Origin of the sequence: Ruminococcus sp. AF17-1AC (genome assembly GCF_003461385.1) — a bacterium.
Lineage (GTDB): Bacteria > Bacillota > Clostridia > Oscillospirales > Ruminococcaceae > Hominimerdicola > Hominimerdicola aceti.
Genome location: NZ_QTWZ01000004.1, coordinates 57,672 through 111,968, shown reverse-complemented (window position 1 = coordinate 111,968; position 54,297 = coordinate 57,672). Strand labels below are relative to the sequence as shown.

Sequence of the window (54,297 nt, the reverse complement as noted above, 5' to 3'; positions counted from 1 at the left end):
CACCTCCATCTCCTTTCAGGAAGAAAAGTATTCTGGTAATTGAAATAAACCCGCAAAAAATATGAAGTCCTTACTCATCGTAAGGACTTTTTTGGAGCGGATTACGAGGCTCGAACTCGCTACCTCCACCTTGGCAAGGTGGCGCTCTACCAGATGAGCTAAATCCGCATTTGGTGCTTCCGGACGGAATCGAACCATCGACACGAGGATTTTCAGTCCTCTGCTCTACCGACTGAGCTACAGAAGCAAAACAATGGCGACCGGAATGGGGCTCGAACCCACGACCTCTAGCGTGACAGGCTAGCGTTCTAACCAGCTGAACTACCCGGCCATTGAAAAAAATAACTTCAAACTTTTCGAGTTCAGCTCTCCGAGAATGAAGAATAATTATTATCGTTGACAGGCAAATCTCTTTACCTGTCACGAAATAATTGGTGGGAACAACAGGGCTCGAACCTGTGACCCTCTGCTTGTAAGGCAGATGCTCTCCCAGCTGAGCTATGCTCCCTTTTAGCTGGTTTGTTGTTTTCAGGACTTTGTTTTGTTGTGTCCCTCACAACAGTATCTATTATACACTATCCCGCCCTGTTTGTCAACACCTTTTTTGATATTTTTTATGTTTTGTATCATTTTACAATGCCAGTTCGATATTTTTAAAAACTTATGTGCATTTGCAACATCAAAGCCGCACTTTTTGCCTTGAAATGGGCTTTTTTCATCAGGCTTTCCCCCAAAAAAAATCCGCCGAACCACACGCCCGACGGATAAATTTTTTTTCAAGAATTATTTTTTATCAAGCTGTTTTTTGAGCTTTTCCTGCTCCTGCTCCATAAGCTTCATAAGTTCCTCCAAGGAAGCTGACGCTGTCTTTGTCTGCTGTGCAGGCTTTGCCGCAGGTTTTGCCTTTGGCACAGGTTTTTTCTCAGGCTCAGGGGCTACAGTATCCTCAGTTGAAGCCGCCTCGTCAAGAAGCTGTGAAGCTCTCTCGTAGTAAGAACGGTCTATCTCAGCACGCTCTTCCTTTTCCGCAGGTCTTTCAAATATAGTTTCCTTGACCTCTTCCACTTCCTCGATAACTTCCTCCGTTTCAGCCTTCTCTTCACCCTCAGGCTCAGCCTTGTGGTGAGAAGCTATCTCGTCGTCAACGTGCTTGCGATGTTTTGCGATCTGCTCGCCCTCGTTCTCGCCACCGAACAGGAAATCGTCAAGAGTAACGCTCTCTGCAGGTTCTTCCTCGTCATCGTCCTCTTCCTCATCATCTGAAGAATGAGTAGCGATAGCAATTATAAGCTCGATAACAACGAGCAGGAATATAGGAACAACAGCGCACACTATCATGCCGAATGTTGACGACATAAACGTAAGCACCTTGCCTGCTGTCATGTAATATGTAGAAGCTACGCCCACAACGTTCTTTGAGCTTATCTCATAAAGCTTTGCAGGGTCTTTTTCCTGATAAACAGTGTAAACAACGCCGTTGTTATCGTCAGTTGAAGTGATGTCATAAAGCCAGAACACGCTTGTTCCAATATCAGGCACGTTCTCGCACACAACTGCCTCGCCTATCTTGTCTGTACTAGGGGTCATGTTCGATGTGATAACAAGTGCGCCGTCAGGAACTCTGTCACCCATACCGTCACCGTTCATTATGTACAGGCTGTAGCCTGCAATGCTCGGTGTAACGTTCTTGTTTTTGAAAACACGTCCCACTCCCACAACGATAAGCATTTCCAGAATAATAAAAACAATAAAGAATATCAGCACGTTCTTGCCTGCTGATGACTTCTGCTTAGTAGCACTGCTCATACTAAAAATAACATTCCTTTCCGAGATATATCCAAAATATCATATTTTATCGCATTAATACATTCATTATATCACAAAGCGCCGCAAATTTCAACACATTTGAGCATATTTTTTGCTTTTGAGAAAATTATTCATTTTTGTAAAGTATTATTGTGATAGTATACAGTTCATCATTTTTTATGACTGCATATTTCGAGGTAGACCAATCTCCCCCAGCCTGACTGTACGCACGCCTCAGCACGTCAAAGATAACACCGCTATTCTCATCAAAGAGAGTATCCACAGCCTTGTCATACATTTCACTGTCAGCACATTTTAGCCTTGCATATCCACTGTCAGCCATTGCTTCCGCCACAGAACGGCACATCATCTGAACGACATCATCACCGCTTTGAGCATACAGACCGTTTCTTCTGTAATAATTTGCCCCCGTGGAAAATGCCTCAGGATAGTTCAAAAACTTGTTATCATCCGCTGTATGGTCTTTTGCACACTCAGCGTCAGTGATGCCAAAATAGTCATAGCGGATATAGCCCTCCCCTGCATCTGTCACAGGATCGTCCCAAGTGAGGTCAACGTTCGTCCATTCACCGTCTATCATGACCTTGTTCCATAAATGTGGCTGAACAGCTCCGCCGTCATAGGCTTTGCCTGCCACAGGTATACACTTTATACCCGCCTTGGTACAAAGTATCTGCATAGCCTTTGCATACCCCTCGCACACAGCCTTGCCCTCTACAAGACAGCCATATGCAGAATAGCAATTTTTCGCTGTATCGTCATAGTTACACTCAAGAATTATGCTGTCATGGAAATACAGCACCTTGTCATAATCCGACCAGCCCTGCTCAATGCCTGCAAGTATCTCCCCGACCTTTTTATCCAGCTTTTCTTTCTCAGCCTGCGCTTCCTCAGCGGTCTTGTCATATGTGACCTCCACAGATGTCACATATCCATCTCCGTCAATGCAGATAGTATACTGTGAACCTATATAATCGATATAAGGACACGCCGAGGTAAGCATGGAGATAAATGCGCCGATATCGTCCTTGCTTATAACTCCCTCAGCCAGCTCCACAGAGCTTTCAAATCCGCTCAGCCCTTTGTAAAGCTGTGAAAACACACGTTTTTCGTCAGTACAAAGAAAATCGGCGATATACTCTGCCGTGTCAGGTATCTCAAGTGCCGTAAAACTCTCGTTTCTGCTGTCAAGCCCTGTTTCAGTATGTCTTTCCGAACTGGCTTCAACATACGCATGAGTGTTCACAAAAGTATTTTTTGAACGGTTTTTATTTTTCTCTCCCGTTCCGCCTAAACTGCACCCCGATGTGCAGATAAGCACTGCCGCTGTGAGTGCGGCGACCATTTTCTTTTTTTTCAATTTTTGTCCTCGATTTTTACACAAAATTCTGTCTGTATCTTTCAGCCCTTAGTCCGTGACCTCTTCATTATCTCTTTTTATCACAGCCCTGAGCCGTTCTATTTTCTTTTCATGTATCGACAGCACCTTGAACTCCACGTTTTCCCAATGCACCGTCACCTTTTCGTTATCCTCTGGCACATGACCCAGCAGGTCCATAACGAATCCGCCTATAGTGTCATAATCCACCTCGCCGTGATACTCCTTGCCAAGAGCCTCCATAACGTCGTCAAACGCTGCTGTGCCTACCATATCATAGCAGTCAGAAGATACCTTCTGTATCTCCTCTGTTTCATCATCATATTCGTCCTGAATACTACCCACGATAGTTTCAAGCAGATCCTCCATAGTAATGATACCGGCTGTTCCGCCGTAATCGTCCACCACAACTGCTATCTGTGTCTTATCTTCAGTGAACTCTTTGAAAAGCTCACCACACTTGTTGCTTTCAGGCACAAAGGTTATATCTCTCATGAACTCCTTTACAGGACGTTCTTTCTTATCCTCTTCTAACACCAGCCTGAGCAAGTCCTTTGCGAATATAACACCACTTATGTTGTCGGCATTGTCGCAGTAAACAGGTATTCTCGAAAAGCCCTCGCCTATAACAAGCTTCACAGCCTCCGAAAGCGTGGCATTTTCTTCTATGGCAACCATTTCTGTGCGGTGTGTCATAACTTCACGAACTTCGATATCGTCAAAATCAAAAATGTTGCTTATCATTTCCGCCTGACTTTCCTCGATGCCGCCCGTTTCGTTTACAGCGTCCACCATCATGAGTATCTCTTGCTCAGTGACAGAGTCTGCCTTGTTTGTGGACTTAATGCCGAACAGCCTTAAAATTCCTGCCGAAACCGCTCCGCTCACAGCAGCCAATGGGCTGAATACCGCAAGAAACACTTTGTATACGCCGCAGTTGTTTAAAATGAACTTCTCGCCCACCTTGCCTGAAATGCAAAGCTTTTTCGGTATGCCTATGCCAAAAGTGCATATAACAAGGGCAAGCAAACAGCTTATTATAACAAATGAACATATGCCGCTAACATAATACGGTGCCTGATAGTTAAAAAGCGTATAAAGCCCGTCAGAAATCGGCTCGTAGAAGAATATGACTCCCACCACCGAAACTACGATTATCATAATAGAACGTGCAATGAGGTTTGTTGCAACTACCCTGCCCGTTCTTTTCAGCAAAGCCGCAAGTTTTATAGCTTTCGGGTCTTTGTCCTCCTCAGCCATTTTCTTTAGCTTAGCGTCATTGAACTCCACAGCCGCATTTTCGCACAAGGTAAGAAAAGCCATAAGCAATATTACCGCCGCACAAACACCTATTCCCGTCCACAGTCGCCCGACATCGTCCATAAAAAAAATACCGTCCCTTTCACATAGGCGAAAAAGCTCGCCTTTTAATCATATACTATTTATTATAGGCAACATATGCTTCTTTGTCAATAGATATTGTCACAATTTTTCACATTCTGCCTGAATTTCATATGGGCAATTTTAGTTATGAAAAAAGCAGACAAGCCGCAAAGCCCATCTGCTTACATCAAACAATATTATTTCTCTGCCGCACCTATCTTGGAAACTGCGTCCCTAGTAGTGTTTACGTCCTTAAGGCTCTTTGTAAGCACCTCAGCCGCCTCAGAAAGCGACTTGTTCAGATTTTCAGAAAGTGCCTCACGGATAGCCTTGTCCTTAGCCTTAGCCTGCTCAACGATATCAGCCGCCTGCTTGTTAGCCTCTGCAGCTATCTGCTTTGCATAGTCAGCCGCCTGCTTGATGATCTCCTCCTGAGCCACAAGCTTCTTAGCCTCGTCCTTAGCCTTCTTTACGATCTCCTCGGCTTCCTTGTTGGCCTCAGTAAGGATATTTTTCTTATCTCTTGTCATATCCTTTGCACGCTTTATCTCACCAGGAAGGTTAAGTCTTATGCTGTCGATGTATTCACGCATCTGCTCAACATCGATCATTTTTTTCTGAGAAAACGGTACGCTTGAAGACTTGTCAAGCAGTTCGTCCATAAGTTCAAGTATTTCCTCTACCGTCATTTTAAACACCCTTTCATTACTGATCTATATTATTGGCAGGCTTATAGAGCCTGTCAGTGATCTTGCTCTGTATCTGTTTCGGCACAAAGCCTGTGATATCTCCGCCGAAGCTCGCGATCTCCTTTACAACGCTTGACGAAAGGAACATATTCTCTCCCGTAGTGGTGAGAAACACCGTTTCAGCGTCATTGTAAAGCTTTTTATTTGCAAGAGCCATCTGAAACTCATACTCAAAGTCAGACACAGCCCTAAGGCCCTTTACGATAGCATTAGCTCCTGTTTTTTGCAGATAATCCGCCAGCAGACCGTTATAACAATCCACCACCACATTATCAAGGTGCTTCGTGACTTCAATTATCATTTCCATTCTTTCTGTAGGTGTGAAAGCAGCCCTTGATTTATTAGCATTAAAGGACACCAGTACTATCACCTTATCGAAAAGCTTTGAAGCTCTGTCGATTATATCCAGATGACCCAGCGTAACAGGGTCAAAGCTTCCCGGGCAAACAGCGATACGCATCAATAGTCCACTTCTTTCATTGGTATCTTATAGACCGTCAAAGCGGTCTTACCGTATTTATATCTCTTATGAAGCTTAAGTCTGCCGTAGCTTTCTCCAAGCTCAAGCTCCTTTTCATGCTCGCACACAATGATAGCACCATCATTGAGCTTGCTCTCCACAAGCTCCAAGGCCTTTTCAACTATGCCCATTCTGTAAGGCGGGTCGATAAAAACTATATCAAGCCCGGCTTTGGCAACTTTAAGATATTCCAGACTATCCATGCAAAGCACACGGGATTCCTTATTGAAACCGCATGAATCCACATTATCCTTGACGATAGCCACAGCCTCAGGATTGCTGTCCACGAAAACGCAGTGACTAGCCCCACGGCTGAGAGCCTCTATACCCATTTGACCGCTGCCTGCAAAAAGGTCAAGCACCGAACTTGCTGGTACATCAAACTGAATAATGGAAAAAACAGCCTCTTTTACCATATCTGTAGTTGGTCTTGTATCCAATGACTCCAAAGTTTTAAGCTTTTTTCCTCTGCATGAACCTGTAATAACTCTCATAAAAAATAACTCCAAAATAAAAGTATACAATCATTATACTATATTAATTACCATTTGTCTAGACTATTCGCCGATATTTTTTTATTTTTTATACCACACACAAAAAGGGACTTCACAGTGGAAGTCCCTTTAGTTATTTTAATTACGTACCCTAAGAAACAAGTCCTCAGTTAAGATTACTTTCTCTTAGAAACTACGATAGCTGCACCTGCGAGAGCGATACCTGCAAGAGCGATACCTGCTGTTGCGCCTGTAGCTGCTGTTTTGTCAGAAGCTGCATTTGAAGATGTAGCAGTTGTTGTGCCTGTTGTACCAGTCTTTGAAGAAGTTGTTGCGGCTGTGCTGTTAGACTTTGAATCAGTCTTGCTGTCAGACTTAGAATCTGTCTTGGAATCATCCTTTTTGCTGTTTGAATCTGTGCCAGAAGTAGCAGGAGCAACAGGAACAGCGTTAGCAGCCCATATCCAGCCCTCGTTTGTTGAGCCGTCATCGAACTTCTGAGCCTCAGCGTTTACAGTACCTGACTGAGCGATAGAAATTGTGTAAGAGCCGTCGCCGTTGATAGCAGTATCCTGACAGTCAACGTTTGTGTCGAATCCACCTGCGCCACCTGCGATACCTACGCACTTGTTAGGGAAGTAAGCTGGCTGTGCAACCTTATCCTTTTCTTTGTCATCTGGATTTCTGAAATCCCAAGTGCCGTCAGCTTGGAAAGATACACCAGCATTGCCTGTTGTGTCACCAAGACCTTCAATTGTGAAGTCAATAGTGATGTACTCACCAGCGCCTGCTACAGTGTAGTCAGTGATCTCTGATGTGAACTTGCTGTTCCACTTGTTGATGATCTGGAAGCAGAGCTTGTCTGAATCAGTCTTGCCAGGAGCAGCACTTACGTTAAACTCCTGTGAACCGATCTTTACCTTAAGATCCTTACAAGTAACGACCTGACCATTTACAAGAGCCTCATCGTTATCGTTGTACTCACATGGGATATCTGTAGCAATGTACAGATAGTTGTAAGCTGTTGAATCAGCAGCGAAAGCTGTTACTGCCATAGCTGTTGTAGCTATAGCTGCTGCAGCCATGCCTGCGAAAATCTTTGTAAGTTTCATTTCTAAAACTTCCTTTCTTAAATAACTTTACTTACATTGTACTTTATTTTCCGAAAAAATTCAATCGGCCGATTTACCAAATATGATAACGTTTTCTTATGCAATCACAACAATTTGTACTATTGATTTTTAGAAGTATAGCCCAATTTCCGCACTTTACAAAACTTTTTTATCTTATGTAAAAATACTAAACCGTCATTTATCAAGCTTTTTCTTCTGCACCTTTCCAGTCACTTTCAGCACGATACCTCTAGGAGCAAATTTAGACCCTGCATAAAGTGCCTTTATAGACTTCTCAGGGATAATGATGAGTTTTCTGCCGAACATTCCCTCAAGAGCCTTTTTTGCACAAAACTGTGGTGTTATGGAGCTTACGCCGAACTTGCAGTTTGCAACGTCATTGAACTCCGTATCCACAGGACCCGGGCATACCGCACAAACGTGTACCCTGCTGTTTCTCGCCCTCAACTCCTCATATATTGCGCTGGTAAGGCTCACAACATAAGCCTTTGAAGCATAGTATGTTGCCATCATAGGACCGCCGTACATAAGACCTGCCGAGGAAGCTATATTCATTATATAACCCCTGTCAGCGGCAACAAAGTCTTTCAAAAACAGCTTTGTGAGCATATGCACCGCTGTAATGTTGGTGTCTATCATTTTAAGCTCAGTGTCCAGAGGAAGCTCATCAAAGCTGCCCACTGCTCCAAAGCCTGCACAGTTAACAAGCACCGATATTTTCTCGTTCTTTGTTTCCTCATAAAGCCGCAGACATTCTTCCCTGTCGGAAACATCGCAAACTATCACCCTTGTATTGTCACCAAGCTCCTCCGCAAGATCTCTGAGCCTTTCCTCACGTCTTGCGCTGAGTATCACACGAAAGCCCCTTGCAGACAGATCTCTCGCTATCTCTCTGCCAATTCCCGAGCTTGCGCCTGTTACCAAAGCCGTCTTAGCCATTTATATCATCCTCCGCCCTTTTCAGGGATATTATTTGATTTTTGTCATATCAGTATATCACATTAGTATCACCCTGTCAAGTGTAAGAAAGTTGTAAAATACGCAGAAAAGCATTGCAAAAAACTGAATAAAAATGTCAAAATCTCTTGACATTTACTTTAAAGTATGGCATAATGTTAATATAATTTTAAGAAATAGAATAAAATTAAACTGAGAAATCAAAGAACAAAGAACAAGGAGATAAAAATTATGAGTTGTACCCTTTGCATACTTGCCGCAGGTCTTGGAAGTCGCTTCAAAGGCGGCATAAAACAGCTTGAACCTTTCGGCCCAAACGGCGAGATAATAATGGATTATTCTATCTATGACGCCGTTGAGGCAGGCTTTGACAAGGTCGTATTCATTATAAGAAAGGATATCCGTGATGCCTTTGATAAAATGATAGGCGACCGTATCTCAAAATACGTCAAGATAGATTACGTTTATCAGGAGCTTGACTGTCTTCCGGAGGGCTATTCTGTACCTGAGGGACGTGTTAAGCCGTGGGGTCACGGCCATGCCGTCTGCTGCTGCAAAGGCGTTATAAATGAGCCTTTCGCAGTAATAAACGCTGATGATTTTTACGGCAAAGAAGCTTTTGTAAAGTTCCACGATTTTCTCTGCAGCGAAAGTGCAAATCGCGAAAAGCTTAATCTCGGCATGGCAGGCTTCATACTGAAAAACACTCTAAGCGACTTCGGTGCAGTGAACAGAGGCGTCTGCGAAGTGAAAGACAGCATGCTCACAGACGTTGTTGAAACCTACAATATCCGCCGTGAGAATGACGGCAAGGTCTATTCAGGCAAGGAAGAAACAGCCGAGCTTGACGAGAATTGCTATGTGTCAATGAATATGTGGGCTTGCCCTGACGGCTTTATAGATAAGCTCAATGGTATGTTCACAGACTTTATGAAAGAAAATAAAGACAGCCTGACAGCGGAGTTTCTCCTCCCTGCGGGTATCGATACAATGATAAAAACAGGTGTTGCAGACTGCAAGCTTCTGGAAACTCACGATAAGTGGTTCGGCGTTACATATAAAGAGGATAAGCCAACCGTTAAAGCCGATATCGCAAAGCTTATAGAGGCTGGCGTTTATCCTGAAAAGCTTTGGAAATAAAACTTTTTCAAACAAATAAAACAGAATAATTTGTCAACAATAAGTCGGGCAGAACAAATTCTCCCGACTTTTTTGCGTCTGTTTGTAAAAAGTGAAGAAAATCCTTAATTCGACTAAAAAGCACTTGAAAAAGGCTGTAAAATGTGTTATGATAATCTTTGAAACGGATCTGCATTTTTGCAGGTCAGGAGAGATAATATAAGAGGTAGTATAATGGAGAGCCAACACGGTAGCAATTTGAAAAATATAAGAAAAAAAAGAGCCACAGCACAGCAAAGCATAGTGTCATTGAGTTGTCTTGTGTGCATAGCATTTGCGGCAATATGGGGCTTCCATGCAGGAAGCGGCAACAGCAGGGCTGTGGAAGCAAAGAAGATGTCAGCTTCAAGCTCTGTGACAGAGAACGAAAGCTCCGAGAGCAAGGCAGACAACTCTTCTCTGGCAGAAAGCACAGTCGATGAGAGCGGCATTGACGAAAGCCTTACTGACAGCTCAGTTGACCATGATGACGCCGACGACCTTTCCGACGCAGTTTTCATAGGCGACTCACGAACAGTTGGTCTGCAAAACAACTGCGATAAACCAAAAGCAACATTCCTTTGCTCTGTGGGAATGCACATCGACACCGTTATGACAGAACAGAACATCACCCTCTCAAACGGCAATGCAGGAACTGTTATCGACGCTCTTGGAGAAAGACAATATGGCAGAGTGTATATAAACCTCGGCACTAACGAACTTGGCTGGCCTTATATCGACACCTTCAAGGATTATTATACACAGCTTATCACAAAAATTCAGGAGATACAGCCTGACGCTGTTATCTATGCTGAATCTATCCTCCCTGTAACAGCTTCAAGAAGCTTACAGGGCGACGCCATAAATAACACAAATGTAGCCACATTCAATCAGGCTATCTCAGAGGTGGCACAGCAGACAGGTATAAATTATCTTGACTGTACCTCCGCTGTAGCAGGCGCAGACGGCACTCTTCCGGAGGAAGCCTCCTCAGACGGAATACACCTTATGAGCGAATACTGTGACAAGTGGCTCAACTATATAATCGACAACACATAAGAAAGGAAAGAAAAATTATGAAAACAAAGAAGATACTCTGCACTCTTATGGCAGTTATGTGCATGGGCACAGCAGCACTTACAGGCTGCGGTTCAGACTCTGACAGCAGCACAGCAGGCTCCGCAAATTCAGCGGCAGCCGCTCAGACAAACGAAAGCGTTGACGTAACAGCCGTTGCGGACAAGCTCAAGAACGGCATAGAGTTCAAGGACGAGCTTGCAGAGCTTGACGAAGCAAAGATAGAAAAGATAATCGGCATATCAGCAGACAGCTATACAAAGGCTAAGGTCTATGTAAGCTCATCAGGAGGAACAGCCGAGGAGATAGACTGCTTTGAAGCCAAGGACGCAGACAGTGCAAAGGCTATCGCAGATACACTTACAGCAAGAGTTGAAAGTCAGAAAAAGGTTTTTGAAAACTATGTTCCGGAGGAAATGACAAAGCTTAATGACCCTGTTCTTGTAACCAACGGCAATTATGTTTACCTCTGTCTTTCAAACGACAACGATAAAGCAAAAGAGATAATAGGCTAGGAGTAATAAATATATGCTTTTTTCAAGTACAACATTTCTGTTCGCTTTCCTGCCTATTGTACTGATAACGTATTATATCGTCCCACGCATAACACGCAATCTGGTGCTGTTTATTTTCAGCCTTGTGTTTTACGCATGGGGCGAACCTGTTTATATCGTCCTCATGATAGCTTCCACTATCGTTGCATATATAACAGGACTATTGGCAGACAAACAGCGTAAAAACGCAAAAAAATACACTCCGCTCATCGCAATGATAGGAGCGGTGGTGTGGAACATCGGGCTTCTTCTGTTTTTTAAATATACCGACTTTTTCATCGGTGCGGCAAACAGCATTTTCGGCACGCAGATAAAGACCTTGGGTCTTGCCCTCCCTATCGGTATCTCATTCTACAGCTTCCAGACCCTTTCCTACGTTATCGACGTTTATAAGGGCGAAGTAAGAAGTCAGAAGAACTTCCTTGACCTTGCCACCTATGTTGCCCTTTTCCCACAGCTTATCGCAGGTCCTATCGTAAGATACATCGACGTTGCGGAACAGCTCAAAAAGCGTAACGAGAGCATAGAGCATTTCGCACAGGGTGTGTGGAGATTTTCCATAGGTCTTGGCAAAAAAGTCATTCTCGCAAATACTATCGGCGAGCTTTTCGACACTATCTCAAACTCGGCACAATCCGAACTGAGCGTTGCCGCAAGCTGGCTAGGCATAATAGCCTATACCTTCCAAATATACTTTGACTTCTCAGGCTATTCCGATATGGCGATAGGTCTTGGCAAAATGTTCGGCTTCGACTTTCTCGAGAACTTCAACTACCCTTACATCTCCACCTCTATCACAGACTTCTGGAGACGCTGGCATATGTCCCTTTCAAGCTGGTTCAGAGATTATGTCTATATCCCACTTGGCGGTAACCGCAAGGGCAAAGCAAGACAGTGCCTTAACATCATGATAGTATGGTTTCTCACAGGCTTCTGGCACGGCGCAAACTGGAACTTTATGCTATGGGGCGTGTACTTCGGTGTTATACTCCTATGTGAAAAGCTTTTCTTGGGCAAAGCCCTGAAAAAGATACCTGCATTTTTCCAGCATATCTATGCACTTCTTTTTATAGTCATAGGCTGGGGAATATTCTCCTATGAAGATTTCGGCAAGCTCACACAGAACTTCAAAAATATGTTCGGCGCAGGGGGACTTCCTCTCATAAATCACCAAACAGTGTTCTGGCTCGCACAGTATGCAGTAACAATAGTGATACTTGTGATAGCTTCAACACAGCTTCCAAAAAAGCTCTGCCTTAAGCTTCAGATCAAGTGTCCTGAGATATGCGGCTGTATACTCCAACCGCTGTGCGCATTAACACTTTTGGCAGTTTCCACCGCCTACCTTGCAGGTAATTCATTCAATCCGTTCCTGTATTTCAGATTTTAAAGGAGGACGGCAGATATGAAAAAACAACTTAAAAACTATATTATGATAGTGTGCTTTCTGCTGTTCATATTCGGCTTTGCAGTGGCAAGCTTCATCTCAGAGGACCGTGAATTCTCCGAAAACGAGAACCGCTACCTACAGCAAGCCCCTGAGTTTTCGTGGAAAAAGCTTGAAAAAGGCGAGTTCACATCGGATATCGAAAGCTATATGTCAGATCAGATATTCATGAAAGACCAGCTTGTGAGTCTTAAAACAGTCACCGACCGCACGCTTCTGAAAAACTATCAGAACGGCGTATATTTCGGCAAGGACGGCTATTATCTCCAAGACTATCAGGAAAACAGACCTCTTATCGAGAAAAATATAAGCTGTCTTAACGATTTTGCTGACAGCCTCGATAAATCCGTCGACGTAAGCTTTCTTCTTGTGCCGAATGCAGTTTCCGTTATGTCAGACAAGCTCCCTGCGGTCACACAGACCGACGATCAGCTTGAAAGCGAAAAGTATATAAGCTCTATCCTCAGCGACAGGATAAACCTCTGCTTCCCATATGACCAGCTCAAAGACGCCGCAAAGTCCACGCAGGTCTTCTATAAGACCGACCACCACTGGACAGCCGAGGGCGCAAAAGTGGGATTTGACGCACTTATGACAGCCATGAATGAAGATATCCCACAGGTATCCTACAATATAGAAACTGTAAAGGACTTTCATGGCACACTTTATTCAAAAGCCCCAACAGACTTCTCCGCTGCTGACGAAATGCACTTCTACACAAACCCTGACAACAGCGTAAAGGTAAATTATGTTGAAGAAAATAAACAGACCGACACCCTTTTTGACGATTCATTCAAGAACAAAAAGGATAAATACTCCACTTTTATGGGCGGAAACTTTGCCCTCACGGAAATAGAAACAAACGGCGAAAGCGATGAACACGTCCTTATTATAAAAGACAGTTACGCAAACACAGTTATGCCATACTTTGCCGACAAGTATAAGCACATCACAATGATAGATATGCGTTATTACCACATCATGGATAAGACCGTCAGCGAGTATGTAAAAGACAACGGTATAACAAAGGTCATTTTCCTTTATAATATGGACTTTGTGAACTCCGACAACAACTTCATCTGGCTTGAATAATTCATAAGCAAGCATGGGCGGCCATTGGTCGCCCGCTATTTTTATCACACCCATATATAACGTCAACGTCAAACCCACAGAAAGAAGGACATAAAATGACACTTACCCCCTACAAAAGAAAAGCCTTTTATTATGAAACAGACCGCATGGATATAATCCACCATTCAAATTACGTCCGTTGGCTTGAGGAAGCCCGTGTTGACCTTATGGAACAGCTTGGCTGCCCTTTCCACGAGATAGAGGCAAGAGGCATAGTTTCCCCTGTCCTCTCTGTTGAAACACACTATAAATATCCCGTCCGTTTCGGAGATGAGTTTGAAGTGCGCTGTAAGCTGTCAAAGTTCAACGGCTGTGCCTACGAGCTTGACTACGAGATCTTTGACCTTACCACTCAGAAAACAGCCTGCCTTGCCCACACCTCCCACTGCTTCACCAGCCCCGACCTTAAGCCTGTAAGACTAAAAAAACATTATCCCGATATCTACGAGAAATTCCTATCCGCATATCAGGCAAGTGAAGAATAAGCAAAAAAATGTACAGCTCCCGAGTTTCTTCTCAGGAGCTGTACTTTTGTGTAAAAAAATGACAGACGTGACCTGTCACGAAGAAAGCAATCCATCAACGCCCTCACGCCACTTTTCAAAGCTGCACAAACCAAGCTTTGCCCAGCGACATTCCGAGCATAGTATATCAAATGCCTTTTTATCCATTTTGCTTCTCAGCCTTGTCAGCGCACTGAGATAATTCTCCACTGAGTGACATTCTATCTCAGAAAGTCTGCAAACCTCGCTGTCTTTCTGTGCCACCGTTCCACCACAGCCGTCAAGCAAACAACCGTCCTCCGTCCTGTTTGGGCAGTGCTGACATATCATATCTCCGCTGCACACAAAACGCACCGCAGTGTCCTCGCTCTCCAATCTGTCTTTCACAGACTGCATATTCACCGAAAAACCGTCACTGTAGCCTTTTCCCTGAAAAAGCGGCAGGCACAGCAGATGATGAAATCTAAGCTCAGGCTCTCTTGTAAGCATAGCAGCCTGTCTTTGCAAGTCTGCTTACAAGCTCGATGCTGATAAGGTAAGCAGCAACAACAGAGATAACGTCCTTTACAAGATAAGGAACAGAAACAAGAAGGATAGACTTGCCGATAGAGATATTAGCAACGATAGCGTACTGGATAGCACCGAGCAGGTGGTCGCAAGCAAGACCTGCGATACCAAGCACGATAGCGATGACCTTACCGCTTATCTTGTCAGAGCAGAACTTTGCGCCAAGACCGCAAAGAAGAGCCATAACGATAAATCCGTAAATGAATCCACCTGTATACCCTACGATAACGGAGAAACCGCCTGACCAGCCTGCAAACACAGGCACACCGATAGCGCCCAGCAGACCATAGACCAGAGCAGACACAGCACCGCCCTTCCAGCCGAGAAAATATCCTGCCAGAGCCACAGCAAAAGTCTGGAGCGTAACAGGAACGTGAGTAGGTAGCGGAATAGTTATCTGCGAAAGTACAGCGATTATAGCCGTCATAACTCCGATACCGACTATTTGTTTTGTTTTGTTTTTAGCATTGTTATTCATTGTAAACCTATCCTTTACTTTTTATTTGACAATTAATATTGTATCACATACCGAACCTATTGTCAACCAAAAATATTTATTTCGGTATACAATTATAAGGCGTCGGTAAACGATAGTTTTATACAAATTTAATAACAAACAGCGAAAACACGGCATTGCCCTTCCGAATGGGCTATCGCATTTCGGTGAAACAGAAATTGAGCCAAGCCCCTACAGTTTATTCGGGCAACTTCATACCACCGCAAAATCGCTACGCTCTTTGCGGATTTACATTTTGCTAAGGGATAGGGAAAACGGTGCAGATTTTGTGCTCCGATACTACATCTATATAAAGCACAACTTCTGCGTGCTTTTTCTCATTAAATCTGCACCTAGTCGGCTGTCGCCGATTGAGGCTTTGCCTCAAACTCCACAAGGGACTCTGTCCCTTGACCCTGCAAGCCCTCTAACGCCGGGCTTGAGCCTGCGTTTTATCTCTCGCTACGCTCGGTGCTGTCTTTTACTTCGTACTTGAGCACTACTCTGTTCAGCTTTGACAATTCCTCATTCCTCATTCCTCACTCCTCACTCCTCACTTCCTCATTCCTCACTCCTCACTTCCCCTTGTGCATTTTGCCCTTAAATCCTACTAAATTGATAGAATTAATATCAGTTTTCACAAAAATGCGAAAAATCATCTTAAACCTATTGACATTCCTCTATGGGTGTGGTATAGTATAGATACGCTAAAACATACTAAACGACTAGGATTAATATGAATTTGAAATGAGGCGTTGAAAATGAGTGTAAAAATACTGAAACTAAAAACAGCGTACGATTCACGAATGTGTATGTGCTGTATGTGTTGCTGTTAAAATCAGCATAAAGTTCAGTAACAAAAATTTTTATCGGATTTAAAAAACATCAATTTAATGAAAGAGGTAATTTAAAATGAGCGCAATAAACGAAAGAAATCTTAAATTTGAAACACTCCAGCTCCACGTTGGTCAGGAAACAGCAGACGCAGTAACAGACGCAAGAGCCGTTCCTATTTATCAGACATCATCATACGTTTTCCATAACTCACAGCATGCCGCTGACAGATTTGCTCTTAAGGACGCAGGCAACATCTATGGCAGACTTACAAACCCAACTGAGGACGTTTTTGAAAGACGTATCGCAGCTCTCGAGGGCGGCACAGCAGCTCTTGCAGTTGCATCAGGCGCAGCAGCAGTAACATACGCTATTGAGAACGTAGCCCTTGCAGGCGATCATATCGTAGCTGCAAAGAACATCTATGGCGGCACATATAACCTGCTTGCACACACTCTTGTTGATTACGGCATCACAACAACATTTGTCGATCCGCTTGACCCAGCTAACTTTGAAAAGGCTATCAAGGAGAACACAAAGGCTCTCTATATCGAAACTCTTGGCAACCCTAACTCAGACGTAGTTGATATCGAAGCTATCGCAAATATCGCACACGCACACAATATCCCACTTCTCGTTGACAGCACATTCGCTACTCCATATCTCGTAAGACCTATCGAGTACGGCGCAGATATCGTTATCCATTCTGCAACAAAGTTCATCGGCGGTCACGGCACAACAATCGGCGGAGTTATCGTTGAAAGCGGCAAGTTTGACTGGAAGAAGTCAGGCAAGTTCCCACAGCTCACAGAACCAAACCCAAGCTACCACGGTGTAAGCTTTGCAGACGCAGCCCCTGGAGCAGCATTTGTAACTCGTATCCGTGCTATCCTTCTCCGTGATACAGGTGCAACACTTTCACCTATCCACGCATTCATCTTCCTGCAGGGTCTTGAAACACTGTCTCTGAGAGTTGAACGTCATGTTGAGAACGCACTTAAGGTAGTTGACTTCCTTAACAAGCACCCAAAGGTAGAAAAGGTAAATCACCCTTCAGTATCAGACGATCCAAGCCAGCAGGCACTTTACAAGAAGTATTTTCCTAACGGCGGTGGTTCTATCTTCACATTTGAGATAAAGGGTGACGCAAAGACAGCCCAGGACTTCATCGACCACCTGAAACTCTTCTCGCTCCTTGCAAACGTAGCAGACGTTAAGTCACTGGTTATCCACCCAGCATCAACAACACACGCAGAGCTTAACGAAGCAGAGCTTGCAGATCAGGGTATCAAGCCAAATACTATCAGACTTTCTATCGGCACAGAGCATATCGACGATATCATCTACGATCTCAGCGAAGCATTCGACGCTATCTAAAAACTTTGCCATTACGGTTTTTACCTAAAAATACAAACCCCAATATAGAAACGGCTGACAGGCGAAAAAGCTTGTCAGCCGTTTTTGTACCCATAAGAAAAGCAGGGCAACAACAAGCCGCCCTGCCCTTCTAACGTAAAGAAAAAAGAAAAGTCAACCGCCGCAGGCGATACCATAATTCCTCATTTCTCACTCCTAACTCCTCACTACTTCTCTAGCTCAGAGATCTTATCCACTCTCCTCTGATGTCTGCCACCCTCAAACTCCGTTTCAAGGAAAACGTCCACCAGCTCGATAGCCAAGCCTGCACCCAGCACTCTCGCACCAATACAAAGCACATTTGCGTCATTATGCGCTCTTGTATACTTAGCAGAGAAATAATCCGAACAGCAAGCCGCTCTTATTCCCTTTATCTTGTTTGCGCTCATTGACATTCCAATACCAGTTCCGCATATGAGTATTCCCATTTCGTATTCGCCCGAAGCCACTTTCTCGCAAACTTCCTTTGCCTTGTCAGGATAGTCCACTTTCTCTCCTGCCTGAATACCAAAATCAGTGTATTCCACACCCTTTTCGTCCAGATGTGCCAGTATCTCCGCCTTAAGCTCAGGACCTGCATGGTCGCAGCCGATAGCAATTTTCATATTAATTTCCTCCTATTTATCCCTATGTGCCTTATCCTTTTCCGCCTTTGTAGCCTGCAAATATGATACCTCCAGCCTGTCTGCCGAAACCATTATCTCAGGCTGAGCCTCCACCGCAAGACACAGTGACGAAGCCCTCTGCAGCCTGTTCACATAGCTTGCAAGCTGAACATTTTCGTTGTCAGCGAAATATTTCGCCTTTATCTCTGCCGCACAGTCACCCACAAGCATTGTCTTTTCAGTAAACTCTCCCGAAAAAACTTCCTCCTCAGGGCAAACTCTGTCAGCGGATATCCTCGTGACAACGCCGTTTTTGCACTCAAACTCGCCTGCGTAAACTATCTTAGGCCTTGCCCTCATAACAGAAATTATCCTGCCCTCAAAATCTATGCAATTGTACGCCAGCGAAAGCAAAGTGGAAACTCCTGCGCTTTTTAAACTCTCACAGCCAAAGCACATTCCCTTTACAGCCGCCACGCCTATTCTAAGCCCAGTGTAAGACCCCGGACCCTTTGCAATAGCCGCACAGTCAAGGTCAGTATAAGTAAGCCCTGTTTCCTCTAGTGCCTGCTTCACCATAGGCAATATCACCTGGGAATGAGTGAGCTTTGTGTATACAGATTTCTCCCAAAGAAGCTTCTCTCCGTCCGTCACCGCCACTGAAGCGACCTTTCCGCTTGTGTCAATAGCTAATATCTTCAAATCTATCATCTCCCTCAGGTGCAGTTATGCTTATCTCCCTGCTGTCCTCGTCAATGCGCTGAATATCTATCCTCAAAGCGTCCTCAGGCAGCTCCTCCGCAATATTCTCCGACCATTCCACCGCAAGCACAGTGTCTTCGTCCATGTAGTCAAAAAAGCCTGTAGTTTCCAGATCGTCCGCCGAATTTATGCGGTACATATCAAAGTGTATAAGGCTGAGCCTGTCCCCACGGTATTCGTTCACCAGTGCGAACGTGGGCGAAGTCACCTCGTCGCCAAGTCCCATGCCAATAGAAATTCCCCTGGTAATAGTAGTCTTTCCTGCACCAAGACCACCGCTGTAAGCGATAAGATCGCCGCCTTTCAGCCGTCTGCCTATCTCCTCACCCAAAGCGATAGTTTCCGCCGCAGATGATGTTTTGTATACCTTTGTCAACCTATCACCTCATTTGACCGTCATCTTCCGTGTAGCCCACAATAAAAAGGCTGTTTTTATTCATAAGCTGATAAATGCTCTCCACCTCTGTCTTGTCCGCCGCTGAATTGTAGCAGTTGTAAACATACAGCCTGCCCTCCTCTTTAACAGCGAAAACCGTGTGGATACCGCTGAAAATATTCAACCCGATATGGTAAGAAACTATCACAGGCTTGCCATTGTCAACAGCCGCCTGAGCCTCATCAGCCTTATAAAATCTTTTGTATCCCACTCCCATTGCCTTAAAAAGACCGCTTATTTTCCTAGGATTAGACCCCAGCGACCCGTCTGCCGCAATAAGAGCATTTTTCTCAAAATCATAAGCAAGCTTTGCCATATCAGGCTCAAACCCCTCGTATGTGAGATAATTATAAGCCGCAATGACCTCACAGCCTACCCCTGCGAACCTGGATTCGCCAAGCATCAGATCGCACACAGGGGGATTTTCCTGCCCATATTTCACAAAGCCCTCTATCTTTATGCCCTTGTTGTGAGCATAATTTTCCGCAGCCCTGCCGCTGTCAGTTTCCTTATAAGTGTCCTCAAAAAGCCGCCACTTCATATCGTCCTCCGAGCTGTCGCTCTGAATACCGCTCTCATCACCGACCTGCGAGCTTTCGTCAACGTCCATGCTGTCACTATCCACCACAGAGCTTTCCGCAGTAGTGGTAAAAGCCGAATCATTGAGCCTTTCGCTGTCCGCCTTGTTTCCGCATGAACTGAGCATTATCCCGAGAAGAAGCACGACCGCAAGAATTTTCATCACAGCTCACCCTTGTCCTTGAAGTAGTTTAGCATAAGATCCACCATTCTGCCATAAGACTGCTTGCCGTCCTCAACGCCGTTGAGTTTCAGTGATTTTTCCATTGCCTTGTCAGATATCTCCCCCACTGCCTCGCTGTCGAAAACAGTGTCCTTAGCCTCGTCAACGCTCCGCCAGTAGTCCCAGTTGGCTTCCATATCAGCCCACACCTCGTCGCAGATAGAGCTGTCAAATTCTATCTTCTTATCGTCAGAAGCGTAGTCAAAAATCTTGTTTCTAACCTCGCCAAGCGCCGCCAGATAGCCCGAATAGCGGTAATCAGCATTGTCCGATCTGTCGCACGCCATAAAGGCGATAAAGTTCGCCTCGTCCTCCTGAATGTAGCCTTTCGTATGAGCAAGCTCATGGCAAATGGTGTCAGGAAGCTTCGCCTTATACATATCCTGATTGTAGTTAGCCTCCATAGAGAACGGGAAATAGATGCCCATAAGGTCCATTTGGCTCATAAAGAACGAGCATTTTATAGCTTTCGGAGTGACATAAAATCCCCCGAGGTTTTTAAATTCGCTTCCAAGCCCACGCATGGCCTCCTGAGCCGTCTTGTCAAGGTCAGCGGTCAGCACGAATTTTCCCTCGCTGTCACGCTCCACCTCTTTGCTAAGCGCATTTATCTCCGTAACAAGCTTGTTGCCAAGTGCTTCAAGCTCCGTCCTGGTGTGCTGTTCAGTGGGTATGCCGTTAAGTTCCGCAAAGCTTGAACAATGATAAATAACAAAGCAGTTAAAAGTCTGCACCGTCACCACAAAAGTGACTATCCACATATAAACAAGCCCGAAAATTTTCGCAGTTTTCTTTCTCTTGCCTTTTCTGACTATCACAAGCACCAGCATAGCCACCAGCGAAAGCGGAATACCGAAAACCGCTACCGCAATAAGCAATTCCCCGAAGGAAAACGGCAACAGCGAAGTGAGCCTGCCATATGTATTTTCCCAAATTGGAAAAACGTGAGCCGTATACCAGTCGCAGAACGCCGTACTTTTCCAGGCGATCACGTTCAGCACCACGCTGACTGCCACAAGGCAAACGCAGGCAATGACCTGCCAAGATAGATGTTTTTTCTTGCCGTTCTCAGGCATTTCCACACTTTCCGCACTCTTTTTCACCGCTGTATCTGTCACTGCCGCTCACCTCGGTTCATGTATTTTACTCTGCTATCTCAACACGCCTGTTTACCCGACTTATTATCTGCTTACCTACAAATTATCTTATCGCACAAATCGTGTAGGGGCGAACAGCGTTCGCTCGTCTTGGTCGCCTACATGGTTTGTATAAATTCAAACCTCGTCGCTCCCAAAAACGGGACGTCGAGGGCGCCGTCCCCTACATTTGCCACGCCGCAAAATCGCTCCGCTCGGTATTTACTCTATCAAAGTGACTTGTTCGGTCGGCTATGCCAATTCCTCACTCCTCACTCCTCACTTAAACGGCTTAGAACAATCCGTAGATATTGCCCTCATTATCGCAATCGATATTATAAGCCGCAGGCTTCTTAGGCAAACCAGGCATTGTCATAATATCGCCCGTATAAGCTACCACAAATCCTGCACCGGCTGAAAGCCTTACATCTCTTACTGTTATCTCATAATTCTCAGGCTTGCCAAGCTTTGTCGGGTCGTCAGACAGTGAATACTGCGTCTTAGCCACGCAAACAGGGATATCCCCGAATCCAAGGTCAGTGATCTCCTTTATAGCCTTTTCAGCCTGCTTTGTATAGATCACGCCGTTTGCACGATATATCTCTTTCGCAAGTATATCAAGCTTATCCTTGATAGGGAGCTTCTCGTCATAAAGCGGCTTGAACTCAGACGGCTTTGTTTCGATAGTCTTGCAAACCTTTTCCGCAAGGTCGATACCGCCCTCAGAGCCTTTTGCAAAAATCTCAGCCAGTGAGAACTCAACACCCATTTCACCGCAAACTCTCTCGATAACAGCCAGCTCAGCCTCAGTATCAGTATGGAATCTATTTATAGCCACCACTACAGGCACACCGAACTTGTGCATATTCTCAATATGAGTTTTCAGGTTTACGATGCCCTTTTCGAGAGCCTCAACATTTTCGTTAGTAAGCTCAGTTTTCGGAACACCGCCATTGTATTTCAATGCCCTAACAGTAGCCACCAGAACTACGCAACTTGGTTTAAGACCAGCGTATCTGCACTTGATATCAAAGAATTTCTCAGCGCCAAGGTCAGAGCCGAAGCCAGCCTCAGTGATAGTGTAGTCAGCAAGCTTCAAAGCAAGCTTTGTGGCTCTTACTGAGTTACAGCCGTGAGCGATATTAGCGAATGGGCCGCCATGGATAAGAGCAGGATTGTTCTCAAGCGTCTGAACAAGATTAGGTTTCAAAGCGTCTTTCAGCAAAGCAGTCATAGCACCGCAACCGCCTATATCCTTAGCATAAACAGGCTTTCCGTCAGTTGTGTAAGCAACGAGTATCTTCTCAATTCTAGCTTTAAGGTCAGCCAGATCGGAAGCTAGGCAAAGAATAGCCATTATCTCAGAAGCGACAGTTATCTGGAAAGAATCCTCTCTAGGAATACCATTCACCTTTGAGCCAAGACCGATAACGATATCTCTCAGCGCTCTGTCATTCATGTCAAGGCAACGCTTGAAAAGTATCCTTCTCTGGTCAATGTGAAGCTCATTTCCCTGCTGCATATGGTTGTCGATAAGGGCGCAGAGCAGGTTGTTAGCCGCAGTTATAGCGTGCATATCTCCTGTGAAGTGCAAATTGATGTCTTCCATAGGAACGACCTGAGCGTATCCACCGCCAGCCGCACCGCCCTTGATACCAAAAACAGGACCAAGTGAAGGCTCTCTCAGAGCGAGTATAGCTTTCTTGCCTATCTTGTTCATAGACTCAGCCAATCCAACGGAAATAGTGGTCTTGCCCTCTCCTGCAGGCGTAGGGTTTATAGCGGTAACAAGAATAAGCTTACCATCTGGATCATTTTTAGTTTTAGCATAAAGCAACTCAGAAAGCTTAGCCTTGTAGTGACCATAAGGCTCATATTCATCTTCTGAGATGCCGAGCTTAGCAGCGACCTCCCCAATTTTGAGCATTTTCGCCTGCTTAGCGATTTCGATATCTGACAGCATTTAGATCAAGTCCTTTCGGAAAAATTTTTAGTATATCGGTAAAGACCCATATAAAATATCATACGTTATGTATTATATCACATATCCGTGATGATTTCAATATTTCATATGTAAATAAACTATATAAACCGATACATTTTCGCCCATCGCCCCACAAAAAGAGCCGCCCCGCATTCCGCAGGACGGCTCAAAATAACTATAAGAATTATTTCTGAATATCGTTATCGTTAAATGGATCTCCACATTCCGGGCAGAACTTAGGAGGATTTTTCGGATCTTCAGGCTCCCAGCCGCACTTGTCACACTTGTAAAGCGGCTCTGATGCAGGCTTTGGCTTTCCGCACTCAGCGCAGAATTTGCCCTTGTTCACTGCTCCGCATGAGCAAGTCCAGCCTACTGGCTGCTCAGGCTTTGGTGAACCGCAGTTTGCACAGAACTTTCCTGTGTTCTCTGTGCCGCATGAACACTTCCAGCTGTCTGCTGCCGGCTTTGGCTCAGGCTTAGGCTGTCCGCAGTTAGCACAGAATTTTCCTGTGTTTGTTGTTCCGCAAGCACAAGTCCAGCCGTTCTCAGGTGCAGCCTGTGTTGGTGCAGCTGCTGGAGCTGCCTGCTGTGGAGCTGCCTGTGCAGCCTGCTGATTCATCATGTTCTGCTGCATCTGCTGCTGATACATTGTTGCGTCCATTGGCTGACCCATCATGCCGCCTGCCATGCCCATTCCCATGAAGCCTGCCATAACACCGTTTGCGTTGCTTGCCGCTGCCTCTCTTGCCTTGTTGATAGACATTCTGTCCATAGCATAGAGCATTGAAGGATCACTTCCAACAGTTTTTGCCTCCTGGAATTTTGCGATTCTCTGCTTTGACTCTTCGTCCACGTTCAGCTCAATAGCAAGGCTTGTTATCTTAACACCCTTTGTAGCCCACTTTTCTTCAAGCTCTGCATTCATTGCTTCAGCAAGCTCATCAGGATAAAGACCAAGCTGATCGTATGGTATTTTCTGAGCGGATATCCTTGTAAGAGCCTTCTGGAACTTAGGTGTCATGTCAGCCTTAAGCTGGCCGAGAACTGCCACGCCGTCAGGGCTGTCAACAGTAAGTACCTTATTTACGTTCTGAACAACGTTCTCATAGAAGTTCATAGGGTTTACGATCTGAAGCTCATACTGACCGTGACCCTGTGCGTTAAGAGTGAGGTTCATCTCGCCGTCTCTGAAAGGTATCTTGCCGAAGCCTATCTTGTTTCCAGGCAGAGGTCTGAGGTTTATGTAGATAAGACGCATGGTGTTCATAGCCTGACCACCTGCTGTAAATCTTCTGCCTATCTCCTTGATAGAAGCGCCAAGGTCGCCCCAGCCGCCGCCAAGAAGTGACGGAGATACAGTTGAATCATACTTATACTGACCTGCTGTTTCCTGTGTACCGATAACAAAATCGTGTACTCTGCCGTTCTCGATAAGAAGAGCCGCCTGATTTACCGCAACGTCAAAGCGTGAACCGTTTGAGATAACGCCCTCTGTGCCGTTGTTCACAGTCTTTCCTCTCTTAACAAGAGTAGCCGGCTGGCAGAGTATCTTAGTTGACATATCCTCACATCTGAAGTACTCTACTACCTGATCGGCAAATGTTGAGCCGACTGCTGATGTAAACATCTTAATAAGTCCCATAGTTAAATTCCTTTCGTTGTCTGTATTATTTCACCCCAAGGGGTTTTAAACTTGTCTATCTCAGCATGGATATCCTGCTGACTTTCCATGTGCGCTCTACAGAGCTGTGTATCTCAGAACCGCAGTAAGGACAAACCGAGCCTGCGGTGTCCACAGGTGCTCCGCAGAACTGACATATAAGGCTGGCGTTTTCGCCCTCTATCCCCATTGAAAGATAGTATGAATAATCCGCCTCATAAATGTGCTGTGCCTTTATCCCGTTGAGCTTGTATTCAAGAAATACCTGAAACTTTGCCGTTGCAGCGTCATGGTCTTTATGATAAGACACCACCTGCGACTTGTGGATATGTATATCGTCATAATGCTTTGGCGTAACCGTTGAGGAGTTGTCTTTTGCCATCGTGGCTGCTCTCTGCCTGAACGCTTCGGTACAGTATTCAAGCTGATTCTCGCTTGCTTCTCCGTTTATAACAAGAAAATATTTCATCACAGTGTTTTCCACTATGCTCCTTGCTATATTTTCATCATAGTCAGGAAAATCTCTCTTTATGTTGTTCACCACATTAGGGTCAACATAAGTAAACTGCATGGCGTTGTTCTGTCTTTCCTCGGTTGCGTCATTTATGGTCCTTAGCAGGTCGTTGGCACGGCTCAGTTGTCTGCCAATGGCGTTCGATACCGCTTTTTTCACAGAATATATCACCGCTATACCACCGCCTATGGCGACCGCTATAACTATTATTTTTATTATAAGCGCCGTTGATATTTCAGGCATTTAGCTGATACCCCCTACTAGAATATTCCCATTATCTGAAGTATAGCTCCGATAATATATCCGCCCACGCCACCAAGAAGCGAGTAAGCCACAAGCTTTCCCTTGCTTATAGGCAGGTTTCCGATAAATTTACCTGTCTGACCATTCATTGCAAAGAAATAAGGCTTATCCTGATAGGTTGTATACAAAAGCCATGTTGGAAGCATAGCATATTTAACGTCCTTTATCTCGGTGTGCTTTTCATATGACTGAACGTTTACGCTGTTGTAGTTACAAGTATTTCTAAGTTCGTCACGAGTTGTGTTCTCGATACGTTCTTTAGCCCTAGGCAGACACTTATCCTTATCCTCGTCATATCTTTCTGCAAGATATCCCGAAAGATAACCCGGATTGAACGCTGTCATTTCCGAGTAATCAAAAGGCTCGATAGAGTCCATAGCGTCATCGTCAGTCTTTGAAGAAGCGTCCACAGGAACAGCTTTGAAATCGAGATTTCCGTTTCTGTAAACTGAATAATACTTTTTCTCAGTGTATCTGTAATTTCCCGAAGTCCATGTTCTTGTGTTTATACCCTCCGCAGTAATAGAGCCTTCGCAGTTTCCGAAATAGAGCCAAAACGGGATATAAACGCCCTGCATCTTGTCCACTACCTTGTCGCAGTTGAAATCTTTCGGTGTAAGAGGCTTATTGCTGAATTTTTTGAAAGCGTCCATTACCTGAGTTTTCGGCACTTTGAAAGGTATAACATAGTCAGGGGAGAAATTGTCTATTATCTGCTCTCCCATTATTACCGCATTTCCGCAGTAAACGCAAACTGTTGCTGCAGTTGAGCGGTCGGTGATAATCTCCGCTCCGCAGTGTGAGCAGGTGTATTTTACAAGGTCGCTTCCTACAGTTCCGTCATTTGACATACTGTATTCGTCCTTATCGACCTCTTCATGCTTTTCAACATTATCCTTGTTCAGCTCCTCCGCCTTTTTAGCGTCACCGCCTGCTTCTTCAAGGTCTTTTAAAGTAAACTGTCCGTCGCAGTATTCACATGCCCAGCAGTTTTTGTCAGCACTCCAGAAAAGCTCCGCTCCGCAGTTAGGGCATTTATAAGAAATATTAACAGCCATTTTCCGCACCCCCTATCAATCGTCTTTTATCTTAGTCTTATCAGTGGTGGTACGCAGATAGGTGTCGTTACGCCCAGTGAGTTTAAGATTACTCTTTATGTATTTATCTGCCTTGGTAGCTTTCTGTTTTGTGCGGCTCATTGAAACAAGCACAAAGCCTGTTATAAGTCCTCCCGGTATAGCAAAGCACATATTTGTTCCCACGCTCACACTGCTGTCGGCATACGCCATGACAGGGGTGAAAAACAAATTGCAGGAAATAAGTGCAAAGCCTAATGTGCGGTATAGCTTTTTCAACATTTTTTCTCCTCCCAACTCCATATTTTACATAAAACTAAAATATATTCACATATATTTATGATAACAGAAAACGCTTTTCGTGTCAAGAAATATGTCATACAACGTTCAAAAAAAGTTCTTTTTTGTCCATTTGAACATATTTTTATACCTTTCATTGGTGTTTTTAACGATTGACAGCCGTTCTGTCAGGAATCAGCGTTATTCATCGGTTTTCTGCTCGTCAAGGTCAAGAGATATCAGAGGGTTTGCGTCATTAGCCACCTTAGGCAGAACGCCGTCCCACTTATCGATGGTCTGATACTTTATAAGCTCGTTTGAAAGAGATTCAGAGATAGTCTTGTTGGCTTCTGCCTGAGCTTCAGCCTTGGTCTTTATGGAAGTTGCCTCAGCGTCTGCGGCAATAACCTTTTTCTTAGCCTCCGCCTCAGCTACAACTATAGCCTGCTCCTGCTCGGTCTTTGTTTTCAAAAGATTCTGCTCTGCTACCTGCTTTGCCTCTATGGCTTCATTAAATTCAGATGAGAAATCAAAATTCACAATGTTGAATTTCTCTACCTCGATACCATATTCGTCCACCTTTGAAACGAGCTGTTCCTTTATTTCCTCGCCCACCTGCGCTCTGTCAGTGATAAGCTGTTCAGCCGTATATTTTGCACATACCGACTTCATACATTCCTGCACTGTTGGCATAAGGATAACGTTCTCATAATCTGAGCCGATATTCTTGAAAATGCTTGCAGAAGAAGCCGACTTTATTCGGAAGTTCACCGCTATGGTAGAGTTCACAGTCTGCAAGTCCTTTGAAACTGCGTCAGCGTCAGCCTGATAAACTTGTATCTTGTTTGACACTGTTGTTACACGCTGTGCAAAAGGCACTTTCAGATGCAATCCTTCGTTGAGTGCAGTGTCTGATACCTTGCCGAAGGTCGTCACAACTCCCGTACAGCCTGCCGGAACTATGGACACGGAGGATACGACCACTATTATAGCCGCAACTGCCGCCGCACAAATGCCAACGATCTTTCCTGTTTTTCTTGTTGAAATGTCAATGACCTTTTCTTTGCTCATGATTTTTTCCTTTCATATAAAACAAAGCCTTTCGACTTGCCGTCTAACCAAAGGCTTTCTGTCCTTTGGTTTAATATGATTATATCATAAGCCTTACAAATTAGCAAAGTCCGACAAAGTTCGGGGAAGTCAGCGGAAGTCAACAGTGAACAGATTTTTTGATTTAGCTCGCTGTATCTCTTGCGATCTCACCTATTCTCGTTCGTTCAAATCCGCTCGTTATTTATGGGTGAAAAAATTCGGCACAGGTCTATAGCCATATTTCAATATATGTAAAAGTTAATATGTTTATATCATTGTCTGCAAAAAGGCATAAAAAAAATCGGACTCATTTTACTGCGTCCGAATTTTTTATAATGTATTGATGAAAGAGCGGGCGACCCAAGGTCGCCCCTACAGATAGGTTTATTAACTCTTTTTCTTTGCACCGGATTTTACCGCTGTGAAACTCCACACAAGTCCAGCCGCGATCCAGAAGTATGGTGATGATGTAACAGAACTTATGTTGAAAAATGCCTGTATCAGATAGCAAAGAACTGCCGCTGATACTGCACAGCCCGTCCAGCTGTTTTTGTCTTTCATAAAGCCTGCTACGAGCTTGCACATTTTTACTATAGTCATAATAAGGAATACTATTGTAAGTGCGAAAATGATGAGTCCTCTTGACTGCAAAAGGTCGATATACTCATTATAAGAGCGGTCTATTATAGCGCCCGACTCGAATATCGTTCCCCAGTTGTCTGGACCGGTTCCCCAGATAAGGTTTTGCTCGGCAGTATACATTCCGTCGTCCCACAGATAAGGATATATCCACTGTTCGGTATCATCGCCTCTGCCTGTGCCTGTGATAGAAAGTCTGTCGAAACTGTCATGGAAGATTATTTTCTCGTCCATAAGTCTGAACTCGTTTGAGGCGAAAAGTCCGGCAAAGATCCCTCCTGCGACTATAAAAGCCACAAGGCAGGCTATAAAAGGCTTCTTATCCTTTGCAAAGCCCGACTTTACAGCGGCAATAATAAGAGATATAACATAAACCGCACCAAGTCCCAAGATAGCAGGGACAACGCAGGCAAGGATATCAGCCGCTGTCATAAGGGCAAGGGAGATAGCATAGAATATCTTTCTTGCCTTTTTATCATCATAGAGCATACCATTAAGTGCAAAGGCAGATATCACTGTAAGCACTGCCGCCAATGCAAAAGGCGTACACAAAAAGCCTGTTGCGATATATTCTTTTGTATAGGTCATACCGCCTGATGAGAAGCCCGAGAATATCTCTTTGAAATAGTTTGGAACTATTTTTGCGGTGGCAGGTATAGCCTGCAAAATTCCCACGATAGCTTCAAATGCGCCTATTCCTACGATAAAGTCTGAAAGCTTTATCCTGCGGTCGTCAGCCGTAACTGTCATTCCTGCGGCAAAAAGTCCCCAATAGCCAAGTATGGTGAGCATACCCTCGGAGCGGTCGAGATAGCCGTAGAAAGATGTGAAGATATCCGCTGAAAGCAAGCAAGATATCACCGACAGAAGCACCACCGCAAGTGGTACGATAAGGCTCTTGTTGTCTTTAAGCTCCACCTGCTTTTTCATGTTGGCAATAAGGAAAATGATAAATCCCACAAAGCCGACCGCAAGCACAGCGGCAGATATAAAGAATATAAATTTTTCGTTCAGATAAAGAGTACGGTTGACGCTTTCGTCCATACCGTATTTGATATTCTGTGTGAAATAATACGGAATTGTGATAACGCACAGAACAAGCACAGCAATAATGCTGTAAACTCCGCACAGCTTTTGTGCAGACTCGGCAGACATATTCAGAATAAAATCCGACTTTTCCGAACTGCCGAAAAGGTGCTTTTTACCTTGATTGGTAGTAACCTCTTTTTTCTCTTTTGCTTTTGACATAAAAAATCCCCCAAAAAGCATAGATATTTTATTATTTTATGATTGAAAATTAAAAATACATCGCCGCAGGCGATACCTTAATTCCTCATTCCTCATTAAAAACAGAGCGGGAAATAAAAAAAGCAGGCAAACCCTAAAGTCTGCCCGCTGTTTACACAATTTACTTTGCGTATTCGATAGCTCTGCTCTCACGGATAAGATTGACCTTGATCTGTCCCGGATAATCCATTTCAGTTTCGATCCTCTTAGCGATCTCACGAGCAACGAGCACCATTTTTTCATCGTTGATCTTCTCAGGCTGTACCATGATACGAACCTCACGGCCTGCCTGTATAGCAAAGGATTTCTCAACGCCCTCGTAGGACGTGCAGATCTCCTCAAGCTTCTGGAGCCTCTTGATATAGTTCTCATAGTTCTCGCTTCTTGCTCCCGGTCTAGCGGCGCTTATTGCATCTGCCGCCTGAACAAGTGCCGCAACAACAGTTCTTGTTTCAACGTCGCCATGGTGAGCCTCGATAGCATGAATAACTTCAGGGCTTTCCTTGTACTTCTTACATACGTCAACACCTATCTGAACGTGCGAGCCTTCTATCTCATAGCTGAGAGCCTTTCCTATATCGTGGAGCAGTCCTGCTCTTCTTGCCAGATTTGCGTCAACGCCAAGCTCTGACGCCATCATTCCTGCAAGGTGAGCGACTTCAATAGAGTGGTTAAGCACGTTCTGTCTATAGCTCGTTCTATAGCGCAGACGGCCAAGAAGCTTAACAAGTTCGTGGTTCACGCCGTGAACATTGGTTTCGAGAATAGCTCTCTCGCCCTCCTGCTTGATCTTCAGCTCGACTTCACGCTTAGCCTTTTCTACCATTTCCTCAATGCGTGTAGGGTGTATACGTCCGTCCTGGATAAGCTTTTCAAGTGCGATCCTTGCGACCTCTCTTCTCACCTGATCAAAGCACGAGATGGTGATAGCCTCAGGGGTATCGTCAATGATAAGATCAACGCCTGTGAGAGTTTCGATAGTTCTGATATTTCTTCCCTCACGTCCGATTATCCTGCCCTTCATCTCATCATTAGGCAATGCAACGACTGACACTGCTGATTCAGACACCTGATCAGCGGCACACCTTGAGATAGCAAGCGAGATATACTGTCTGGCCTTAGCCTCACAGTCATCCTTCACCTGATTTTCAAAGTTTGTGACCCTCACAGCCTTTTCATGCACCAGATCTTCGTCCAGCTTTGAAAGCAGATAATCCTTAGCCTGATCAACAGTGAACTGAGATATCTTTTCAAGCATATCCAGCTGTGACTTCTTGATCCTGTCAGCCTCAGCTACCTTTTCGTCAGCATTTTTCAACTTGTTCTGGAGAGTTTCTTCCTTTTTCTCCAAATTATCGAGCTTTCTGTCGATAGACTCCTCTTTCTGCTGAACACGTCTTTCCTGTCTGGAAACTTCGATCCTTCTCTCTTTAAGCTCTTTTTCCGTTTCCTGGCGTGACTTGTGGATCTCGTCTTTCGCCTCGATCAATGCCTCTTTTTTCAGAGTTTCAGCGTTTTTCTTTGCGTCGTCAACGATACGCTCCGCTTCCTTTTCCGCAGAGCCTACAGCAGCTTCGGCTGTTTTTTTGCGATAGCTTATACCCTGTTTGAAGCAGATAAATCCGCTCACACCGGCACCAAGAACAAGAGCAACTACACATAGTAGAATAGCAATACCTGGTTCCATGTATAGCTTTCCTCCTTCTTAGAAAGTATGGATATCCATATTTTGTGCGTAAAAAACGCATGAAAAAAGATATCCACCTGATATTAAATTGTAAAGATACAAAATTGCAAAATTTATTTTATAAAAAACATCAGAATAATACAAAAAACTATACTTCATCTTTCAGTTATATAAAAATTATAATGCATAATATTATTGTATAATAAAACTTCTCTGTTGTCAAGAATTTTTTTAGTTAAATCCACAAAATTATATATTTTCTAACAAACCCCTTGACAAGCGGGTGAAGAGGTGTTAAAATGTTAGTCGAAGCAAAAGATAAAGTCTTTTGCAGTTATACTTGAAAGCTTTGACGGGGAAGCCCCTCGGCGAAAGGTCTTTTCAGAGAGTGCCGCACGTTTTTATACGGGCTGTGAGCGGCGCAGGACTATGCAGAGTGAGGATACCGCCCCTGAGCGCGTTTAATACACGCCGCAGGCTCAGCGTTAAAGGAGCGGCTAATGAGTTGTGCAGGAAACTGCGCATGAAGTTGGGTGGAACCACGATATCATCGTCCCATAGGATATTTGTATCCTATGGGACTTTTTTGTTATGTAAGAGGGTGATGATACTATGAAAGACAGGAAAGCCATGAAAACAAGGCGTATCCTTGCGATCATTTGCTATACCATTGGGTTTTGCGCTTATGGTGCAGCAGGATATGTTTGCTGGTTATCATGGAATGGGACTATATCCGACAAGCAAGGGTTTCTCACCTTTCTGCCCATATGGATAGTATCATACTGGTTCAACACATTTTTCTCTCAGCTTGTTTGCAGGGTGAAAAAAGACGGCTCCAGGCAATGGGCTATCAAAAAAAGGGCAAGGCACGTTTTGAGCGACATTTCAACGGTGCTGAGCGTAGTGCTTCTTTGCTTCTGGATATATGTGTATGTTTCACAGTATACTGAACTGCTGAACTTCAAATAATATGACTGTAGGAGCGGCCTGAGGTCGCCCACAAAAAAACGTGTGATATGTGACGCATTACAAAAAGAAACAACGTGTTTATGCACGTTATAATAAAGAATTACAATATTATATAAATCGGAGGAATCAAAAATGATCAAGCTGAAATTAAAAGACGGCTCTGTCCGTGAGATCGAAAAGGCAATGCCTGCAAGCGAGATAATCAAGGATATCGGCATGGGACTTTACAAGGCTGCCTGCTGCGTAAAGCTGGACGGCGAAGTTTTCGATATGAGAACTGTCGTTGACCATGATTGCCATTTTGAGGTCATGACTTTTGACTCAAAGGCTGGTAAGGAAACTTTCTGGCACACAGCTTCTCACCTTATGGCGCAGGCTGTAAAAAGTCTTTATCCTGAGGCAAAGCTTGCAAGAGGTCCTGCTACAGACACAGGCTTCTACTATGATTTTGAGGTGGAAAAGCCTTTTACGCCTGCTGACCTTGAAAAGATACAGGCTGAAATGAAGAAGCTTGCAAAAGAGGGCTATGCTTTGGAGCGTTTTGAGCTTTCTGCTGACGAGGCTATAAAGCTCATGGAGGAAAGACACGAAGATTACAAGGTAGAGCTTATCCACAAGCATGATGATAAGGGCGAAAAGCTTTCATTCTACAAGCAGGGTGATTTCGTTGACCTTTGTGCAGGTCCGCACATAATGAGCGTTGCACCTATCAAGGCTGTTAAGCTTCTTTCATGCACAGGTGCATACTGGGGCAAGGCAGAGGACGGCAAGCAGCTTTCAAGAATTTACGGAACTGCATTCCCTAAGGCTTCAATGCTCGATGAGTTCCTTAAACAGCAGGAGGAAGCTAAGCTTCGTGACCACAACAAGATAGGCAGAGAGCTTGAATATTTCACAACTGTTGACTGTATCGGTCAGGGACTTCCTGTTATGCTTCCAAAGGGCGCAAGAGTTATCCAGCTTCTTCAGCGTTGGGTAGAAGATGTCGAGCAGGCAAAGGGCTGTCTGCTTACAAAGACTCCGCTTTTCGCCAAGAGAGATCTTTATAAGATATCAGGTCACTGGGATCACTATCTTGACGGAATGTTCATTCTTGGCGACCCTTATGATGAGGAAAAAGAGTGCTTCGCACTTCGTCCTATGACTTGTCCATTCCAGTATCAGGTATTTCTTAACAGACAGCGTTCATACAGAGAGCTTCCAATGAGATTGACAGAGACTTCTACGCTGTTCAGAAACGAGGACAGCGGTGAGATGCACGGTCTTATCAGAGTAAGACAGTTCACTATCTCTGAGGGTCACTACATTCTCAGACCTGACCAGCTTGAAGAGGAGTTCAAGGGCTGTTTGGAGCTTGCCAAGTATTTCCTTGACACTGTTGGTCTGCTTGATGACTGCACATTCAGATTCTCACAGTGGGATCCTGCTAACCCTAAGAACAAGTACGAAGGTACGGCTGAGCAGTGGGAGCACGCACAGGCTGCAATGAAGACTATTCTTGACGACCTTGGCGTTGATTACGATATCGGTATCGACGAGGCTGCGTTCTATGGTCCAAAGCTTGACATTCAGTACAAGAACGTTTACGGCAAGGAAGACACGCTCGTTACTATCCAGATAGATATGCTTTTGGCTGAAAGATTTGGTATGTACTATGTTGACAAGGACGGTCAGAAGAAGCTTCCTTACATCATTCACAGAACTTCACTTGGCTGCTTTGAAAGAACACTTGCTTATATGCTTGAGCATTTCAACGGCGTTCTTCCTCTGTGGCTCGCTCCTGAGCAGGTAAGACTTCTTCCTATCAAGGAGAGCCATGCTGAATACGCTCAGAAGATAGCTGACAGAATGACTGCTATGGGCATGAGAGTAACTGTTGACAACAGAGATGAGAACATTGGTACTAAGATCAAGGCTGCAAGACTTGAGAGGATTCCTTATATGCTCATCATTGGCGACAACGAGGTAAACAGCAACACGGTTACTGTTCGTTCAAGAAAAGAGGGAGAACTTCCTGCAATGCCTGTTGACGAGCTTATCGCTAAGCTTGATGAGGAGATAAAGACTAAGGCGAAGTAATTGGTAGCAAAACATCGAAAGGTGCGTAAAAACGACGTTTGTGGCAACAGACGGGACGTCGAGGGCGCCGTCCCCTACAAATTAAGGTATGGGCGAAAACTGTTGTGAGCCTTGCCAAACAACAATTTTCGTTCGCCCGTTGGTTTTTGCTGTCAATGTGTTTTATACAGACGTTTTATGCGATACCGCACAGGGGGAGTTTCTCTTGTGCGGCATTGCCGTTTATAAAATATGGGGCGGACAGGATAAAATCCGCTTCGGGAAAGAGGTAATAGATGAAATCAGATATGATCTGGACGCTTGTGGCATTTGCATTCTATTTGGCAGGAATGCTTCTCATAGGTGCTGCATATATGAAGAAAACAAAAAGCTCCGAGGACTTTTTCCTTGGTGGCAGAGGACTTAACGGCTGGGTAGCGGCACTTTCTGCTCAGGCTTCTGATATGTCGGGCTGGATGCTCATGGGTCTGCCTGGCGCTGTTTACGCATTCGGAACGGGGCAGATATGGATAGCTGTAGGTCTGCTTATCGGCACTATACTTAACTGGGCGATAGTTTCGGGCAGACTGAGAAGATACACTATAAGAGCGAACAACTCAATGACGCTTCCTAAGTATCTTGAAAACAGATTTGAGGACAAGCACAAGATAATGCTTCTTGTATCGTCGGTGGCAATCGTCATATTCTTCCTTGTTTACACAGCGTCTGCTCTTTCGGCAGGCGGAAAGCTTTTCAACTCTATATTCGGTATCGACTACAAGATATGTCTTACTATCGGTGCGGTAGTAATTTTGGGATACACTTTCATGGGTGGATTTATGGCAGTATGTGTAACGGACTTTGTTCAGGGTCTGCTCATGCTGGCAGGAGTTGTGACTATACCTATCATTGCGTTTTTCCTTGTTGGAGCAGGAAACGTTATGGACAACATCACTGCAAGCGGTGTTGAGGCACATCACTATCTTAACATATTCAATGATGAAAAGGGTCAGACCCTTTCAGCCATCGACATAATCTCTCAGCTCGGCTGGGCGCTTGGTTATTTTGGTATGCCACACATTCTGGTAAGATTTATGGCTATAAGCTCTGAAAAAGAGGTAAAAAAGTCAAGAGTTATAGGCTGTGTATGGTGTGCTATATCACTTTGCTTTGCTTGCTTTATAGCTATCGTGGGCAGGGCTTATCTTGTGCCTGCACTTGCAAACAACAAGTCTGAGAATGTTTTCATCGAAATGATACAGAAGGTATTCAACTCCGATATTGGTCTTCCATTCGTCGGCGGAATCTTCCTTTGCGGAATACTGGCCGCCATAATGTCAACGGCTGATTCTCAGCTTCTTGTAACGGCTTCATCGGTATCTGAGGATATTTACCATTCCTGCATCGCACCAAAGGCAGACAGCAAGAAAGTTCTGCTTGTCAGCCGTATCACGGTACTTGTTGTTGCTGTTATCGCATACATAATCGCTCTTGACCCTAACAGCAGTATAATGGGTCTTGTTTCAAACGCATGGGCAGGTCTTGGAGCTTCGTTTGGTCCGATAATACTTATGTCCCTTTATTGGAGGAGAACAAACCTCGCAGGTGCGGCGGCAGGCGTTGCCAGCGGTGCGTTATCGGTAATAATATGGGATTACATACCTCTTGCAGGTGGACAGACTTTAGGTGACAAGACCGGGCTTTACTCATTGGTAGTAGGTTTTGCGGTAAGTCTTATACTTATCATTATTGTGAGCCTTTGCACAAAGAAGCCGTCCGAGGAAATGCTGAAGGCATTTGATGATGTTAAAAATGGTATAAATTGCGGCTGTGATGAAAAAGCATAACAAAGTAAAAGGTCCATGGATACGCCCACGGACCTTTTGTTTTTTATCTTTTAGCTATCATACTTTTCCTTATTTTCGCATCTGAAATCCGTAAACACCGCTTTATTGCCTTTATCCTCATATTTCTGAGCGTAAAGACCAATAACAACTCCCGTGAAATTACCTGCAAGCTCAGTAGACAAAAACTTCGTTTGTGCTCCGCCCAAGTCTATATCTCCCGAAAGCGTTTTCGCCGAGAAATTGTATGTAAAGTTGGAAGCATTACAGCAAAGCACAGCCGAGTTTTCTCCCTGTGGCAATGCTATGACATGATCCTCATGGCGAATATCGCCTATGCAAAGTCTCCGGAACAGCTCGACGCCTTTATCTGTGCGTCTTAACGCTATCTCATAATGCTGATCTGGGGTCATGTAGAACACCAATCCTGCTTCGCCCTCTGTTATCTCGACTTTGCACTCCACGTATAAATTCATTTCTTTCTGTCTTATGCAGATAAAAGCAGGCGAGCCGTCTGCCTCAAAGATCGTATGCTCGTTTGGCGTAAGCTCAAAGCGTTTTTTATCGAGCTTATAAAGGTTCATATCGGGGTTTTGCATAAAGCACCACTCACGTCCGACTTTGGTATTCTCGAAAGTGTATTCTTTCCAAAACTCCTGCCTGATATCCCCGAGTCTGTCGGTTTCAACTTCCTTGCGAGTTGTGCCATTATCGCCCATTGTGAACCAGCCGTTCTCGTCGAAAGTCACTGGTACGAGATAGACTTCTCTGCCTGTAATGTGGTGCATCACCCACATATTTATCATTCTGAACGCAAGGTGGACGCACCAGAAGTTGCCGTTTTCGTCCTCCACAAGGTCACCATGACCGCACCCTTGTATCTCGTATCCACCAAGATTTCTGTTTGTTAGAACTGGGTTGTGAGGATAATTCTCAAAAGGACCGTAAGGGGTCTTGCCCTTGGCGTAGACTATCATATGACCGTATTCCGTACCGCCCTCAGCCGCCATAAGGTAGTATTCGCCCTTTATTTTGTAGAGGTGTGGGCTTTCAAGGAAACGTCCGCCTGCACCTGTCCATATGGTCTTGCTTGGCGTGAGCTTTTTGCCTGTTTCGATATCTATTTCGCACTGTGTAACGCCATGGTTGCCCTCATCGTCTTCACCATTGGACATAAAGTAGGCTTTGCCATTCTCAAAATACAGTGACGGGTCGATACCGCCCTGCTGAACATAAACAGGCTCAGACCATTCACCGTGGATATCGTCAGTATAGACATAGAAGTTTCCGCCATTTGTGACGTTAGTCGTTACCATGTAAAATCTGCCGTTATTGTATCTGATAGTTGGGGCATAGATGCCGCCCCAAGAGCCTGCGCCCTCCAATGGGAGCTGACTTTTTCTTGTGAGAACATGACCTATCTGCTTCCAGTTCACAAGGTCGTCGCTTTCATATAGAGGAACGCCCGGAAAAAACTGAAAAGAGCTGCAAACAAGATAATATTTGCCCTCAGCCTTACAGATGCTAGGGTCAGGATAAAAGCCTGATATGACCGGATTTATGTACTTCATATTGTGACCTCCGTTTATATTATACAGACATTATAATCTATTTCAGATGGCTTTTCAATATCTTCTCGTGCAGGATCGGTGAATTTTTGTGCAAATGAAAAACAAATTTCACTTTACGATCTTTGCGTTTGGGTAAAGCGATCAATTGATACGGATATCTAAGTGGGATAGTAGCTTTGACGGGAGAACGATGTTCGCCCCTACAGTTTTTTGCTGGGATATATGTAAATTTAAACGTTTTTGATAGCGTGTTAAGTATAAAAGTTACAAATTGTAATTTTTGCTCCGACATTTGTTCGTATGGCATATAACAGTCTATATTTCGGGGATATATCTGAATATAGAACTTGTGTTCCCTGTGAAAACAAACAAATATTTTAGTCATTTCGGCAAAAAGCGATAAAATCTGTTGCCAAATTGTAACCTTTATGATATTATGAAGTTGATATACGAAAACGTATAAGATAATTCTGTCAGTTAGGGGGCGTTTGGAATGGAAAAGGGGCTGAAAAAAGTTTTTTCGGCTATGGGCGCAGTATTTTGTGCTGTTATGATGATCATGCTTTGTCAGGTGACAAATGCGGTGAGCTACAGCGAACAGACCGTCACTGTGGACTATGATTATCAGGTCATAGACTCTTTTGAGGGCGTTGACGCTAAATACGTTCTCGGCTATTCCGACACCGGTTATTATTGCTGTGCAGGATATGTTTCACGTTTTTATGAAGAAAAGTTCGGCGTTACAGTATACAACATAAACATGGTGGACGACAAGCCTAGCGTGTACTGCTACGGCAAAAGGGCGGAGCTTCGTGAAGTGAAAACTCCGCAGGCAGGGGATATAATGCAGGACAAGGATTACTCTCATGTTGCCATTGTAAAGGACTGTCAGGGAACGACGGCTACTCTTATCGAGCAGAACTACAAATGGACTTGGAACGACACTGTTTACACTGTGAAAAACAGAAAGGTACTTACTAACAATCACTATTTCTACAGACTTTACATAAACGGCATTGCGCAAAGCCTTGACATCGACACAACAAGACCTGTTATCGCAAACGCAGGCTGTGAGAACATCACGGGAAAAGGCTACACTGTTAAAGCGGATATTTCTGACAACAGGGCTGTGGCTTCGGTAAAGGTATCCACTTATTTTGAGGGCAACAAGACAAAGACTATAAGCCGTGTTTACACATCGGCGGTGAACTCGCTTTCACACTCAGTAAAGGTAGCTGACCTTGGGGGCAAGGACGGATATTATATTACAACTATAACGGCTACTGACGAGGCTGGGAACAGCTCTGAGCAGGTCATAAAGACTTATGTTGACACAACTGCGCCGACCATATCGGGGGCAAAGGTGGAGAACATCACAGCAAAGGGCTTTGATGTTTCTTGCAATGTGAGCGACAAGAGCGGAGTTTCAAAGGTAGTCTTCCCTGCTTACCCTACAAAAAATGGTGAAAGTGCAAAGAAATACGCAAGCGGAAAGCTTTCGGGTGGCAAGGCTTCGGCTTATGTTTCTGCTGAGGACTATTCAGTAAAAAGCGGTGAATTTACCGTTAAGATAACGGCTTATGACAAATACGGAAACAGCTCAGCAAAAACTATAAAGGCTAGCATAAAGCCTGCGGCTTCGGTAACATTGGATAAGGCTTCACTGACTCTTGACAAGGGCAAAAGCAGTGTTATTTCTGCAAAAATGGGTGGTGGAAGCGGTCTGACGGACTTTGTTTCCTGGAAGTCTTCTAACAGCAAAATTGCTTCTGTGTCAGACGGAAAGGTCACTGCAAAAGGGGTTGGCAGAGCAACTATCACGGCATACACAACAGGAGGAAAAAATGTTAAATGTACCGTCACTGTAAAGGGTAAAATCAGTGACAGCAGTATTTCGGCTATAAAGACGCAAAGCTACACAGGGAAGGCGGTTTCTCCTGTGCCTGCAGTGACATATGGTGGCAAAAAGCTTGTAAAGAATACTGACTACACTGTGAGCTACTCAAAGAACACAGCCATAGGTCAGGCAAGCGTAAAAATAACAGGCAAGGGTTTATACAAAGGCACAAAAACTGTGAACTTCAACATTCGTCCTGCCACAGTGACGAAGCTAAAAGTTTCTTCCACCGGTGAAAAGAGCGTTAAGCTTTCTTGGAAAAAGATTACAGGTGCTGACAGCTACGCTATATACAGATATGACAACACAAGCAAGAAATGGCATAGAATAAAAACTGTAAAGGCTGTGAGCTTCACTGACAGCGGACTTGCTCGTGCAAAGGGGTACAGCTACAAGGTAAAGGCTGTGAAAAAAACTGGCGGAAAAGAATACATTTCGGCTAGCTACTCAAAGGCTGTAGAGGCTGTCACAAAGCCTGCAAAGGCTTCATGCACGGCTAAATCAGCAGGCAGCGGCAGCATTGAGGTATCATGGAAAGCTGTTGGGGGTGCAAGCGGATATGAGATATACTCCTCTTCAAATGGCAGTGATTATGTGAAGTCGGCAAAGGTGGGTGGCTCTAAAAAGAGTGCTATCGTATCAGGATTTGAGCCTTACTCACTTAGAATGGTAAAGGTAAGGGCTTACAAAACTGTAAACGGAAAGACTTCTTATGGGGCTTTTTCGCAGGCGGTTATGGTTATTGTTAGGTAGGCTGGATACAGAAACATATGATATAAAATAAGCAAGCGATAGGTGATATGCGGGCGACCAAAGGTCGCCCCTACGATAGTTCAAGCATTGTAGGGGAGCGGCGCAATTTCTGCTTTGCAGAAATACGACGACCCGATTTCGGAACGTTACCATTTGTAAGATTGCAAAAAACTTGTGTAATTTCGCCATATATCAGTCGCCACTACGATACATGACTGGTACGCTACACAATTGAGGTAAACCAAACGAGCGAACAATGTTCGCCCCTACATTTTTTATTGCTACACAAAAAAGGACAGCACTTTGGAAAAAAAAGCTGTCCTTTTTCTATATTCATATAGGTCTATCTTTCCATTTTCCAGAACTCTACAGAGTATGGCTTAAGCTCGCTGCCGCCACCAAAATCATGGATAGTGCCTGTGAGAAGCTCCTCTGCCTGACCGCAGCCTGCGTCAAAGTGAGCTGTGAAAGGCTGATCGTCGGCGTTTATTGCAACAAGGACACGCTCACCCTCGAACTCACGCTCGATTATACACTGCTTATTAGTAAGAACAGGTATTTTGATAGAGCCATAGCAGAGAGCCTTGCTGTTTTTGTGTGCCTCTGCCATTTTTGAGATAAGCTCTGTGAGGTCGTTCCACTCAGGCTTTCCAAAGCTTACACGGAGAGCAGGGTCGCCCTCGCTCTTGTTTGCCTTTGTTCCCCACTCTGAGCCGTAATAAACGCATGGAATACCAGGCATACCAAAGAGCATTCCATAGATAAGTGGCAAATGACGCTCATTTGTGAGCTGGCTTGCTATTCTTGAAACGTCATGGTTATCAACAAAGCACAGCAGGTGCATTCCTCTGTATCTGCACCAGTTCTCAGGTCCGAACTGATTTTTCAGAGAGTGGCATATCTCAAACATATTCATGCAATTGAAGCTTGAATAAAGTCCCTTATAGCACTCGTAGTTCGTGCAGGAATGGAGCATTTCAGGATTTACCCACTGAGCGTAATCACCATGTAGAAGCTCGCCGATAAGAACGAAATCCTGCTTGAGCCAATCGCAATGCTGTCTGAGGCGTTTCAAGAAGTTCTTATCAAGGCAATATGCAACGTCAAGGCGGAGTCCGTCTATATCAAACTCCTTGACCCAATTTGTTATGCATTCCAAGATATGATCCACTACCTGCGGATTGTTAAGGTTTAGCTTAACAAGGTCAAAGTGACCCTCCCAGCCCTCATACCAAAGTCCGTCATTATAGTTGCTGTTGCCACCGAAATTGATATGGAACCAATCTTTATATGGTGAGTTCTCACGGTTTTTCAGAACGTCCTGAAAAGCCCAGAAGCCTCTGCCGACGTGATTGAAAACGCCGTCCAAAACTACCTTTATGCCGTTTTCGTGAAGCTCTTTGCAGACCTTTGCAAAGTCCTCATTTGTGCCAAGGCGGCAATCTATCTTGCGGTAATCTCTGGTATTGTAGCCGTGAGTGTCGGAATCGAACACCGGTGAAAAATAGATAGCGTTGGCACCAAGCTTTTTGATATGAGGTATCCAATCTATTACCTTTAATATCCTGCTTTCCTCTTTGCCGTCATTCTCAAATGGCGCACCGCAGAATCCAAGAGGATAGATCTGATAAAATACACTTTCGTATGCCCACATAATATTATCTTCCTTTCTGATACTAATAGAAAATGTTGTTCGCAGGTAATATAGATCTGCCGAAAAAGGGCTGGCGAACGATGTTCGCCCCTACAGGGGTGGCATGACGTTTCTAGTCCTTAAATTTCTCAGCTTATTTATATTTTATGAGATATCTGCAAAACTATAGTTAAACTGTACAAAATACAACAAAAGGCAACACCGCACAAGGATTGTGCGTAAGATGCGCCGTCAGATTTTTCGTCAGATTGTGCTAAAGCGACGCAGGAATACTAACGTATTTCAAGGAGCTTTAGTGCGATATGACGGAAAATCTGCAAGCAGATTGCGTGCAAAGCCGACAGGCGTGCCTTGTGCGGTGTTGCCTTATTATTATATCAAACTTTGGCATATTTCTCAATACTCATTTTTCATTAATATAATCCACACTTTTGTGCATTTTGTACAACTATTGACAAATCAATCGTGAAATGATATTATATTTATAACAAATGTCAAGAGTTGATTTTTGGTAAAGGCAGGGATAAAAATATGAAGAAGATACTTGTGCTTTTCACAGGCGGAACTATCGGGAGCATTACTACTGACGGCATAATAGATGTTGAGCGTGAGGGAAAATACGCTGTTGTGGAGGCTTACAAAAGTGCATACGGCGATGATGTGGAATTTGAATGTCGACAGGTACTTAATATACTCAGCGAAAACATGGGGTTTTCGGGGTGGGAGAAAATGATACACGAGATAAACAGCATTGACACGGCTTTATACTCGGGAGTTATCCTCACCCACGGAAGCGACACCCTTGCTTACACTTCTGCTCTGCTTGGAATGTATTTCAGGCATTTTGATATACCCCTTTTTATTATCGCAAGCAACAAGCCCATTGGCGAGAAAGGTTCGAACGGGCTTTTCAACTTCACCTCGGCGGTGGGTCTTATAAAAGAGGGAAAATACAAGGGCGTTTTCACGCTGTACGAGAGGGTCATGCTTCCTACTAGAGTGATACCTGCAGACACCTGTCGGGACAGGTTCGGGGTATACGGTTATGACGGCTTCAATGATTTTTCGGTTTTCAGCGGAGTGAGCGAGAATATGCTGTCACGCCCTAGGGAACGGATCTTCCATAATGATGTCAAATTTGGGAAGCGCGTTCTTTTTATAGAGGGTTATCCTGCAATGGACTTCGGGTGCTTTGTGCCAAACGAGGACACAGCGGCGGTGCTTTACTCACCTTATCACAGTGCGACGGCTTGCACTGACGTTTCAGAAGGGAAAAGCTATGCACTGACGGAATTTATCAAGCGGTGCATAACAAAGAACATCATGGTGTATATTTGCGGTCTGAAAAGAAAAGTGCCTATATACTCCACTGTGGCGGAGATAATAAAGGCAGGCAGCATACCAATATACACCACCTCAGCGGTGGCGGCTTATATGAAGCTTCTGCTTGCTTACAATCAGGAGGAAATGCCTGTGAAAGAGGTCATGGGGAAAGACCTTTTCTTTGAGGAGGTAAAATTCTCATAAACATTGTTTCAGTTATTGACAAAATGCTGAGCTTGTGATAAAATCAAAGTATATTAAAATAGTATATTTAGAAAAAAATACAACGGAGGTAATAAAAATGGCAGACACAAAAATTTCAGACTCAGTTATTTATATTGGTGCAGACGATCATGACATTGACCTTTTTGAGAGCCAATATGTTGTGCCAAACGGCGTTTCGTACAACTCTTATGTTATCATTGACGAGAAGATAGCGGTAATGGACACTGCTGACCCTAGGGTAACTGACGTTTGGTTTGACAATCTTGAAAAGGCTTTGGGCGGCAGAAAGCCTGATTATCTTGTTGTTCAGCACATGGAGCCTGACCATGCAGGAAACATCAAAAAGCTTGCTGAGAAATATCCTGAAATGAAGATAGTAGGAAACGCAAAGACGTTCCCTATGATGAAGCAGTTTTTCACCATTGACGGACTTGACGATAGGTCTGTTGTGGTAAAAGAGGGGGACACGCTTTCACTTGGAAACCACACACTTCAGTTCGTAATGGCGCCTATGGTACACTGGCCTGAGGTAATGGTGACATACGAGCAGAGCGAAAAGCTTTTGTTCTCTGCTGACGGTTTCGGAAAGTTCGGCGCACTTGATGTTGAGGAGGACTGGGCTTGCGAGGCTAGAAGATACTATTTCAACATTGTGGGCAAATACGGTGCACAGGTGCAGGCACTGCTGAAAAAGGCGTCGGCACTGGACATAAAGATGATACTTCCTTTACATGGTCCTATACTCAAAGAAGATCTTGGTTACTATCTTGGACTTTACAACACATGGTCAAGCTATCAGCCTGAAAGCAAGGGCGTATTCGTAGCGTATGCTTCAATACACGGAAACACTGCAAAGGCGGCTGAGAAGCTTGGTGAGATGCTGAAAGAAAAGGGTGCTGAGAAGGTAGTTATCAGCGATCTTTCAAGAAGCGACATGGCAGAAAATATCGAGGACGCTTTCAGATATGACAGGATCGTACTTATGGCAAGCAGTTATGACGGCGGTGTGTTCCCTGTTATGGAGGACTTCCTTATGCACCTTAAGTCAAAGAACTATCAGAACAGAAAGATAGGTCTTGTAGAGAACGGTTCATGGGCTCCGACTGCGGCAAGAGTTATGAAGGGCTATGTGGAAAACTTCAAGAATGTTACCATTGCTGAGCCTGTTGTGACTATACGCTCTACGCTTAATGAGGCTTCGGAAAAGGCTTTGGACGATCTTGCTGAGGTCATGGCTAAGGGTGAATAAATTTCGCTCAGTCAGATAAATCAGGCAAAAAAAATGCGGGCGACCAGAGGTCGCCCCTACAGATATGAAAAAAGGCAGGATGTTTTGTCCTGCCTTTTGTGTTATATCACATTGCCGTCTGTGGTGATTATTCTTACTGCCACGGGGATATTTTTGCCGCTGTCGGTGACTGCTTTTCTTACTGCGTGTTCTATTCCGCCACAGCATGGAACTTCCATTCGGGCTACTGTTATGCTGCGAATATTGTTTCTTTTCACTATCTCGCCAAGCTTTTCGGAATAGTCTGTGGCGTCAAGCTTCGGACAGCCTATGACGGTTATTTTGCCTGTCATAAAGTCAGAATGGAAGCTTCCGCAGGCATAGGCTGTGCAATCCGCAGCGACAAGCAGGTCTGCGCCGTCAAAGTATGGTGCGTTCACAGGTACAAGCTTTATTTGCACAGGCCACTGCATAAGCTGTGACGGAGTTTTTGCTGACGGGGTATCTACCGGAGCCGGCTTTTTGGCAAAGGTTTTCATCATTGAGCCTGGACAGCCATGGAAAACAGGCTTGCCAAGGCGTTTTTTGTTTTCTTCCACTGCCTTTTCGTCATAGGCGGCAGCTTCACGCTCAACAAAGGATATGGCGTTCGTTGGGCAGGCTGGAAGACAATCTCCAAGGCCATCGCAATAATCGTCACGCATAAGCTTTGCTTTGCCGTCCACCATGCCTATTGCGCCTTCGTGGCAGGCTTTAGCACAAGCTCCGCAGCCGTTGCACTTTTCCTCGTCTATTTGTATTACTCGTCTTATCATATGGTTACCTCCGTATTTTTATTGATATCTTTCGTTTCGGCATAAAGCTCTTGACTTTATGCTATGATTATAATATAATCTTATCACAAAGTCTGTTGTAATTACAACAAAAGCATAAAATTATTTCGTAAAAATGAGGAAGATAAAATGGATAATAAATACATCAAGATAATAAAAGGCACTCCCCTTTTCCAAGGCATGAGCGACGAGGAGATAGCTCAGTTTCTCAGACCTGACGGCAGTGGCATAAAAAGCTTTCGCAAGGAAAGCTATATTTTTCACGCAGGAGACAAGACCGCTTATTTCGGCATACTTCTGGAGGGCAAGGCGCTTATCGAACGTGACGAGCTTTGGGGCGGCAGGAGCATAATAGCTCCTTTAGAGGCAGGACAGCTTTTCGGAGAGGTCTATGCCTGCACAGGTGAACCGCTTGGGGTGAGCGTATGTGCAAAGGAGCAATGCACAGTGCTGTTTTTATCCCCTGAGTCTATTATAAAGGAAAGTTCGACGCTGACGGCTAGGCTTCTAAAGATAACGGCTATGAAAAATCTCAGACTCAACGAAAAGATACAAGTGATAACCCCCAGGACTATCAGAGAGCGTGTTATGGCTTATCTTTCTTCGCTTGCAAAGAAAAGCGGATCGCACATTGTCACGACAAATTTCGACCGTCAACAGCTTGCAGATTTCCTCTGCGTTGACCGCAGTGCGCTGTCAACAGAGCTTGGAAAAATGCACCGTGAGGGGCTGATAGATCTCAAGGGTCGGGAGTTTATACTGCCTGAAAACTGCTCTCGTGGAACGTGATTTGTTAATTTATATGTAAATAATAAGTCATTTAACCATATTCATTTTTTTTTGCTCTTTTAAAGAAAAATTGCATATTTTATATTGACACAACCTGCTTTGTGTTGTATAATATATATAGTGCCGCCGTGACAGTTCATAATTACTTAAACGTTTATTGTGGGAATGTATTTATTTACAAAAGGTCACGGTATCGGGAAATTGATTGAAAGGATTGATTGCTTTGGCAAAGAAGAATGAAAGCATAAGCGACAAGATCGTTCGTTTGTATAAGGAGGGCTACTCTATTCCTGAGATAGCAAAAGAAATGGAGATGCCTAAGGATAATGTTCCGAGAATACTTGAAAAGCACTTCCCTGACTATGCAAGCTTTGAACAGCCTGTAAGAGAGGGTGCTGATGAAAATGGCAACGGAAAAAAGAGCGTTTTCAATATGTCTGTAAGCGAGCTTTTCGGAAAGAAGAACAAAAAGCAGGAGAATGTTGAGCCTGCAAAGGTAACTGTAAATCTGGCTATGGACGATGACGGATTTGTTGATCACAGTGTTGCGGCTATCGCCTCAATGCTTCAGAAAGGCAGAAGCGTAAACGATATCGCAGGATTCTTTAATAAAGATCCTGAGGATATCAAGGCTGTTCAGGGCTGCATGGACGAGCATTTCAAAAGAATGAATACATACAAGGGTCCAAAGGTAGAGCCTGCGTCTGAGCTTAAGGAAGAGCCTGCTCAGAACATAACTGATCCGCTGGCGGCAAGCCTTGCAAGCGGTATTGCCAAGAGAAAGAGCAATATGTATGCAACAGGCATCGAAACACCTGCAAAGGCTGAACCTGCTTCCGCTCCTGTTCCTCCTGAGGACAATAGCGTTCACCTTGTTACTCCTGAGGCTCTCAAAGAGGCTGAGGAAAAAGCTAAGGCAGAGGAAAATGCAAAGGCTGAAGCTGCTGTGGCTGAGGAAGTTCCTACAATGGACGAGGTCGAGATGCCGTCAATCGAGCCTATAAGCCTTGATGACACAATGGTGGTTTCACCTGCCCCTGAGTCTACTATGCCGTCTATAGAAGACGAGATAGCTGAAAAGAAAGCTGCGGAAGCTGAAAATACAAATAATAATGAGGAGGGCGAGAATATGGGTATGAGTCCAATGGAAAAAATGCGTATGTTTGCGCAGGAGCAGATCGAGCTGAACAACAAGAAGATCGACGAGCTTAAGGCAAGCATTGCTGAAACTGAGGCAAAGTCTTTGGATCTCGGTAAGCAGGCAAGCGATATCTACGAGGAGATCGTTAAGCTTCAGGAAAAGGCTAAGGCACTCAACGCCGAGAAGGAGCAGGTTGATATTCAGATCAGCCAGGTAAACGCTGAGATCGAAGGCATTAGAAAAGAAAACAACGAATTCAAGAGCTATATGTAATAGCGTCTTATTCAAATCATATAAGGCAGGAGGCTTCGGTTTCCTGCCTTTTTTATTTGCGAGGAATGAAGTGGAAAATAGCACAGATGATAAACGAAAGAAGCAGGACGTCGTCCCCTACAGGTGGTGGCAGGCTGATGTTTTTTTGATTAAAGTCAAACTTTTTCACCTGAAAGTATTGAAAAATAACGGCAAATATGATACAATGCTTTTATAAACCTTGAAAGGATATTTTATATGAGCAATATACTTATTCTGGCATTCCTGTTCTTTGCAGGGTGTCTGATAGGCTGGGGGATAGAAGTTATTTTCAGACGATTTGAGCCTAGCAACAAAGCAAGAAAATGGATAAACCCCGGCTTTCTTATTGGTCCTTATCTGCCTTTATACGGCTTTGGGCTTTGCACCCTTTATCTGCTGGCAGGACTTGAAAAATTTATACACACTGACAACACGGCTTTGCAGAAGTTTATACTTTTTTTGCTTATGGCTATTGCAATGACAGTGATAGAGCTTATTGCAGGCGAGATATTCATTGTGAAAATGCACGTCAAGCTGTGGGACTACACTGGAAACAAATTCAACTATAAAGGCATAATATGTCCGTTGTATTCGCTCATATGGGCGGCACTGGGTGCGGTCTATTATTTTTTTATACACCCATACATTCTTGACGCACTCAACTGGCTTGCAAATAATTTGGCGTTCTCGTTCTTTATTGGATTTTTCTATGGCGTTTTTGCTATCGATCTGTTCTATTCCCTGAAGCTGGCAGAGAAGATAAAAACGTTTGCGGAAGAGAACGATATGGTCATCAGATACGAGGAGTTCAAACGGCACATCAGGGAAAGTTCAGAGGAGAGAAAAGAGAAATACAGATTTATGCTTTCCATGGGCTCAGGTGCAAGGCTTGGCGAGCATTTGAAAAAATATCGTGACAAACAGCGTGAGGAGCAACGTGGACACAGGCTCAATGACTTTATATCAAAAATAAAAAAGTCGGATACATGAAAATTAACAAAATAACCATTGACAAAACATCAGCATGGTGATATACTGATTTCATATGTAAAAAGCGTTGACGAAGACAGTAGGCTTTATGCGAAAATCTCAGCGAGCCGCCGACAGTGAGAGGGCGGTATGATTAGCTTCAGGCTGAATATCACTTCCGAGTTGCAGGCTGAAAATCAGTATGATAAGTAAGCTTCGCCGCTTTTCCTGCGTTAAAGGGAACGCATATGTCAGTATGCTGAAAAGGTGGTTTGCGAATGGCTTTACGGCTTTCGTCCTGTTTCAGGGCGGAAGCCTTTTTTATTGCATTTTATCTTTATGCGTAACTGATCGTTTATTACAAAATCAGAAAGGATTGATCTTCGTGTACAAAAAGGTTGACACCAATCTGAACTTCGTTCAGAGAGAAAAAGAAGTGGAAAAGTTCTGGGACGATAACAATATCTTTGAAAAAAGTATTGACAGCCGTAAAAAGGGCGAGTCCTATGTTTTCTATGACGGACCTCCAACGGCTAACGGCAAGCCGCATATCGGTCACGTTCTCACTCGTGCTATCAAGGATATGATACCAAGATACCGTGCTATGAAAGGCTATCAGGTTCCTCGTAAGGCTGGCTGGGACACACATGGTCTGCCTGTTGAGCTTGAAGTAGAGAAAATGCTGGGGCTTGACGGCAAGGAGCAGATCGAGGAATATGGTCTTGAGCCGTTTATCAAGAAGTGTAAAGAGTCTGTATGGAAATACAAGGGTATGTGGGAGGACTTCTCAGGCACTGTTGGCTTCTGGGCTGACATGGAACACCCTTATGTTACCTATGACAACAACTTTATCGAGTCTGAATGGTGGGCTTTGAAACAGATATACGAAAAGGGCTTGCTTTACAAGGGCTTCAAGATAGTTCCTTACTGTCCACGCTGCGGCACACCGCTTTCTTCTCACGAAGTTGCTCAGGGCTACAAGACAGTTAAAGAGCGTTCTGCTATCGTTCGTTTCAAGCTTGTTGGCAAGGACGAATACTTCCTTGCATGGACAACAACTCCTTGGACGCTCCCTTCAAACGTTGCCCTTTGCGTAAACCCAGATGAAACTTACTGCAAGGTAGAGGCCGCTGACGGCTACACTTATATTCTTGCGGAGGCGCTTCTTGACACTGTTCTCGGCAAGCTTGCAACTGAGGACAAGCCTGCATACAAGGTACTTGAAACTTACAAGGGCAAGGATCTTGAATATATTGAATACGAGCCGCTTTATGAGTGCGCAGGCGAAAGCGCAAAGAAGCAGGGCAAAAAGGGTCACTTTGTTACCTGTGACAGCTATGTAACTATGTCAGACGGTACAGGTATCGTTCATATTGCGCCTGCTTTCGGTGAGGACGACTCTAAAGTCGGAAAAAAGTATGATCTGCCTTTCGTTCAGTTCGTTGACGGCAAGGGCGACATGACTGCTGAAACTCCATATGCCGGAATGTTCGTAAAGGACGCTGACCCTGAGGTACTCAAAGACCTTGACAAGTCAGGCAAGCTTTTTGCCGCTCCTAAGTTCGAGCATGATTATCCGCACTGCTGGAGATGCGGCTCACCTCTTATCTACTATGCAAGAGATACTTGGTTCATCAAAATGACAGATGTCAAGGACAGACTTATCGCAAACAATGACACTATCAACTGGATCCCTGAGAGCATTGGTAAGGGACGTTTCGGCGACTGGCTGAAAAACGTTCAGGATTGGGGCATTTCAAGGAACAGATATTGGGGTACTCCGCTGAACATTTGGGAGTGCGAGTGCGGTCACAGACATTCTATCGGCTCTATCGAGGAGCTGAAGTCAATGTCAGACAACTGCCCTGATGATATCGAGCTTCACAGACCATACATTGACAATGTAACTATCAAATGCCCTGAGTGCGGAAAACAGATGCACCGTGTATCAGAGGTAATAGACTGCTGGTTCGATTCAGGTTCTATGCCTTTCGCTCAGCATCATTATCCATTTGAGAACAAGGAGCTTTTCGAGTCACAGTTCCCTGCTGACTTTATTTCAGAAGCTGTTGACCAGACAAGAGGTTGGTTCTATTCACTCCTTGCTATCTCGACGCTTATTTTTGACAAAGCTCCATACAAGAACGTTATCGTACTTGGACTTGTTCAGGACGAGAACGGTCAGAAGATGTCAAAGTCAAAGGGCAACGCTGTTGACCCATTCGAGGCACTGGCTAAATACGGTGCAGACGCTATCAGGTGGTATTTCTACACCAACTCTGCTCCATGGCTGCCTAACAAGTTCCATGACAAGGGCGTAACAGAGGGTCAGAGAAAGTTCATGGGCACGCTTTGGAACACATATGCGTTCTATGTGCTTTATGCTGAGATAGACCAGTTCGACCCTACAAAGCACAAGATAGAATATGACAAGCTTTCTGTAATGGACAAGTGGCTGCTTTCAAAGATGAACTCTATGATAAAGGCTGCTGACGATAACCTTAACAACTACAGGATACCTGAGGCTGCAAAGGCTATGCAGGAGTTTGTTGATGATCTTTCCAACTGGTATGTAAGAAGAGGCAGAGAAAGATACTGGGCACAGGGAATGTCACAGGACAAGATAAACGCTTACATGACTCTTTACACTGCTATCGTTACGCTCTGCAAGTGTGCAGCACCTATGGTGCCTTTCATCACTGAGGAAATATATCAGAATCTTGTTAGAAGCGTTGACAAGAACGCTCCTGAGAGTATCCACCTTTGCGATTATCCTGTTTGCGACGAGAACATGATAGACGAAAAGCTTGAAGCTGACATGGAGGAAGTTCTGGAGATAGTTGTTCTGGGACGTTCTGCAAGAAACGGTGCAAGCCTTAAAAACCGTCAGCCTTTGAGCGTGATGTACGTTGCAGCAGACCACCCACTTGACAGCTACTATATCGACATCATCAGAGATGAGCTTAACCTCAAGGACGTTCAGTTCTCAAATGATGTATCTGCATATATCGACTACAAGTTCAAGCCACAGCTCAAGACACTTGGACCAAAGTACGGCAAGCAGCTTGGTGAGATAAGAACTCAGCTTTCACAGCTTGACGGACACAAGGCTATGGGCGAACTGAACGAAACCGGCAGCCTGAAACTCACGCTTTCAAGTGGTGAGATATCACTTGACAAGGATGATGTTCTTATCGAGTCTGAGCAGAAAGAGGGCTTCTACACCCTTTCTGAAAACGGCGTAACTGTAGCTATCAACACTGTTCTCACTCCTGAGCTTATTGAAGAGGGCTTTGTAAGAGAAGTTATCAGCAAGGTTCAGACAATGAGAAAGGATTCAGGCTTTGAGGTAATGGATCACATCACTGTTTCTGTAAGCGGCAGCGAAAAGGTTATGGCTGTTGTTGACAAGAACAGAGAGGCTATTTCTCATGACGTTCTTGCAGACGATATCGTTCTTGGCGAAAATGTCGGCAACGAAAAGGATTGGGATATCAACGGCGAAAAGGTATCTATCGGCGTAAAGAAGAACTAATTCTGAGATATAAAAAATCAAGCAGGACAGCTTTCGGGCTGTCCTGATTTTTTTGTTTTGGGTTATAAGCCATGCACAGCTCTCCCTATATAAAACACAAAAAATGGCGAGGTGAAAGACCTCGCCATTGGTTTTTTTATATTACTTTCTTGCTTCCAGAGCGGAGATAGATTCCATTATCTTTGACATCTTCTCCTCTGCCTTTGCAAGCTTTGCCTTTTCGGCTTCGATAAGCTGTTCAGGGGCTTTTGCAAGGAAGCCCTGATTGCTGAGCTTCTTGCTAAGGAAGTCTATATCCTTCTGTGCATTCTTTCTGTCTTTATCAAGACGTGCAAGCTCCTTGTCAACGTCTATGATATCCGCAAGCGGAATGAAAAATCTTGCACTGTCTGTAACAGCGGCGGCGCAATCCTTTTCCTCACACTTATCTGTGATGATGACCTCAGATGCAGAAGCAAGTCTTTCAAAGAACATTACGCCCTGTGAGAATACTTCTGGCTGTGCAGTTTCAATATAAAGCTTTGCCTTTACAGACGGCGGAACGTTCATTTCACCACGGCAGTTTCTTATGCTCTTTATGCCTGCGATTATCTTCTCAAATGTTGCTTCTTCATCGGCAAATTCAAGCTTTTCGTCATATACAGGGTAATCCTGAACCATGATAGCTGTGCCGTCATTTACGAGAGCCTGCCAGATCTCCTCGGTGATATAAGGCATGAATGGGTGGAGCATTTTCAGCATTCCTTTCATTACCCACACGAGAACTGCCTGTGCGGTAGCCTCTGTTTCACCGCCTGCGGCTATTCTTGGCTTTGTAAGCTCGATATACCAATCGCAATAGATATCCCAGATAAAGTCATAAAGCTTTGAAACTGCTACGCCAAGCTCGAACTTATCAAGATTATCGTTTACTTCCTTTGCAAGAGTATTGAACTTTGATATTACCCACTTATCCTCAACATTAAGGTTTTCAGGGAGCTTATCAGCCTTGAAATCGTCAGGAAGATTCATCATGATAAATCTTGCGGCGTTCCATATCTTATTGGCAAAGTTTCTTGAGGATTTTACCTTATCCTCGATAAATCTCATATCGTTTCCAGGTGCGTTGCCTGTTGCGAGCATAAATCTCAGGGCATCTGCGCCGTACTGGTCGATGATAACAAGCGGGTCGATACCGTTGCCGAGAGATTTTGACATCTTTCTGCCCTGTGAATCTCTGACAAGACCATGGATAAGAACAGTATCAAAAGGCTTCTGCTTCATGTTCTCCATGCCTGCGACTATCATTCTCGATACCCAGAAAGGAATGATATCATAGCCTGTTA

Annotated in this window: 44 protein-coding genes and 4 tRNA genes (1 of these 48 cut by a window edge); 17 read left to right on the top strand and 31 right to left on the bottom strand. The window is 44.4% G+C overall.

Annotated features, from left to right (window positions below):
* Positions 1–92: 92 nt before the first annotated feature.
* The 12 genes from DWW81_RS04335 to DWW81_RS04275 all read right to left on the bottom strand — a co-directional run bounded on the left by DWW81_RS04335 (position 93) and on the right by DWW81_RS04275 (position 8,423).
* Positions 93–168, bottom strand: a tRNA-Gly gene (locus DWW81_RS04335).
* Between the two features lie 3 nt (positions 169–171).
* Positions 172–247, bottom strand: a tRNA-Phe gene (locus DWW81_RS04330).
* A 7-nt stretch (positions 248–254) separates the two neighbouring features.
* Positions 255–331: transfer RNA gene (locus tag DWW81_RS04325), tRNA-Asp, on the bottom strand.
* 101 nt (positions 332–432) lie between these two features.
* A tRNA-Val gene (locus DWW81_RS04320) sits at positions 433–508 on the bottom strand.
* Between the two features lie 275 nt (positions 509–783).
* Positions 784–1,806, bottom strand: a complete 1,023-nt coding sequence (locus tag DWW81_RS04310) for a hypothetical protein (protein WP_117896823.1) — start codon at positions 1,804–1,806, stop codon at positions 784–786.
* A gap of 127 nt (positions 1,807–1,933) precedes the next feature.
* The gene (locus tag DWW81_RS04305; RefSeq protein ID WP_117896822.1) at positions 1,934–3,187 is read right to left on the bottom strand and encodes a transglutaminase domain-containing protein; all 1,254 of its coding nucleotides are present in this window, start codon (positions 3,185–3,187) and stop codon (positions 1,934–1,936) included.
* A gap of 48 nt (positions 3,188–3,235) precedes the next feature.
* Entirely contained in the window at positions 3,236–4,588 is a 1,353-nt protein-coding gene (locus DWW81_RS04300; protein ID WP_117896821.1) for a hemolysin family protein, read from the bottom strand.
* Between the two features lie 197 nt (positions 4,589–4,785).
* Entirely contained in the window at positions 4,786–5,277 is a 492-nt protein-coding gene (locus tag DWW81_RS04295) for a hypothetical protein (protein WP_022288084.1), read from the bottom strand.
* Between the two features lie 16 nt (positions 5,278–5,293).
* On the bottom strand, positions 5,294–5,797 hold the full coding sequence (gene coaD / locus DWW81_RS04290; protein ID WP_022288083.1) for a pantetheine-phosphate adenylyltransferase: 504 nt from the start codon (positions 5,795–5,797) through the stop codon (positions 5,294–5,296).
* Entirely contained in the window at positions 5,797–6,351 is a 555-nt protein-coding gene (gene rsmD / locus DWW81_RS04285; RefSeq protein ID WP_038670722.1) for a 16S rRNA (guanine(966)-N(2))-methyltransferase RsmD, read from the bottom strand. The genes coaD and rsmD overlap by 1 nt, the downstream gene beginning before the upstream one ends.
* A gap of 176 nt (positions 6,352–6,527) precedes the next feature.
* Positions 6,528–7,463, bottom strand: coding sequence for an NPXTG-anchored protein (locus DWW81_RS04280; protein WP_117896820.1), 936 nt, complete (start codon positions 7,461–7,463; stop codon positions 6,528–6,530).
* A gap of 195 nt (positions 7,464–7,658) precedes the next feature.
* The gene (locus tag DWW81_RS04275) at positions 7,659–8,423 is read right to left on the bottom strand and encodes an SDR family oxidoreductase (protein ID WP_117896819.1); all 765 of its coding nucleotides are present in this window, start codon (positions 8,421–8,423) and stop codon (positions 7,659–7,661) included.
* A 249-nt stretch (positions 8,424–8,672) separates the two neighbouring features.
* Here DWW81_RS04275 and DWW81_RS04270 point away from each other — a divergent pair, with 249 nt between their 5' ends.
* From DWW81_RS04270 to DWW81_RS04245, 6 genes are all read left to right on the top strand, one after another.
* Positions 8,673–9,581: a nucleotidyltransferase gene (locus DWW81_RS04270; RefSeq protein WP_117896818.1), complete on the top strand. Its 909-nt coding sequence runs from the start codon at positions 8,673–8,675 to the stop codon at positions 9,579–9,581.
* A gap of 213 nt (positions 9,582–9,794) precedes the next feature.
* The gene (locus tag DWW81_RS04265; protein ID WP_117896817.1) at positions 9,795–10,658 is read left to right on the top strand and encodes a GDSL-type esterase/lipase family protein; all 864 of its coding nucleotides are present in this window, start codon (positions 9,795–9,797) and stop codon (positions 10,656–10,658) included.
* A gap of 17 nt (positions 10,659–10,675) precedes the next feature.
* Positions 10,676–11,191, top strand: a complete 516-nt coding sequence (locus DWW81_RS04260; protein ID WP_117896816.1) for a DUF4358 domain-containing protein — start codon at positions 10,676–10,678, stop codon at positions 11,189–11,191.
* Between the two features lie 13 nt (positions 11,192–11,204).
* Entirely contained in the window at positions 11,205–12,620 is a 1,416-nt protein-coding gene (locus DWW81_RS04255; protein WP_117863391.1) for an MBOAT family protein, read from the top strand.
* Between the two features lie 15 nt (positions 12,621–12,635).
* Complete coding sequence (locus DWW81_RS04250) at positions 12,636–13,769, top strand: DHHW family protein (protein ID WP_117896815.1); 1,134 nt, start codon at positions 12,636–12,638, stop codon at positions 13,767–13,769.
* Positions 13,770–13,864: 95 nt separating this feature from the next.
* Positions 13,865–14,293, top strand: coding sequence for a thioesterase family protein (locus tag DWW81_RS04245; RefSeq protein WP_117896814.1), 429 nt, complete (start codon positions 13,865–13,867; stop codon positions 14,291–14,293).
* 75 nt (positions 14,294–14,368) lie between these two features.
* Here the strand turns inward: DWW81_RS04245 and DWW81_RS04240 are convergent, their stop codons facing one another.
* On the bottom strand, positions 14,369–14,800 hold the full coding sequence (locus DWW81_RS04240; RefSeq protein ID WP_117896813.1) for a DUF1284 domain-containing protein: 432 nt from the start codon (positions 14,798–14,800) through the stop codon (positions 14,369–14,371).
* A complete protein-coding gene (locus tag DWW81_RS04235) occupies positions 14,781–15,356 on the bottom strand; it encodes a biotin transporter BioY (protein ID WP_022288072.1) in 576 nt (191 codons plus the stop codon). Before DWW81_RS04235 ends, DWW81_RS04240 begins: the two co-directional genes overlap by 20 nt.
* Before the next feature lie 930 nt (positions 15,357–16,286).
* Between DWW81_RS04235 and DWW81_RS04230 the strand changes: the two genes are divergently transcribed.
* Complete coding sequence (locus tag DWW81_RS04230; RefSeq protein ID WP_117896812.1) at positions 16,287–17,585, top strand: O-acetylhomoserine aminocarboxypropyltransferase/cysteine synthase family protein; 1,299 nt, start codon at positions 16,287–16,289, stop codon at positions 17,583–17,585.
* A 206-nt stretch (positions 17,586–17,791) separates the two neighbouring features.
* Here DWW81_RS04230 and rpiB read toward each other — a convergent pair whose 3' ends face one another.
* The 13 genes from rpiB to rny form a co-directional block, all read right to left on the bottom strand.
* Positions 17,792–18,229: a ribose 5-phosphate isomerase B gene (rpiB, locus tag DWW81_RS04225; RefSeq protein ID WP_022287992.1), complete on the bottom strand. Its 438-nt coding sequence runs from the start codon at positions 18,227–18,229 to the stop codon at positions 17,792–17,794.
* Between the two features lie 12 nt (positions 18,230–18,241).
* Positions 18,242–18,931, bottom strand: coding sequence for a tRNA (adenosine(37)-N6)-threonylcarbamoyltransferase complex dimerization subunit type 1 TsaB (tsaB, locus tag DWW81_RS04220; protein WP_117896811.1), 690 nt, complete (start codon positions 18,929–18,931; stop codon positions 18,242–18,244).
* Positions 18,912–19,367, bottom strand: coding sequence for a tRNA (adenosine(37)-N6)-threonylcarbamoyltransferase complex ATPase subunit type 1 TsaE (gene tsaE / locus DWW81_RS04215; RefSeq protein ID WP_022287994.1), 456 nt, complete (start codon positions 19,365–19,367; stop codon positions 18,912–18,914). Before tsaE ends, tsaB begins: the two co-directional genes overlap by 20 nt.
* Before the next feature lie 4 nt (positions 19,368–19,371).
* On the bottom strand, positions 19,372–20,169 hold the full coding sequence (locus tag DWW81_RS04210; protein WP_117896810.1) for a C39 family peptidase: 798 nt from the start codon (positions 20,167–20,169) through the stop codon (positions 19,372–19,374).
* Positions 20,169–21,347 carry a DUF3810 domain-containing protein gene (locus DWW81_RS04205; RefSeq protein ID WP_242989561.1) on the bottom strand — a complete coding sequence of 393 codons (1,179 nt, stop codon included), beginning with the start codon at positions 21,345–21,347 and terminating at the stop codon, positions 20,169–20,171. Before DWW81_RS04205 ends, DWW81_RS04210 begins: the two co-directional genes overlap by 1 nt.
* 310 nt (positions 21,348–21,657) lie before the next feature.
* Complete coding sequence (locus DWW81_RS04200) at positions 21,658–23,328, bottom strand: formate--tetrahydrofolate ligase (RefSeq protein ID WP_117896809.1); 1,671 nt, start codon at positions 23,326–23,328, stop codon at positions 21,658–21,660.
* Between the two features lie 205 nt (positions 23,329–23,533).
* Positions 23,534–24,994 carry an SPFH domain-containing protein gene (locus DWW81_RS04195; RefSeq protein ID WP_117896808.1) on the bottom strand — a complete coding sequence of 487 codons (1,461 nt, stop codon included), beginning with the start codon at positions 24,992–24,994 and terminating at the stop codon, positions 23,534–23,536.
* A gap of 55 nt (positions 24,995–25,049) precedes the next feature.
* Entirely contained in the window at positions 25,050–25,769 is a 720-nt protein-coding gene (locus tag DWW81_RS04190; RefSeq protein WP_117896807.1) for a hypothetical protein, read from the bottom strand.
* A 17-nt stretch (positions 25,770–25,786) separates the two neighbouring features.
* Positions 25,787–26,887 (bottom strand): hypothetical protein, encoded by a 1,101-nt coding sequence (locus DWW81_RS04185; protein ID WP_117896806.1) that lies wholly within the window; start codon positions 26,885–26,887, stop codon positions 25,787–25,789.
* 15 nt (positions 26,888–26,902) lie between these two features.
* Entirely contained in the window at positions 26,903–27,187 is a 285-nt protein-coding gene (locus tag DWW81_RS04180) for a hypothetical protein (protein WP_022288001.1), read from the bottom strand.
* A 198-nt stretch (positions 27,188–27,385) separates the two neighbouring features.
* The gene (locus DWW81_RS04175) at positions 27,386–28,255 is read right to left on the bottom strand and encodes a prohibitin family protein (RefSeq protein WP_117896805.1); all 870 of its coding nucleotides are present in this window, start codon (positions 28,253–28,255) and stop codon (positions 27,386–27,388) included.
* 408 nt (positions 28,256–28,663) lie between these two features.
* On the bottom strand, positions 28,664–30,163 hold the full coding sequence (locus DWW81_RS04170; protein ID WP_117896804.1) for a hypothetical protein: 1,500 nt from the start codon (positions 30,161–30,163) through the stop codon (positions 28,664–28,666).
* A 160-nt stretch (positions 30,164–30,323) separates the two neighbouring features.
* Positions 30,324–31,889 carry a ribonuclease Y gene (gene rny / locus DWW81_RS04165; RefSeq protein WP_038670686.1) on the bottom strand — a complete coding sequence of 522 codons (1,566 nt, stop codon included), beginning with the start codon at positions 31,887–31,889 and terminating at the stop codon, positions 30,324–30,326.
* Between the two features lie 612 nt (positions 31,890–32,501).
* Here rny and DWW81_RS04160 point away from each other — a divergent pair.
* The 3 genes from DWW81_RS04160 (at position 32,502) to putP (ending at position 36,763) form a co-directional block, all read left to right on the top strand.
* Positions 32,502–32,858 (top strand): hypothetical protein, encoded by a 357-nt coding sequence (locus DWW81_RS04160; protein WP_051706305.1) that lies wholly within the window; start codon positions 32,502–32,504, stop codon positions 32,856–32,858.
* Between the two features lie 132 nt (positions 32,859–32,990).
* On the top strand, positions 32,991–34,937 hold the full coding sequence (thrS, locus tag DWW81_RS04155) for a threonine--tRNA ligase (protein WP_117896803.1): 1,947 nt from the start codon (positions 32,991–32,993) through the stop codon (positions 34,935–34,937).
* 275 nt (positions 34,938–35,212) lie between these two features.
* Entirely contained in the window at positions 35,213–36,763 is a 1,551-nt protein-coding gene (putP, locus tag DWW81_RS04150; RefSeq protein WP_117896802.1) for a sodium/proline symporter PutP, read from the top strand.
* A 50-nt stretch (positions 36,764–36,813) separates the two neighbouring features.
* Here putP and DWW81_RS04145 read toward each other — a convergent pair whose 3' ends face one another.
* Complete coding sequence (locus tag DWW81_RS04145) at positions 36,814–38,331, bottom strand: glycoside hydrolase family 43 protein (RefSeq protein ID WP_117896801.1); 1,518 nt, start codon at positions 38,329–38,331, stop codon at positions 36,814–36,816.
* Between the two features lie 493 nt (positions 38,332–38,824).
* On the opposite strand from DWW81_RS04145, the gene DWW81_RS04140 reads away from it, so the two are divergent.
* Positions 38,825–40,981, top strand: coding sequence for an Ig-like domain-containing protein (locus DWW81_RS04140; RefSeq protein WP_117896800.1), 2,157 nt, complete (start codon positions 38,825–38,827; stop codon positions 40,979–40,981).
* 343 nt (positions 40,982–41,324) lie between these two features.
* On the opposite strand, the gene DWW81_RS04135 is transcribed toward DWW81_RS04140, so the two are convergent.
* Positions 41,325–42,635, bottom strand: a complete 1,311-nt coding sequence (locus DWW81_RS04135) for an alpha-amylase family glycosyl hydrolase (RefSeq protein WP_117896799.1) — start codon at positions 42,633–42,635, stop codon at positions 41,325–41,327.
* A 531-nt stretch (positions 42,636–43,166) separates the two neighbouring features.
* Here DWW81_RS04135 and DWW81_RS04130 point away from each other — a divergent pair.
* Complete coding sequence (locus DWW81_RS04130) at positions 43,167–44,162, top strand: asparaginase domain-containing protein (protein ID WP_117896798.1); 996 nt, start codon at positions 43,167–43,169, stop codon at positions 44,160–44,162.
* Positions 44,163–44,259: 97 nt separating this feature from the next.
* Positions 44,260–45,432 (top strand): FprA family A-type flavoprotein, encoded by a 1,173-nt coding sequence (locus DWW81_RS04125; RefSeq protein WP_117896797.1) that lies wholly within the window; start codon positions 44,260–44,262, stop codon positions 45,430–45,432.
* 101 nt (positions 45,433–45,533) lie between these two features.
* Here the strand turns inward: DWW81_RS04125 and DWW81_RS04120 are convergent, their stop codons facing one another.
* Positions 45,534–46,226 (bottom strand): 4Fe-4S binding protein, encoded by a 693-nt coding sequence (locus DWW81_RS04120; RefSeq protein ID WP_117896796.1) that lies wholly within the window; start codon positions 46,224–46,226, stop codon positions 45,534–45,536.
* A gap of 147 nt (positions 46,227–46,373) precedes the next feature.
* On the opposite strand from DWW81_RS04120, the gene DWW81_RS04115 reads away from it, so the two are divergent.
* From DWW81_RS04115 to ileS, 4 genes are all read left to right on the top strand, one after another.
* Positions 46,374–47,033: a Crp/Fnr family transcriptional regulator gene (locus DWW81_RS04115; protein ID WP_117896795.1), complete on the top strand. Its 660-nt coding sequence runs from the start codon at positions 46,374–46,376 to the stop codon at positions 47,031–47,033.
* Between the two features lie 223 nt (positions 47,034–47,256).
* Entirely contained in the window at positions 47,257–48,447 is a 1,191-nt protein-coding gene (locus tag DWW81_RS04110) for a hypothetical protein (protein ID WP_117896794.1), read from the top strand.
* Between the two features lie 237 nt (positions 48,448–48,684).
* The gene (locus DWW81_RS04105) at positions 48,685–49,458 is read left to right on the top strand and encodes a putative ABC transporter permease (protein WP_207722524.1); all 774 of its coding nucleotides are present in this window, start codon (positions 48,685–48,687) and stop codon (positions 49,456–49,458) included.
* A 364-nt stretch (positions 49,459–49,822) separates the two neighbouring features.
* On the top strand, positions 49,823–52,972 hold the full coding sequence (gene ileS / locus DWW81_RS04100) for an isoleucine--tRNA ligase (RefSeq protein WP_117896793.1): 3,150 nt from the start codon (positions 49,823–49,825) through the stop codon (positions 52,970–52,972).
* 141 nt (positions 52,973–53,113) lie between these two features.
* Here ileS and DWW81_RS04095 read toward each other — a convergent pair whose 3' ends face one another.
* On the bottom strand, positions 53,114–54,297 hold the 3' portion of the coding sequence (locus tag DWW81_RS04095) for a valine--tRNA ligase (RefSeq protein ID WP_022286824.1). 1,444 nt of this gene lie beyond the right edge of the window; 1,184 of the gene's 2,628 nt are visible here — the last part of the coding sequence; its start codon lies beyond the right edge, outside the window; it ends in the stop codon at positions 53,114–53,116.

Bases quoted from the DNA above. Each gene is read 5' to 3' on its own strand.
- DWW81_RS04310 (WP_117896823.1), bottom strand. From the start codon at position 1,806: ATGAGCAGTGCTACTAAGCAGAAGTCATCAGCAGGCAAGAACGTGCTG.
- DWW81_RS04300 (WP_117896821.1), bottom strand. From the start codon at position 4,588: ATGGACGATGTCGGGCGACTGTGGACGGGAATAGGTGTTTGTGCGGCG.
- DWW81_RS04295 (WP_022288084.1), bottom strand. From the start codon at position 5,277: ATGACGGTAGAGGAAATACTTGAACTTATGGACGAACTGCTTGACAAG.
- coaD (WP_022288083.1), bottom strand. From the start codon at position 5,797: ATGCGTATCGCTGTTTGCCCGGGAAGCTTTGACCCTGTTACGCTGGGT.
- rsmD (WP_038670722.1), bottom strand. From the start codon at position 6,351: ATGAGAGTTATTACAGGTTCATGCAGAGGAAAAAAGCTTAAAACTTTG.
- DWW81_RS04280 (WP_117896820.1), bottom strand. From the start codon at position 7,463: ATGAAACTTACAAAGATTTTCGCAGGCATGGCTGCAGCAGCTATAGCT.
- DWW81_RS04275 (WP_117896819.1), bottom strand. From the start codon at position 8,423: ATGGCTAAGACGGCTTTGGTAACAGGCGCAAGCTCGGGAATTGGCAGA.
- DWW81_RS04270 (WP_117896818.1), top strand. From the start codon at position 8,673: ATGAGTTGTACCCTTTGCATACTTGCCGCAGGTCTTGGAAGTCGCTTC.
- DWW81_RS04265 (WP_117896817.1), top strand. From the start codon at position 9,795: ATGGAGAGCCAACACGGTAGCAATTTGAAAAATATAAGAAAAAAAAGA.
- DWW81_RS04260 (WP_117896816.1), top strand. From the start codon at position 10,676: ATGAAAACAAAGAAGATACTCTGCACTCTTATGGCAGTTATGTGCATG.
- DWW81_RS04255 (WP_117863391.1), top strand. From the start codon at position 11,205: ATGCTTTTTTCAAGTACAACATTTCTGTTCGCTTTCCTGCCTATTGTA.
- DWW81_RS04250 (WP_117896815.1), top strand. From the start codon at position 12,636: ATGAAAAAACAACTTAAAAACTATATTATGATAGTGTGCTTTCTGCTG.
- DWW81_RS04245 (WP_117896814.1), top strand. From the start codon at position 13,865: ATGACACTTACCCCCTACAAAAGAAAAGCCTTTTATTATGAAACAGAC.
- DWW81_RS04240 (WP_117896813.1), bottom strand. From the start codon at position 14,800: ATGCTTACAAGAGAGCCTGAGCTTAGATTTCATCATCTGCTGTGCCTG.
- DWW81_RS04235 (WP_022288072.1), bottom strand. From the start codon at position 15,356: ATGAATAACAATGCTAAAAACAAAACAAAACAAATAGTCGGTATCGGA.
- DWW81_RS04230 (WP_117896812.1), top strand. From the start codon at position 16,287: ATGAGCGCAATAAACGAAAGAAATCTTAAATTTGAAACACTCCAGCTC.
- rpiB (WP_022287992.1), bottom strand. From the start codon at position 18,229: ATGAAAATTGCTATCGGCTGCGACCATGCAGGTCCTGAGCTTAAGGCG.
- DWW81_RS04210 (WP_117896810.1), bottom strand. From the start codon at position 20,169: ATGAAAATTCTTGCGGTCGTGCTTCTTCTCGGGATAATGCTCAGTTCA.
- DWW81_RS04200 (WP_117896809.1), bottom strand. From the start codon at position 23,328: ATGCTGTCAGATATCGAAATCGCTAAGCAGGCGAAAATGCTCAAAATT.
- DWW81_RS04195 (WP_117896808.1), bottom strand. From the start codon at position 24,994: ATGGGACTTATTAAGATGTTTACATCAGCAGTCGGCTCAACATTTGCC.
- DWW81_RS04190 (WP_117896807.1), bottom strand. From the start codon at position 25,769: ATGCCTGAAATATCAACGGCGCTTATAATAAAAATAATAGTTATAGCG.
- DWW81_RS04185 (WP_117896806.1), bottom strand. From the start codon at position 26,887: ATGGCTGTTAATATTTCTTATAAATGCCCTAACTGCGGAGCGGAGCTT.
- DWW81_RS04180 (WP_022288001.1), bottom strand. From the start codon at position 27,187: ATGTTGAAAAAGCTATACCGCACATTAGGCTTTGCACTTATTTCCTGC.
- DWW81_RS04175 (WP_117896805.1), bottom strand. From the start codon at position 28,255: ATGAGCAAAGAAAAGGTCATTGACATTTCAACAAGAAAAACAGGAAAG.
- DWW81_RS04170 (WP_117896804.1), bottom strand. From the start codon at position 30,163: ATGTCAAAAGCAAAAGAGAAAAAAGAGGTTACTACCAATCAAGGTAAA.
- rny (WP_038670686.1), bottom strand. From the start codon at position 31,889: ATGGAACCAGGTATTGCTATTCTACTATGTGTAGTTGCTCTTGTTCTT.
- DWW81_RS04160 (WP_051706305.1), top strand. From the start codon at position 32,502: ATGAAAGACAGGAAAGCCATGAAAACAAGGCGTATCCTTGCGATCATT.
- thrS (WP_117896803.1), top strand. From the start codon at position 32,991: ATGATCAAGCTGAAATTAAAAGACGGCTCTGTCCGTGAGATCGAAAAG.
- putP (WP_117896802.1), top strand. From the start codon at position 35,213: ATGAAATCAGATATGATCTGGACGCTTGTGGCATTTGCATTCTATTTG.
- DWW81_RS04145 (WP_117896801.1), bottom strand. From the start codon at position 38,331: ATGAAGTACATAAATCCGGTCATATCAGGCTTTTATCCTGACCCTAGC.
- DWW81_RS04140 (WP_117896800.1), top strand. From the start codon at position 38,825: ATGGAAAAGGGGCTGAAAAAAGTTTTTTCGGCTATGGGCGCAGTATTT.
- DWW81_RS04135 (WP_117896799.1), bottom strand. From the start codon at position 42,635: ATGTGGGCATACGAAAGTGTATTTTATCAGATCTATCCTCTTGGATTC.
- DWW81_RS04130 (WP_117896798.1), top strand. From the start codon at position 43,167: ATGAAGAAGATACTTGTGCTTTTCACAGGCGGAACTATCGGGAGCATT.
- DWW81_RS04125 (WP_117896797.1), top strand. From the start codon at position 44,260: ATGGCAGACACAAAAATTTCAGACTCAGTTATTTATATTGGTGCAGAC.
- DWW81_RS04120 (WP_117896796.1), bottom strand. From the start codon at position 46,226: ATGATAAGACGAGTAATACAAATAGACGAGGAAAAGTGCAACGGCTGC.
- DWW81_RS04115 (WP_117896795.1), top strand. From the start codon at position 46,374: ATGGATAATAAATACATCAAGATAATAAAAGGCACTCCCCTTTTCCAA.
- DWW81_RS04105 (WP_207722524.1), top strand. From the start codon at position 48,685: ATGAGCAATATACTTATTCTGGCATTCCTGTTCTTTGCAGGGTGTCTG.